The sequence below is a fragment of the Okeania sp. SIO2C2 genome (assembly GCF_010692625.1).
GTDB classification, from domain to species: Bacteria; Cyanobacteriota; Cyanobacteriia; order Cyanobacteriales; family Microcoleaceae; genus Okeania; species Okeania hirsuta.
The window spans coordinates 1-57,671 of the sequence record NZ_JAAHGM010000043.1 but is presented as its reverse complement, the minus strand read 5'-3'; the positions used below and the strand labels follow the sequence as shown (position 1 = coordinate 57,671).

General features: G+C 35.5%; 45 protein-coding genes (1 of these 45 running past the window's edge). 20 read left to right on the top strand and 25 right to left on the bottom strand.

The genetic code is table 11. The features are described from left to right. Window positions 1-1,357, top strand: partial view of a glycosyltransferase family 2 protein gene (locus tag F6K18_RS26015; RefSeq protein ID WP_287525185.1) — the 3' end only. The gene continues 1,559 nt to the left of window position 1, outside the view; only the last 1,357 of its 2,916 coding nucleotides appear in the window; the start codon falls outside the window, past its left edge; it ends in the stop codon at window positions 1,355-1,357. Between the two features lie 98 nt (window positions 1,358-1,455). Here F6K18_RS26015 and F6K18_RS26010 read toward each other — a convergent pair whose 3' ends face one another. Together F6K18_RS26010 and F6K18_RS26005 are read right to left on the bottom strand one after the other, a co-directional pair. Beyond that, the gene (locus tag F6K18_RS26010) at window positions 1,456-1,692 is read right to left on the bottom strand and encodes a hypothetical protein (protein WP_287525184.1); all 237 of its coding nucleotides are present in this window, start codon (window positions 1,690-1,692) and stop codon (window positions 1,456-1,458) included. Between the two features lie 185 nt (window positions 1,693-1,877). Then, window positions 1,878-4,295: a pentapeptide repeat-containing protein gene (locus F6K18_RS26005; protein WP_287525183.1), complete on the bottom strand. Its 2,418-nt coding sequence runs from the start codon at window positions 4,293-4,295 to the stop codon at window positions 1,878-1,880. Between the two features lie 734 nt (window positions 4,296-5,029). Here F6K18_RS26005 and uvrC point away from each other — a divergent pair. Continuing rightward, window positions 5,030-6,904: an excinuclease ABC subunit UvrC gene (gene uvrC, locus F6K18_RS26000; RefSeq protein WP_287525182.1), complete on the top strand. Its 1,875-nt coding sequence runs from the start codon at window positions 5,030-5,032 to the stop codon at window positions 6,902-6,904. A gap of 590 nt (window positions 6,905-7,494) precedes the next feature. On the opposite strand, the gene F6K18_RS25995 is transcribed toward uvrC, so the two are convergent. Together F6K18_RS25995 and F6K18_RS25990 are read right to left on the bottom strand one after the other, a co-directional pair. Continuing rightward, window positions 7,495-8,187: an MBL fold metallo-hydrolase gene (locus tag F6K18_RS25995; protein ID WP_287525181.1), complete on the bottom strand. Its 693-nt coding sequence runs from the start codon at window positions 8,185-8,187 to the stop codon at window positions 7,495-7,497. Window positions 8,188-8,860: 673 nt separating this feature from the next. Continuing rightward, a complete protein-coding gene (locus F6K18_RS25990; protein WP_287525180.1) occupies window positions 8,861-9,595 on the bottom strand; it encodes a pentapeptide repeat-containing protein in 735 nt (244 codons plus the stop codon). Window positions 9,596-9,977: 382 nt separating this feature from the next. Between F6K18_RS25990 and F6K18_RS25985 the strand changes: the two genes are divergently transcribed. Next, complete coding sequence (locus F6K18_RS25985) at window positions 9,978-10,850, top strand: SDR family oxidoreductase (RefSeq protein ID WP_287525179.1); 873 nt, start codon at window positions 9,978-9,980, stop codon at window positions 10,848-10,850. Window positions 10,851-10,853: 3 nt separating this feature from the next. Continuing rightward, window positions 10,854-11,015, top strand: a complete 162-nt coding sequence (locus F6K18_RS25980; protein WP_287525178.1) for a hypothetical protein — start codon at window positions 10,854-10,856, stop codon at window positions 11,013-11,015. Window positions 11,016-11,245: 230 nt separating this feature from the next. On the opposite strand, the gene proC is transcribed toward F6K18_RS25980, so the two are convergent. From proC to der, 6 genes are all read right to left on the bottom strand, one after another. After that, window positions 11,246-12,064, bottom strand: coding sequence for a pyrroline-5-carboxylate reductase (gene proC / locus F6K18_RS25975; protein WP_287525177.1), 819 nt, complete (start codon window positions 12,062-12,064; stop codon window positions 11,246-11,248). A 467-nt stretch (window positions 12,065-12,531) separates the two neighbouring features. After that, complete coding sequence (locus F6K18_RS25970; protein WP_287525191.1) at window positions 12,532-13,170, bottom strand: cell division protein SepF; 639 nt, start codon at window positions 13,168-13,170, stop codon at window positions 12,532-12,534. An 88-nt stretch (window positions 13,171-13,258) separates the two neighbouring features. Continuing rightward, the gene (locus F6K18_RS25965) at window positions 13,259-13,972 is read right to left on the bottom strand and encodes a YggS family pyridoxal phosphate-dependent enzyme (RefSeq protein WP_287525176.1); all 714 of its coding nucleotides are present in this window, start codon (window positions 13,970-13,972) and stop codon (window positions 13,259-13,261) included. Between the two features lie 237 nt (window positions 13,973-14,209). Beyond that, the gene (gene pipX / locus F6K18_RS25960; protein ID WP_124143128.1) at window positions 14,210-14,479 is read right to left on the bottom strand and encodes a transcriptional coactivator PipX; all 270 of its coding nucleotides are present in this window, start codon (window positions 14,477-14,479) and stop codon (window positions 14,210-14,212) included. A gap of 361 nt (window positions 14,480-14,840) precedes the next feature. Beyond that, window positions 14,841-15,863, bottom strand: coding sequence for an energy-coupling factor transporter transmembrane protein EcfT (locus F6K18_RS25955; RefSeq protein WP_287525175.1), 1,023 nt, complete (start codon window positions 15,861-15,863; stop codon window positions 14,841-14,843). A gap of 483 nt (window positions 15,864-16,346) precedes the next feature. Next, window positions 16,347-17,708, bottom strand: a complete 1,362-nt coding sequence (gene der, locus F6K18_RS25950) for a ribosome biogenesis GTPase Der (protein ID WP_287525174.1) — start codon at window positions 17,706-17,708, stop codon at window positions 16,347-16,349. Window positions 17,709-18,279: 571 nt separating this feature from the next. Between der and F6K18_RS25945 the strand changes: the two genes are divergently transcribed. Beyond that, window positions 18,280-18,843 carry a hypothetical protein gene (locus F6K18_RS25945; protein ID WP_287525173.1) on the top strand — a complete coding sequence of 188 codons (564 nt, stop codon included), beginning with the start codon at window positions 18,280-18,282 and terminating at the stop codon, window positions 18,841-18,843. A gap of 447 nt (window positions 18,844-19,290) precedes the next feature. Here the strand turns inward: F6K18_RS25945 and prmA are convergent, their stop codons facing one another. Together prmA and serA are read right to left on the bottom strand one after the other, a co-directional pair. Further along, complete coding sequence (gene prmA / locus F6K18_RS25940) at window positions 19,291-20,184, bottom strand: 50S ribosomal protein L11 methyltransferase (protein WP_287525172.1); 894 nt, start codon at window positions 20,182-20,184, stop codon at window positions 19,291-19,293. Window positions 20,185-20,560: 376 nt separating this feature from the next. Beyond that, a complete protein-coding gene (gene serA / locus F6K18_RS25935) occupies window positions 20,561-22,144 on the bottom strand; it encodes a phosphoglycerate dehydrogenase (RefSeq protein ID WP_287525171.1) in 1,584 nt (527 codons plus the stop codon). Between the two features lie 237 nt (window positions 22,145-22,381). Between serA and F6K18_RS25930 the strand changes: the two genes are divergently transcribed. Continuing rightward, window positions 22,382-22,888 (top strand): hypothetical protein, encoded by a 507-nt coding sequence (locus F6K18_RS25930; protein ID WP_287525170.1) that lies wholly within the window; start codon window positions 22,382-22,384, stop codon window positions 22,886-22,888. 209 nt (window positions 22,889-23,097) lie between these two features. Here F6K18_RS25930 and F6K18_RS25925 read toward each other — a convergent pair whose 3' ends face one another. After that, window positions 23,098-23,253 (bottom strand): hypothetical protein, encoded by a 156-nt coding sequence (locus tag F6K18_RS25925; protein ID WP_161564317.1) that lies wholly within the window; start codon window positions 23,251-23,253, stop codon window positions 23,098-23,100. Between the two features lie 7 nt (window positions 23,254-23,260). Between F6K18_RS25925 and F6K18_RS25920 the strand changes: the two genes are divergently transcribed. The 4 genes from F6K18_RS25920 to F6K18_RS25905 all read left to right on the top strand — a co-directional run bounded on the left by F6K18_RS25920 (window position 23,261) and on the right by F6K18_RS25905 (window position 27,073). Next, window positions 23,261-24,040, top strand: a complete 780-nt coding sequence (locus tag F6K18_RS25920) for a photosystem II S4 domain protein (protein ID WP_287525169.1) — start codon at window positions 23,261-23,263, stop codon at window positions 24,038-24,040. A 408-nt stretch (window positions 24,041-24,448) separates the two neighbouring features. After that, on the top strand, window positions 24,449-24,865 hold the full coding sequence (locus F6K18_RS25915; RefSeq protein ID WP_287525168.1) for a XisH family protein: 417 nt from the start codon (window positions 24,449-24,451) through the stop codon (window positions 24,863-24,865). Next, complete coding sequence (locus tag F6K18_RS25910) at window positions 24,853-25,188, top strand: XisI protein (protein ID WP_287525167.1); 336 nt, start codon at window positions 24,853-24,855, stop codon at window positions 25,186-25,188. Before F6K18_RS25915 ends, F6K18_RS25910 begins: the two co-directional genes overlap by 13 nt. A 139-nt stretch (window positions 25,189-25,327) precedes the next feature. Next, window positions 25,328-27,073 (top strand): GUN4 domain-containing protein, encoded by a 1,746-nt coding sequence (locus F6K18_RS25905; protein WP_353735173.1) that lies wholly within the window; start codon window positions 25,328-25,330, stop codon window positions 27,071-27,073. Window positions 27,074-27,221: 148 nt separating this feature from the next. Here the strand turns inward: F6K18_RS25905 and F6K18_RS25900 are convergent, their stop codons facing one another. From F6K18_RS25900 to F6K18_RS25890, 3 genes are all read right to left on the bottom strand, one after another. Next, the gene (locus F6K18_RS25900) at window positions 27,222-27,557 is read right to left on the bottom strand and encodes a XisI protein (RefSeq protein ID WP_287275172.1); all 336 of its coding nucleotides are present in this window, start codon (window positions 27,555-27,557) and stop codon (window positions 27,222-27,224) included. Between the two features lie 81 nt (window positions 27,558-27,638). Further along, entirely contained in the window at window positions 27,639-27,956 is a 318-nt protein-coding gene (locus F6K18_RS25895) for a XisH family protein (protein ID WP_353735171.1), read from the bottom strand. A 16-nt stretch (window positions 27,957-27,972) separates the two neighbouring features. Further along, a complete protein-coding gene (locus F6K18_RS25890) occupies window positions 27,973-28,281 on the bottom strand; it encodes a Uma2 family endonuclease (RefSeq protein ID WP_353735172.1) in 309 nt (102 codons plus the stop codon). Between the two features lie 337 nt (window positions 28,282-28,618). On the opposite strand from F6K18_RS25890, the gene F6K18_RS25885 reads away from it, so the two are divergent. The 3 genes from F6K18_RS25885 to infC all read left to right on the top strand — a co-directional run bounded on the left by F6K18_RS25885 (window position 28,619) and on the right by infC (window position 34,862). Next, a complete protein-coding gene (locus F6K18_RS25885) occupies window positions 28,619-29,944 on the top strand; it encodes a hypothetical protein (protein ID WP_287525166.1) in 1,326 nt (441 codons plus the stop codon). 372 nt (window positions 29,945-30,316) lie between these two features. Next, entirely contained in the window at window positions 30,317-31,645 is a 1,329-nt protein-coding gene (locus F6K18_RS25880; protein WP_287525165.1) for a hypothetical protein, read from the top strand. Between the two features lie 523 nt (window positions 31,646-32,168). Continuing rightward, window positions 32,169-34,862, top strand: coding sequence for a translation initiation factor IF-3 (infC, locus tag F6K18_RS25875; RefSeq protein ID WP_287525164.1), 2,694 nt, complete (start codon window positions 32,169-32,171; stop codon window positions 34,860-34,862). A 576-nt stretch (window positions 34,863-35,438) separates the two neighbouring features. On the opposite strand, the gene F6K18_RS25870 is transcribed toward infC, so the two are convergent. From F6K18_RS25870 to F6K18_RS25855, 4 genes are all read right to left on the bottom strand, one after another. Further along, window positions 35,439-35,759 (bottom strand): antibiotic biosynthesis monooxygenase, encoded by a 321-nt coding sequence (locus F6K18_RS25870; RefSeq protein WP_124145868.1) that lies wholly within the window; start codon window positions 35,757-35,759, stop codon window positions 35,439-35,441. 504 nt (window positions 35,760-36,263) lie between these two features. Then, on the bottom strand, window positions 36,264-38,522 hold the full coding sequence (locus F6K18_RS25865) for a protein-arginine deiminase domain-containing protein (RefSeq protein ID WP_287525163.1): 2,259 nt from the start codon (window positions 38,520-38,522) through the stop codon (window positions 36,264-36,266). A gap of 596 nt (window positions 38,523-39,118) precedes the next feature. Beyond that, a complete protein-coding gene (locus F6K18_RS25860) occupies window positions 39,119-39,892 on the bottom strand; it encodes a response regulator transcription factor (protein WP_287525189.1) in 774 nt (257 codons plus the stop codon). A 572-nt stretch (window positions 39,893-40,464) separates the two neighbouring features. Continuing rightward, a complete protein-coding gene (locus F6K18_RS25855; protein WP_287525162.1) occupies window positions 40,465-41,172 on the bottom strand; it encodes a hypothetical protein in 708 nt (235 codons plus the stop codon). 135 nt (window positions 41,173-41,307) lie between these two features. On the opposite strand from F6K18_RS25855, the gene F6K18_RS25850 reads away from it, so the two are divergent. Beyond that, window positions 41,308-41,430 carry a hypothetical protein gene (locus F6K18_RS25850; RefSeq protein WP_287525161.1) on the top strand — a complete coding sequence of 41 codons (123 nt, stop codon included), beginning with the start codon at window positions 41,308-41,310 and terminating at the stop codon, window positions 41,428-41,430. A gap of 684 nt (window positions 41,431-42,114) precedes the next feature. Beyond that, window positions 42,115-42,579: a hypothetical protein gene (locus F6K18_RS25845; protein WP_287525160.1), complete on the top strand. Its 465-nt coding sequence runs from the start codon at window positions 42,115-42,117 to the stop codon at window positions 42,577-42,579. A gap of 235 nt (window positions 42,580-42,814) precedes the next feature. Here F6K18_RS25845 and F6K18_RS25840 read toward each other — a convergent pair whose 3' ends face one another. Beyond that, a complete protein-coding gene (locus F6K18_RS25840; RefSeq protein ID WP_124145872.1) occupies window positions 42,815-43,309 on the bottom strand; it encodes a hypothetical protein in 495 nt (164 codons plus the stop codon). A gap of 949 nt (window positions 43,310-44,258) precedes the next feature. Between F6K18_RS25840 and F6K18_RS25835 the strand changes: the two genes are divergently transcribed. The 3 genes from F6K18_RS25835 (at window position 44,259) to F6K18_RS25825 (ending at window position 46,962) form a co-directional block, all read left to right on the top strand. Further along, window positions 44,259-44,408, top strand: coding sequence for a hypothetical protein (locus F6K18_RS25835; RefSeq protein WP_287273940.1), 150 nt, complete (start codon window positions 44,259-44,261; stop codon window positions 44,406-44,408). Between the two features lie 813 nt (window positions 44,409-45,221). Then, window positions 45,222-46,571: a 3-phosphoshikimate 1-carboxyvinyltransferase gene (aroA, locus tag F6K18_RS25830; RefSeq protein ID WP_287525159.1), complete on the top strand. Its 1,350-nt coding sequence runs from the start codon at window positions 45,222-45,224 to the stop codon at window positions 46,569-46,571. Window positions 46,572-46,818: 247 nt separating this feature from the next. Continuing rightward, a complete protein-coding gene (locus F6K18_RS25825; RefSeq protein WP_287525158.1) occupies window positions 46,819-46,962 on the top strand; it encodes a hypothetical protein in 144 nt (47 codons plus the stop codon). 521 nt (window positions 46,963-47,483) lie between these two features. Here the strand turns inward: F6K18_RS25825 and F6K18_RS25820 are convergent. The 4 genes from F6K18_RS25820 to F6K18_RS25805 form a co-directional block, all read right to left on the bottom strand. After that, the gene (locus F6K18_RS25820) at window positions 47,484-47,906 is read right to left on the bottom strand and encodes a CAAD domain-containing protein (RefSeq protein ID WP_124145875.1); all 423 of its coding nucleotides are present in this window, start codon (window positions 47,904-47,906) and stop codon (window positions 47,484-47,486) included. A gap of 988 nt (window positions 47,907-48,894) precedes the next feature. Beyond that, entirely contained in the window at window positions 48,895-49,089 is a 195-nt protein-coding gene (locus F6K18_RS25815) for a hypothetical protein (protein WP_287525157.1), read from the bottom strand. Window positions 49,090-49,230: 141 nt separating this feature from the next. Then, window positions 49,231-50,205, bottom strand: coding sequence for a ParA family protein (locus tag F6K18_RS25810; RefSeq protein WP_287525188.1), 975 nt, complete (start codon window positions 50,203-50,205; stop codon window positions 49,231-49,233). Window positions 50,206-51,284: 1,079 nt separating this feature from the next. Next, window positions 51,285-53,558, bottom strand: coding sequence for a heavy metal translocating P-type ATPase (locus F6K18_RS25805; protein ID WP_287525187.1), 2,274 nt, complete (start codon window positions 53,556-53,558; stop codon window positions 51,285-51,287). 2,023 nt (window positions 53,559-55,581) lie between these two features. Between F6K18_RS25805 and F6K18_RS25800 the strand changes: the two genes are divergently transcribed. Next, the gene (locus F6K18_RS25800; RefSeq protein WP_287525156.1) at window positions 55,582-56,355 is read left to right on the top strand and encodes an ABC transporter ATP-binding protein; all 774 of its coding nucleotides are present in this window, start codon (window positions 55,582-55,584) and stop codon (window positions 56,353-56,355) included. 224 nt (window positions 56,356-56,579) lie between these two features. After that, window positions 56,580-57,080 (top strand): YcxB family protein, encoded by a 501-nt coding sequence (locus F6K18_RS25795; protein ID WP_287525155.1) that lies wholly within the window; start codon window positions 56,580-56,582, stop codon window positions 57,078-57,080. The last annotated feature ends 591 nt before the right edge of the window (window positions 57,081-57,671 follow it).

Here is a 57,671-nt window from a genome sequence, read left to right as displayed (position 1 = left end):
ACCGAGAGTTTGTGTCTGTTATCGACAGCATAATAGTAGTGTTTCTGGATTAGAAAACCGACAAAAAATTACTCAAGAATTGGAAAAATTATTAGATTATTTTTTTAGCAAACCTAATTTACCTGCCCCAATACGTCAAATAGAAAATCAAGTTAAATATCGCTCCCTACTTTGGAATTCTTGGCGCTTATATCAGGGGGGTAACTTTTCCGAAATGACTGCTTATTTGCAAAAATCTTTAACTTATACTTCCGCCTCTACTACAGAAGCAATTTCTACTTGGATAGAATTATTTACCAAACTTGCTCGCCAAGAAGGAAATCAATTTAATGCCTATAATTTTAGTCAATTACCAGAGTGGAAAAAATTAATTAGTAATATTTTTAATCCAGTAATACCGAGGGTCAGCGTAATCATTGCAACTTATAATAATGCCCACTATATATTAGAAGCGATCGCCAGCGTTTTTAATCAGACTTATACCTCTTATGAAATAATCGTAATTGATGATGGTTCTACGGATAATACTCGCGAAGTTTTAGAACCTTATTTAGATAAAATTCGTTATGTTTATCAAGAGAATAAAGGAGTATCCCACGCCAGAAATTTAGGTTTAGAAATGGCAGGGGGAGAATTTATTGCTTTTCTGGATGCTGATGACTTTTTTCTACCAGATAAACTGGCAAAACAGGTAGCTATTTTTGATACTCGTCCTTCTCTTGGTATTGTGCATAGTGGGTGGCGTTTAGTAAATGAAAAAGGGGAAAAAATTTCCGATATAGAATTATGGCATAGCTCCCTAGAATTAGATTTAGAAACTTGGGTAATTTGGAAACCTGTAACTATTTCTATGATGTTTCGTCGGAGTTGGATAAAAAGTGCAGGAGGTTTTGATACTCGTTGGCATCATGGAGAAGATATAGATTTAGTATTACGTTTATCTGTAAATGGTTGTGAGGCAGTTTGGTTGCCAAAAGTTACTTATTGTTATCGTCAACATCATCGGAATGCTACTAGAAAATCTACTCACCAAGCTGTTAGTATGATGGCTGTTTTAGATAACTTTTTTAGCAGACCAAATTTATCAACATCTATTCGTAAATTAGAGGAAAAATCTCGTTATTATACTTTGAGTTGGTTAGCATGGCAGGCACATCGAAATGAGAATTTAGTTGAGATGAGTAAATATCTACGACAAGCTGTAAAATATACTCCTTTATCTATGACAGAAACTATTTATCATTGGATTGATAGTTTTAATAGTCTTTATCAACAATATGGTTATGAATTTGATGCTTATGCTTTAACAAATTCGGATGTTTGGCAACAGCTAATGTCAGATATTTTTGTGAAGTAAGAAGGAAAGAGGAAGGAGGAAGAGGGAAGAGGGAAGAGGCAGTAAGATTTAAGAGCAAGAAAAAAACTTAAATTTCCTGTATATATTTACCCTTCGATTTACACAAATGATAAAGTGCAGACATGATATATAGCAACTGCGTTAACGAAGTCAGAAGTCATACCATTTCTCTGTAACAATGCGCTTAATAATTGTTGCTCAGATCTTATTACAACGACTATTATCATCTTGGTAGTCCTGCATGGTAATGGTGAAGATATATATTTTTTAATTTCTCCCACACTCCCCATCCCTCCATCCCCCCATCTCCCCATCAATTTTTCTAAGCGTGACAATAAATTGACCCTGCTTCAAAAGTGGGAGGGTTGTGCGACCCAATTATTTTGATAATTTTATGACTATTTTATCTTTTTTATTTATGAATTTAATATTATGTCTGCTAGTATAGCTTGTGTAAATTCAAGGGTGAATATCTACAGTAAATTTAAGTTCTTTCCAGCTTTTAAACCTTCTTCCTTCTTCATATTGGTAATATGCAATTATTAATATTAGCATCACTAAAATTAGTACCACTTAAATTAGCGTCACTGAAATTAACACCATCGAGATTTGCGCAGCTAAGATTTGCGCGACTGAGATTAGCTCCAATCAGGTTAGCATCTTTGAGATTTGCATGGCTGAGGTTAGCATAACTCAGGTTAACGCCACTAAGATCGATACCATCCAAGTTAACACCCCACAAGTCAGCTCCCATCAAGTTAGCACCACTAAGATTAACATCACTTAGATAGGTATGCCAAAGGTGGGCACGATTAAGGTCACTGCCACTGAGGTTAGCACCCTTGAGATTAGCACCACTAAGATTCACACCACCCAAGTTAGCATTGCTAATATTGGCATTTTCTAGGTTGGCATCCCACAAATCTGCTACTCGTAGACTAGCACCACAGAGATTAGCGTTGCTCAGGTTGGCACGATTGAGATCGACACGATTTAGTTGAGCATTACTGAGGTCATTACCTTGTAAGTTTCTTCCTTCTATTTTGTGATTAACAATGTCCCAAACTATATACCATTTTTGGTCAAGTCTAGTTGTTTCACTGAGTTTTACACCCTTAAGTTCAGCCCAACTAAGATCGACATTTTTCAGGTGAGCATGACTAAGGTCAGCATTGCTAAGATCGACTCCCTTAAGAATAGCACCTGTTAAATTAGCATTACGAAGATTGGCATGACGGAGTTTAGCATTAGTGAGATTAACATTGGTGAGATTAGCTGTACTCAGATCGACTTGGTTCATTTTAGCGCTATTAAGTTGAGCATTGCAGAATTTAGCAGCACTCAGATGAGCATTTGTCAGGTCAGCGTTACTAAGGTTAGCGTTACTAAGGTCAGCAGCACTGAGGTTGGCACTACTGAAGTTGGTATCTCTCAAGTCTGCATCATTGAGGTCAGCAGCAGTAAGGTTGGCACCGCTCATTTCAGCATAGTTGAGTTGAGCTGACATTAGATTAGCTACACTCAAGTTAGCCTTCTCTAAATAAGCTCCAACTAGGTTAGCTCCTTTCAAGTTAGCGTTACAAAGATTGACTTTTCTGAGATTTGAGTGACTGTAGTAGTTGCTATCAATATTTTGTATTTGGCAATAGAGAACATTGCGGTCGCACATCCCAAAATTAGCTCCTTCTAGGTTAGCACTCCGGAGGTTAATATTGCTGAGGTCAACACCTCGAAGATCGGATCGACTGAGGTTGACTCCTTTGAGATGGTTATTTGTAGGTTGTTGGTTAACAATTTGCCAGACCAAATGCCATTTAGAGTCTATTTTTGTCAAATCATTTATTTTTGTTTCTCGGAGGTTAACGTAGTTAAGATTAGCACCACTGAGATTGGTATTACTTAGGTCGGCACCACTGAGATTGGCATTACTGAGGTTAGCATCACTCAAATTTACACCAGTTAAATTAGTATTACTACAGTCAGTATTCTTGAGATTAATACTTATAAGTTTAGCCGCACTAAAGTTACTTCCACTGAGGTTAGAATTACTCAAATTCACTCTTCTAAGTTGAGCGCCACTGAAGTTAGAATTACTCAAATTTACACCTTCAAGGTTGATGCCAATTAGATTAATATTTCTGAAGTCTTTACCAATAGCTTGCTGATTAACTATTTCCCAGATTAATAACCATTTACAATCAAGTTTTGTTTCTTTATTTAATTTAGTACCTCTGAGATTTGTATCTCTAAGTTTACTACCTCTTAAGTCTGCATAACTAAGATTTGCATTAGTTAAGTTAGCATTATTTAGGTTAGCAAGACTTATATCTGCACCACTAAGGTTTACATTAGTGAAATTAGTATTAGTTAGGTTAACACCCCTGAGTTTGGCAAGGCTAAGATTAGCATTTTCAAGATTAGTGTTTTTTAGGTTAGCATCCTTCAGGTTAGCACCTCTTAAGTTAGCTTCTTTGAGGTTAGCATCTCTAAGATTAATACTACTTAGATCGGCATCTTTTAAATAGGCAAAACTGAAATTTATACCTTGTAGGTCTAAACCATTAAGGTTTGCTCCCCTCATGTTAGCTCGGATAAAATTCCGTTTTCCAGTAGTGTATAATTCTAGTAGTTTAGATATATCCCAAGTATATTGGGACAATGCCAATTTAGCTTTAGGTTGTTGTTGTTCTAGGAGTATTGAATATGCGACCCATTGCACTTCTGCTGACCGATCCTGCAAGGCCATAAGTAACAAATCTAGTCCTAAATCTCCGTATTTGAGAGTTTCAGAAACTGCTGCTATTCTCAATTGTACTTCACCATATAGTAAACATTCTTTGACTGCTTCAATGTTATTAAGAATAGGGGTGGTAGATAGGGAAGATGATGTGACTAAGGTAGTATCCAGTGGAGGGATTTGATTCAAGTCGTTACTCATTTTTCTGGGCTTGATATATATATTCAATAACTTTACCTGAAAATAAAAATTTTGACATATTTGGTGAGTAGTTCTTCGAGACTCACTTACTTTCTCTACTTTTGGAATCCTCTCAATAAATATTGATAAATTTATCTAAAATTAAATGGTACAATTATAGTTTTATCTTTAATAAATTTGACTTTAGCAGTATAGTTTTATTTTAAGAGTATTTGATTTTGACAAATTGGAGAGAATTTCATTATTTTTCAATTAACTATTTAAGTATTTAATGAAGTTCTAAATAATTGATGCTAAACAAGATTAGTAGATAGAGTACAATGTAAATTATGGGTAAGCATTTCCTGCGGACTGCTGCGCAAACAGCTATTAGCGGTCAGCGCTTCCCTACGGGATGCTACGCAAACAGCAATGAAAATGAACCTAAATAGCTCAAGTTAGCTGATGCCTTTGCTTTTTCCCAGACTTTTAATTCTTGCTCAAACTCAATCCTAGTCCCTACTCCAAATGCAATAAACTAGGAACGCTGAGAGCTCAGAGCTGAGAGCTAACACCTGAATGCTGACAATTATGGAATGGATTCAATTACTGTATTTTATCTAAGTAAAACAGTAAAAATAATATAAGTTACAAAAAAAAAGAGGAGAAATAATATAATATTGGTTATACATTTATTCTTTTTGAATTTAATTGATAGTTAAGTAAAATATTTACCAGTTAGGATAATTAAAAATATGATAACTAAAATTTTACCTCTAGTAAAAGACTCAAAAAAATTAGAAAATCGCCTCAAAGAAATTCCCCAAACTCCGGGAGTTTATTTAATGCACGATGGTAGCGATCGCCTTCTTTATATTGGTAAATCAAAAAAGCTGATAAATCGAGTCCGCTCCTATTTTCGAGAAAGCAAAAACCACAGTCATCGTATTAATTTAATGGTCCAACAAATAGTAGAAATTGAATTTATTGTCACAGATACAGAAGCAGAAGCTTTAGCATTAGAAGCTAATCTTGTTAAACAGCATCAACCATATTTTAATGTCTTACTCAAAGATGACAAAAAATATCCATATTTATGTATAACTTGGTCAGAAGATTATCCTAGAGTTTTTATTACTAGAAAACGACGATTAGGTAAACCTCAAGACCGTTATTACGGTCCTTATGTAGATACCAGACTTTTAAGAAATACCTTACATTTAGTCAAACAAATTTTTCCTCTACGCCAACGACCAAAACCTTTATTTAAAGACCGCCCTTGTCTAAACTATGATATTGGTCGCTGCCCGGGAGTTTGTCAGGCATTAATAACACCAGATGAATATCATAAAATTGTGCAAAAAGTCGCAATGGTTTTTCAAGGCAGAACAGGAGAATTAATTGATATATTGAATACTCAAATGGCAAAAGAAGCAGAAGCTTTAAATTTTGAAAAAGCCGCAGCTATTCGCGACCAAATTAGAGGTTTAGATTCTCTAAATGCCGATCAAAAAGTTTCTTTGCCAGACGATAGAATTTCCAGAGATGCAATTGCCTTAGCTAGCAATGATAAATTTGCTTGCGTTCAATTATTCCAAATTCGAGCAGGTAAATTAGTCGGTAGATTAGGATTTATTGCTGAAAAACCTAATTTAGTAACTGGAGAAAATAGGGAATTAGGAGCAATTTTACAGCGGGTTTTAGAATCACATTATCAAACAGTAGAATCTGTAGAAATTCCCGTAGAAATTATTGTGCAATATGAGTTACTAGAAAGTGAATTTTTGACAAGTTGGTTAACAGAAAAGAAAGGTAAAAAAGTAGAGATTTTCGTACCTCAACGCCAGGGAAAAGCAGAATTAATAGAAATGGTAAAAAAGAACGCTGAATATGAGTTAGCACGGTTAAATAAAATGAGCGATCGCAACACTGCAGCAATGACAGACTTAGCAGAAATATTAGATATGCCAGAATTACCCCACCATATTGAAGGTTATGATATTTCTCACATTCAAGGTTCAGATGCGGTGGCATCGCGGGTCGTTTTTATTGACGGTTTGCCAGCAAAACAACATTATCGACACTACAAAATTCAAAACCCAGAAGTGCAGTCTGGTCATTCTGATGATTTTGCTAGTATGGCAGAAGTAATTCAAAGACGGTTTCGCAATTATGAAAAACAACCAACTACAGAGAAACCAGACTTAATAATGATAGACGGTGGAAAAGGGCAACTTTCAGCAGTGATGACAGTGATGCAAGAAATGGAACTATTAGAGGAAGTGCGGGTAGTGAGTTTGGCAAAGCAACGAGAGGAGATTTTTTTACCAGGGGAGTCGCTACCATTAACAACTAATGCGGAACAACCAGGGGTACAGTTATTGCGGAGATTGAGAGATGAAGCGCATCGGTTTGCCGTGAGTTTCCATAGAAATAAAAGAAGTCAAAGAATGAAGCGATCGCGCCTAGATGAGATTCCTGGTTTGGGACATCATCGGCAAAAATTGTTATTGGGACATTTTCATTCTGTTGATTATATTCGTATGGCAACAGTGCAGCAGTTGGCAGAGGTATCGGGAGTCGGACCAAAGTTGGCGCAGCAAATTTATGATTATTTTCATCCTTCTTAGAATCAGGAGTCAGGAGTCAGGAGTCAGGAGTCAGGAGAAATGGGAATGAGCGAGGAGGTAGGATTAATATCATGTCCGGTTGAATACTTATAATTAAGATAGTAGGGGAGCGGGGGAGCGGGGGAGTAGGGGAGTAGGGGAGCGGGGGAGTAGGGAAAACAGAAAGATTTACTGTTGAAGCATTCATTATAACTTTTTTCATCACGTTCTTATCCGGACATGATATAAGAATTGTCAATTTGGGATTTTTCTGCCCAACAAAGCCGCCTAAAATACTAATTGAAGAGCTGAAAACCAGGTACTTTTTTCGACCCCAAAAAGGCACTTGTCTTTATATGTCAATGCTTTTAGATTAGATCAGTAATATCATGTTCCCCCTCCGGGGGAGCTACGCTAACGGATAATCAGTTATAAATAAAATTTCAGAACTGACAATACCGAATAAATACTGAAATTATCTTGAAATACTGAAATTATCTTGGTTTTTCTCCTTTCTTCCCCTCCTGGGAGGGGTTAGGGGTGGGTTGACTCCTGACTCCTGACTCCTCCGTCATTTATTTATAAGTATTCAACCGAGCATTATATAAGAGCTAATTCTTAAGCTGTCCACAATTTTGATTTGCTGGAACAGCTTCTGCTATTTTTTTCGGGTTGGATAAATTTAGACTGGTCATAAGTTGAATAAAATCAAGGCGATCGCGACTTACAAAACGCTGGTTAAACCGTTTTTCTTCGCCAATGGTTGAAACAGTCTGACCTTTGTAGTCGTGACCTGGATAAACCAAAGTATCATCAGCAAGAGTAAATAACTGTTGAGTAACTACATCATATAACACCCCTGCATCTCCTCCTTGAAAGTCTGTACGACCGCACCCTCTAATCAACAGAGAGTCTCCTGTCAATAAATATTTTTTATTTACTAAATAAGCAAGATGACTATCCGTATGACCAGGAGTAGCGATCGCCTGAATCTGAATTTCTCCCACTGCCAATATTTCTTTGTCTTCGAGAAAGCGATCGGCACAAGTTACTTGAGCATTTTTCGGTACAACACCTAAGCATCCTGTTGCAGTCTTTAGTTTACCAGTTCCTGTAATATGGTCAGCATGAATATGGGTTTCCAGACAATAGCGTAGTTGCAATTCTAATTCTGTTAATAATTTCAAGTCTCGTTCCACCTGTTCAAGCACTGGATCGACCAAAACAGCAGTTTTAGTTGCCTGGTCAGCAAACAGATAAGTATAGGTACTTGTTGTTGGATCAAATAGTTGTCTAAATAACATTTTCTGATCTTATAGCTAGTTTTTTCTAGGCGTTTGGTCAGCAAACCGATTCTACTAATTATACCATTTTGAAAAAAGAATGTTACGAATAATAAGCTCCATCACGCATACTTTATATGAAAGTATATTTGACGAAAAAGATAACTTACAACATCAAAAATGGTATTAAATCTATTCCCATACGACTCCTGAATTCTGTTTGCGGAGCATTCGGTAGGAAATTCTGAATTCTAAGAGATACCCTAGCTATTTGTAGCAAAAATTTATCAATTTGGTATTAAATATAGCAGTGCAAGGAAAAGGCGCGGATATATCAAAAACTTAAAACTCAAACAGCGCCAGATTTTTCCTTCTTCCTTCTTCCCTCTTCCTTCTTCCTTTCTTCCATACCATTAGACATCTGTTCAACAATTAATAATTAATAATGAATAATTAATAATTACCTCTCCTTGAAAAGAAGAGGATTGACTAATCATGAAAATTTTAAAAATTTTTATTTATTATCCCCTTAAAAGGGGAGGCTTTAAACCAAAAATTTTCGGTAAAAATAAAAAATAAAATCAATTATCACACTAGATGTATCAATTCTTTCTCCCTACTGCCTACTCCCTACTCCCTACTCCCTCTTTTCTGGAGATGTCTATTAATTTTGAGATTTTCACCCATGACAAATCTATTCAAAAATCACTCCTGTTAAGTTAACATCCTCAAGATTAGCATCAGTTAAATCTGCATTAGCCAAATTACAAATTTCTAAATTTGCTCCTTGTAAATTCGCTTTTTTAAAAGAAGTATTACTTAAATTTAAACCAGAAAAATTAGCATTTTTTAAATTCGCTCCGTCAAATATTACTCCAGTTAAATTAATCAACTTAATCTGACTAAAATTTACCCCTGATAAATCCGTATTTGTAAAATTAGCACCTTGAAAATTTACTTCTTCTGTAAGTTGCTCCATAATAGCACTATCAAAAAAATTATCTAAACCTGTTGCACCTGAAAAATTTGCCCCGCTAAAATTTGCCCCATTCATTTCACCTAAAGTAAAATGTGCTTCCTGAAAATTTGCCCCTCTACAATTAGCATTTCTAAAATGTGAATCCTCATGGCAAAAAGAAGCTCCACTAAAATTAGTATTAATACACACAGCATCATTAAAATAACCCGTAATAAAACAAGTCTCACTTAAATCTCCACCTATCAAACAATCACCTGCTAAAAAAGCGTGTTCAGAACCACTTAAATTAGCATTTTTGAGATTAGCATTAGTAAAATTAAATTGATATAAACCAGAATTACTAAAATTAGCACCTTCAAGATTAGCTCCAGTTAAATTGACCCGTGAATCATCATCATGGGAGTCGTTAACGAAGTCAGAAGTCAGAAGTTGTTTTTGTAACGGGTTCATAAACCTTATCCAAACTTTCATCTTGATAACCAAGAGAAGCCTTTTTTATAGACATAATTTCATTTTTTTTCTCCATATTCTCCTATATGCTTTTCAACCTCTTGATGAATGTTTTTACAGCAAATGCCACTTCTCAACTATTAGCAATACCGATGCAATTCTAACATAAATAATGACAATTAGAGTTAAGATAAAGTCTCATTAATTAGCCAAGGGTAAAAATGTTCTTATCTTGAGAGAGAATATTTTTTCCGTTTGTCATGGGGAGCAAACAAATTTCCTTTTGTTCCCTACTCCCTACTCCCTAAATTTTTCCGAAGTGGTTATTTAAAGAGACATGATATAAGACTCTAACTACTATCAAAAAAATCAATAATATCGTATGATAACAATAGTATCAAAAGTAAGTAATATATTGGATAACAGAATGAAAATTGCAATTATCGGTTGTGGTTATGTAGGCACTAAAGTTGCTAAACTGTGGAGTCAAAACGGTCATCAAGTAACAGTGACTACTACTACTCCAGAAAAAGTTTCAGAACTAAAAAATATAACCTCACAAGTAGTAGTAATGAAAGGCAATGACCCCCAAGCGATGCAGGATGTATTGCAAAACCAAGACATGGTATTGTTGAGTGTCGGTTTTCGCTCTCATGTTGGCATGGAGTACAAACAAACCTATTTAGAAACTGCCCAAACTCTAGTTGCCACCTTGAAAAAAACTCCCAATATACAGCAAATAATTTACACAGGTAGTTACTCAGTTTATGGTGACAAAAATGGTGAGTGGGTAGATGAAAATTCCCCCGTTACCCCCGCTAGTGAAAATGGTAATATTCTCCATCAAACAGAACAGGTATTATTATCTGCATCCACTCCCCAACAACGAGTGTGTATTCTCCGTTTAGGAGGTATTTACGGTCCCGGTAGAGAGCTAATAAAAATTTTTAGTAGGTGGGCAGGCAAAACTCGCCCTGGTACTGGTGATGATGTGACTAACTGGATTCATTTAGATGATATCGTCGGTGCTGTAGAGTTTGCTAGAGAGAGACAGTTGCAGGGTATTTACAATTTAGTTCATGATGTACCAATGAAAGGTAAAGAATTACTTGATAGTTTACATAAATATCAAGGTTTAGAAAAAGTTTCCTGGGATGGTTCCCCCTCATCCATGCGACCTTTTAATGCCAGAGTATCAAATAAAAAATTGAGGGATGAAGGTTTTAAGTTAGTTCATCCAACAATTGTGTTTTAGGCGTTGGTAAAGCGCGTGTATGATATTAATCTTAATTCTTTAGGAGTCAGGAGTCAGGAGTCAGGAGTCAGGAGGGAAGAAAGAAGAAGAAACAGGAGTACAGGGAGAAAGTTTTTTTGCCATGTAGAGGGAACGGAGTTCTATCGCGCTCTTATCCTGACATAATATCATACCTCTTTTCACCAACGCAGTGTTTTAATAAGGGAGGACTCAGAAGTCAGGAGTCCAGTAGTGGCGTGACACAGCTAAAATGCTGGATTATATCAAATCCGTTTAATTCGGTATAAAAAAATGTTCCATCTTCAACCATTACCAAATATTTCTCCTACTCCCCTACTCCCCCACTCCCCTACTCCCCTACTCCCCTACTCCCCTACTCCCCTACTCCCAAACCCTTAGCTGTTACCTAATTCTTGAGACCTTTCTTTTGCCGCCATCACTGCTTCAATTAAAGCAGAACGAAAACCCAAACTTTCTAATTCTGCAATTCCGGCAATAGTTGTTCCTCCAGGACTTGTTACCCGGTCTTTCAACTGTGCTGGGTGCATTCCCGACTCCTGTAACATAACTGCCGTACCTAAAACTGTTTGTAATGCTAACTGATAAGCGATCGCTCTAGGCAAACCAGCACAAACTCCCCCATCTGTCAAGGACTCAATTAAAATTGCCACATAACCAGGTCCGGAACCAGATAAACCCGTAACTGCATCCATTAAAGTTTCTGGAACTTCCACTACCTGTCCTACTGACCGTAAAATGCGAGTAGCTAACTCCCGATGTTCCGGTTGAATATGCTTACCAGGAGCGATCGCGCTCATTCCTGCACCTACCGTTGCTGGAGCATTAGGCATGACTCTTACCATAGGTCGCGATGGGAAAGCTGCTTCCAACTTTTGCAGAGGTACACCTGCCATAATTGAAATTACTAATATAGTCTTACCACCAACTTGCCAGTCTGCCAATTCCGATGCTATAGTATCGAATATTTGAGGTTTAACCGCCAGTAACAAAGCTTCCGTTGTAGTAGTCACCACCAAACGATTATCAGTAGTTACCTCTACGCCATATTCCCGTGCTAAAAAATCCCGCCTTTGTTGCTGCGGGTCACTAACTAAAATTTCTGAGGGTTGATAAATTTTTTGTTCCAGCAGTCGGGATAATAAAGCTTCACCCATTACCCCACCACCAATTAAACCAAACTTTGCAGTTGTCATTTTTCGCGTTGCTGAATAGCGTGTATGATATTAGTCTTAACTACTTAGGATTCAGGAGGAACGAGTCAGGAGGGAAGAAAGAGGAATAGAAGAAGAAAGTTTTTTGGTCGCGGAGCGCGGAAAGGAGTTCTATCGCACTCCGATAGGGATATTATATCATACCTCAAATCACCAACCCCTTATTTTTCAACTAAAATGTATGAATAGGGAATTGATCATGGGTTCCTATACCGTTTCACGGAAGTTAGAAGTCAGCACGGGCGAATGGCCATTCGCCCGTATAGAAGGCGCGAAGTAAAAGTTGATAGACTTAAAGTATTAACTACACAGTAATTTCAGCCTATTATTCCACATCATCAGTTGCTGACTATTTGTGACATCCTTAGAGTGAATTGGTATTAGATAGATATATATAATTAGCGCTAATTATATTTGTTTGTGACCCCATACCCAAAATTCCTCAGCTATTATTGCATCATTTGAATTTGATCTGGTTGCCAAACTTGAGACCCAGAAGTTCCCACACGAGGGCGTGTTTGAGTCTGAGGCATCTCGTTGATTACACCTGCTTGAGTTCTGACTTGTACGCAGCTTGGTGTAAACAGAAAAATACTTTCTCCGATACGTTCCTGATGACCATCCAGAGCATAAGTACCACCTGCTACAAAGTCCACTGCCCTTTGAGCTTGGTCTGGGTCCATAATAGTCAAATTTAAAACCACGGACTTGCGCTCCCGTAGAGCACGAATTGCTTGAGGCATTTCTTCAAAAGTTCGTGGTTCCATAACCACAACTTCTGACATTCCATTTAAAGCGCCAGGCATTCCAATTACATTGTTCATAACCGATCCCATTCCAGATTCTGATTTAACAGCTCCAGTAATACCTGTGCTGCTTGTCGTTGTTGTCGCAGTAGTGGCCCTATTTCTTAATCGGCGACTATTGCGATTTTCCTCTTCTGCTACTGCTACAGCATCAGGAGGTTGTTGTTGTGGAGGATAAACACTTTGATATTGTTCTCCTTCCACTTCATCGTAATCATATTCGTACTCAACTTGTTCGTTGAGTCCCACAAAATCTTTTAGTTTGGAAAAAATACTATTCACCATTAAATTACTCCTTCGCTACTGTCAAATTCGGACTATTGTCCCAAGGTAGCTTAATCGTGGGTAGTTTACTACTATTTTTACTTTTTCATCCCTTGCCTAAAGGCGAGGAGCTTTCAACCTTCTTGTGTATAATCCTCCTCTCACCAAATAGAATTCTACCTAGTCTGACCATAGTTGTACCAGCAGTTATGGCTAAATTATAATCTTCTGACATTCCCATTGAAAGTTCCTGGATATTTAGATTAGACAAATTTTTTTTGCTAATTTCCTGGGCTAACTCCTGAGTTTTCTCAAATACTGATAAGGTTTGCCCATGGTCTAATCCTTGGGGTGGAATAGTCATTAGACCCTTAATTTTAAGATTTTGACATTGATTTAACTGTGATAAGTCAGTAATTAATTCTGGTATACTCCACCCATACTTATTAGGGTCGGGTAAAATTTTGACTTGCAGGCAAATATTAGGACTACAAGATAACTCTTCTGCTAAACGGTCAAGGCGTTTGGCCAGTTTTAAATTATCTACAGAATGAATCCATTGAAACTGCTGTAAGGCTTTTGCTGCTTTATTCCCTTGCAAGTGGCCAATCATATGCCAGGTAATATTTGGTAAATCTCGTAGTTGGCCTTGCTTTTCTTCTGCTTCTTGAACTTTATTTTCTCCAAAATCTCTTATTCCTGCTGCATAAGCAGTACGAATAGCATCAACTGATACCTGTTTAGTTACAGCAATTAGGCGTATTGATGCAGGTAAGTTAGAGCGGATTTTAATAATACGTTCAGTAATAGACTCAACCATTTTATCTTGAGATTTGAGAATTTCTTATTATCTTTTCTGTGGGGGCTTAATACCCCACCGTCAACGGGGGTGCTTAAAATTGCTTGGGATGATAAGACACGCAGGTGGGCGGTCGTTGACTATACCCATGCAATTTTCCCTTCTGCCTTCTGCCTTCTGCCTTCTGCCTTCTTCAAGATTAGGCTGGACAATGTAGTTAATTTTACTTTACTTGAGTAGAAGCAGAGAACAGTTTAATTATTGAAAAGTATTTTTGTGAACTGCCTGAAGTTTTTGGTACTCAGTTGCTTGACCATTTCGACGCAGTTGGCGGAGGCGAATTTCCACCATTAAACGTGCGTCTGAACGACCTAAAGGTTCAAATTTAATACCTCCTATTCCATTTGTCACTAAAAAAAATAAGCGTTGAGCATAGAGGGTAGTAAATAATTCTTGGTTATCCTCAACTAAGCACACTCTGTATAAGAGGCCAAAGTTAGGATGGTTCATGTAAGTTTCGTTGGTCATTTAGGCTTAAAAATCAGCAGATAATGACAGGATTTTTAAATAACTTAGTGGCCTTTGTCAATTGAAAGCCTCTAATTTTTTAGATTTTAGATTTTACAGCTTAACAGATAAATTTAGGTTTTTGTTTTTTTCTGTAAATTATTAAATGCTCTTAGAAGTAAATAGACCCAGAAAATATATTTTCTGCAATGATAATTATTTGATATTCAACTCAAATATCAATCTATAATTTTTGTCTTAAAAATTATCAACAAAATCAATCAGTGACTAGGTATCCCACAGCACTTTTTGAAATTTTTTTACTTTGAACATATTAACCATACCAGATAAATAATTATCTATAAGAATATATAATTTTGTTTTAATTTTGTCCTCCCCAAACTAACCTAACCCACCAGAATAACACTAAGGTAACCAATACTAACCAGTCCAATACCTTTAACTGTAGATCGTGCCATTGTACTTTATGTCGATTGGGAGTTGTAAAACCTCGCACTTTCATTGCACTGGCAATTTGATCTGCTCGTAATAGCAAATTTTCTAATAGTCTTTCTGCTACTATTAACCATACCTGAGAAGCTTGTCGCAGTCCTAGTTTTTTCCAGTTAATTGCTCTAGTTCTAACTGAACGAACTAAATTCTGTATCTCCTCTAAAACTAGGGGAATAAATCTTAAAGATAACGTTAAAGTTAAACTTATTTCTGTTACAGGTAAATTGAATTTATTCAAAGGTTGCATTAAGTCTTCTATACCTGCTGTAATTTCTTCTGACCCTGTGGTTAAAAGATATAAGTTCGTGCTATAAATAACAGTGAATAATAAGGTGGCAATCCTAATACCTAAATCTACTGAACGACGAGTTATAGTCAGATTTATAATCAGTATTCTTCGTTGAAAAATGACGTACTTATAAGAGGTAGGTTGAGGTAATTCTGTTATTTTTTGCTGTTGTGTTTCAGAAGTTGATTCAGTTGAAGTTTCTGTTTTTATTAATCCCAAAAAATTTGAAAAATTTCTCGCTTCTGGTACTGGTGGTAAATTAGTAGTTTGTTCAGCAAAGGTTAATTCATCTTTTGGTAAACGGGGTTGATAGTTAATTGAAAGTCCATCAGGAGCAATAGCTGCGCTCATTACAAAAACCAAAGAACATAATGTGAGCAACCAACCCATTTGTCGTTTCCAAACTCGTAAAGGAATTGAGGCACTAAATGTTAATACAATTAACATAGCTACTAATATTAAACGCCAGATGGAACTACTCAAAACTGGGCTAACCAGAAAGCTCATTAGCCAGATTAATTTAACTCTAGGGTCGAGTTTATGTAGCCATGTTATGGGTTTTTCTAAGTATAGTCCTAAAGGAAGCGATCGTAGTAAATCCATTTTTACTTTGGTTGTAAGTTTTAGGTTTTAGGTCCTAGGTTTTATAGCAGGGAACAGGGAACAGAAATTCGTAACAAACATTTATCGAACTGGTATAAAATTATTTAGCCAATAAAAAAACTGCCAACCAAATATATTAATATTTAACTTTGACAAAAAAATTCTGCATCTTCTCGCCTTCCTATTCCAGGAATTACTGTTAAAATAGTTCTTTTGGAAGAGGCTTAACTAATAACTGAATTGAAAATTATAGCAGTCTAAACAAAGGTTAGGACATACAGCGTTTTTCTTTGTTATGAGGTACACCCGCGCGGGCAAGATGCCTAAACGCAGGCAAGATGCCCACGCTACATGATTTTCACGATTTATCCTGTACATCATTTGCCCGAAATCTGCTGTATCAAAAGCTTAAAACTTAGACAAAGCAAGCTTTTCCTTCTTCCTTCTTCCTTCTTCCTTCTTTCTTCTTCCTTCTTTCTATTCCTAAACACGAGTTGCTCTATTAACAGTATTATGCTCTACTTCCCTAGCTTTTTTGCCACGCCAAAGTAATCTTATAGGTGTTCCTGTAAATCCTAGATGTTGACGAAACTGACTTTGTATATAACGACGATAATTATCAGGAAAACGCTTGGGATCGTTCACAAATAAAGCAATTGTAGGTGGTTTACTTGTCACTTGAGTTCCATAATAAATTTTTCCTTGACGACCCTGACGAGTTGTTGGAGGAGAGTTCCAACTAACAGCTTCCTCTAAAACTTCATTAATAACTGAAGTTGTTACCCGACGTTGATATTCATTAGCGGCATTATCTATTAAATCTAGAATTTTCTCTACTCTTTTTCCTGTAGATGCACTAATAAAAATCATCTCTGCCCATTCCATAAAATATAGTCGCGATCTTACTTCTTGTTCATAAGTATAAATAGTATAGGCATCCTTTTCCACAGCATCCCATTTATTCACCACAATAACGCAAGCTCTACCCTCCTCAATAATCCGATCTGCCAATTTTTGGTCTTGCTCTGTTACCCCATCTAAAGCATCAATTACAAACAGAACAACTTCAGTACGACGAATAGCTTTAAAAGCTCTATTAATACCAAAAAATTCTGCACCATATTCCACATTTTTCTTTTTTCTAATACCAGCAGTATCAATCAAACGATAGATTTTTCCATTACGTTCTACTACAGTATCAATAGCATCTCTTGTCGTACCAGAAATAGGACTAACAATTGCCCTATTTTCCCCAAGAAATGCGTTTAATAAACTAGATTTACCCACATTAGGACGACCAACAATTGCTACTCTAACCTCATTTGTTTCTGGAATTTCTGTAATAGGTGGTAAATGGGTAATTAACTCATCCAATAATTCTCCAGTGCCATTGCCATGAATGCCAGAAATGGGATAAGGTTCTCCTAAACCCAATTCCCAAAACATCGCAGCTTGGGTTAATCCTTCTGTCAGAGATTCGCACTTATTAACCGCTAGGAGGGTAGGGACAGGTTGTTGACGAAGCCATCTAGCTATTTCTTCATCTCCTCCAGTCAGACCAACTTGTCCATCTACTACAAGAATAGCAACACTTGCTTCTGCGAGAGCGGCCATAGCTTGTTCGCGAATTAACGGTAAAAATTCTGTATTATCATCAAATATCAAGCCTCCTGTATCTACAACTTGAAATTCTCGGTCTCGCCAATATGCGTTACGGTAAGTACGATCGCGAGTTATTCCTGGTTCGTCATGGACAATTGCATCTTGATTTTCGGCCAAGCGATTTACTATTGTGGACTTTCCCACATTTGGTCTGCCAATAATAGCTACTATAGGTAAGGACATACTTAATTTTAATTAGTTTAGCTAAATATAACAATATGATTTTAGTTGTGAGATATTGAAGACTTTTAGGCAATAGGCAACAGGCAACAGGCAACAGGGAAGAAGAAAAAAACGAATATATATGAATAAGATAACTGCCATATTCTATGCTTTAAAGGAACACCTCAATTCTCACATCTGATTTCTGATTGCTATATAAATTCTTCAAACTTTTATTGTAGCAAGAATTTTGTTGAAGCAAGTTTTATATCATTTCTGTTTAATAAGACATCTCCAGAAAAGAGGGAATAGGGAATAGGGAATAGGTATGGAGGGGGAAATAACTGATAATTCCTGTACGATAATTGATTTTATTTTTGATTTTTACCAGATGTCTATATAGATAGTGGTGAAAAAAATTATCTTCTCACTTCAAGGGTAAATCTCTTTTCCTTCTTCCTTCTTCAATTGATTTTATTTTTGATTTTTACCAGATGTCTATTAGTGGTGAAAAAAAATTATCTTCTCACTTCAAGGGCAAATCTCTTTTCCTTCTTCCTTCTTACTTCTTCCTTCTTGTTTCTTACTTCTAATGAATACACCAAGTCATGCCATTATTAATCTAGTTCTTCTTGCTAAACCACAATTACCACAAGCTAATCTTGCAATTGTAATAGGTGGAATTTTACCAGATATTCCAATCTTTATTTTCTACTTTTGGGCAAAATTTATTGTCCGATTACCAGAAGCAAAAATTTGGTCAGATGCCTATTATCAACCATTAATACAAAATCTTGTTGCTACTTTTCATTCTATTCCTTTAGCGATAATTTTATTACTAACTTCTTACTATTTTGGCTGGGAAATTATGCAAGTTATTTGTATTAGTTTGGTGCTTCATTCTCTGTGTGATTTACCAGTACATAATAATGATGCTCATAGACATTTTTTCCCTTTAAGTAATTATCGATTTATTAGCCCTATTTCTTATTGGGACCCGAAACATTATGGAGCAATTGTTGCCTTGATAGAAATTTTACTGGTGTTATTAGCAACTTTGTGGATATTTCCTAGCATTAATTCTGCAATCGGAAAAGTATTGATAGTTCTAGTTAATATTTTTTATTGTAGTAGTTATATTTATTTTTATAGCTGAAGGAAGAAGGAAAAAGGAAGAGAGAAGAAGTGAAAAAGGAAAAATCTGGCTTTGTCTGAGTTTTAAACTTTTGATATGTCCGCGCCCTTTCCTTCCACTGCTATATCTTCGTTCTTAAAATTTTCACCTCAAACCTACCACCTCAAACCTACTACTTACCACCTATTATCTACCACCTAAAACCTTCTTAAAATTAATTAGGGCTTGCTGATTAAATCTAAAAGCATTGACATATAAAGACAAGTGGCTTTTTGGGGCCTTTAAAAAGTGGCTGGTATCACGTCTAAAACACTCATGCATGGAGCGTATTTTAGGCGCATAGTTGGGCAGAAAAATCATTCTTACAATTGCTCCTATCTCCTCGCTTATTCCTATTTCTCCTGTCTCCTGTCTCCTGTCTCCTGTCTCCTACAAAGAGCAAAAAGACTTTCCATGCACAAACCCTAATTAAGAACGCCGAATATTAAAACAACACCACTCTCCTCGTTTCCAAAGAGTGGCCACAACCCAACCATTTTCTTCCAAAGTATCAGCAATTGATTTAGCTTGTTCTAGTAAAATTCCACTAAGAACCCCCCAAGTTGTAGGTTTAGCGATCGCTTCCAGACGTGGAATTATATCAATAATTACTTCAGCTAAAATATTACAAACTATACCATCTACCGGACCAGAAGCTAACTTAATTAAATGCTCAATATCCCCATGTTCAACAATTAATTTTTCAGCCGTTATATCATTTAATTTCCGATTACCAATAGTGGATCTAATTGCTAGTGGGTCAATATCAACTGCATATATCTGGCGTACTCCTAATAATGCTGCCCCAATGGACAAAATACCACTACCACAACCAATATCAGCAATAATAGCTTCTGGATTAGGTTCCAACCCCAAACGCATTTCCAATGACTCCAAACATAACTCCGTAGTAGGATGAGTTCCTGTACCAAAAGCCGCTCCTGGGTCTAAACGAAGGATAATTCTATCTAAATTTTCTGGTAAATCTAGCCAAGCAGGATGAATTAGAAAGTAATCGCCAATTTCTTGAGGTTGCCAATATTGTTTCCAACTACTTGCCCAGTCTTCTTCCTCAATTAAATCCCAATTCACTACTGGAGTTGGTAGATTCATACATAGGGCATCCTGACGTAAGTGTACGGCCAAAGCTGACAAGTCCAACATTTGAGCTTGTTCTTCTGGTATATAGGCCCAGATCAAGCACTGATTCTCTTGGACTTGACTCGCAGTACCTCGGCAACCAAAAGTATCTAGACGCCAAGCAATGACTTCCTCGAGACTTGGGTGACACAATACTCTAATTTCCCACCAGTTATATGCCATAAAAATTTCAGCTTTTCTACATTGTTATAGCGCTACGCGCTAGGGAATAGGGAACAGGGAACAGGGAACAGGGAATAGCGAACTGTAAAAGGGTTTTCGGTGCAGAAACGCTCCACCAACAGGATTGAAAAATGTCCTAACCAATTCTTATAGTGCTACGTATTCTAGATTTGTTAGTTGATGATTGTAGTGGACTGACACGCCTAAAATGGTGAATAGTAGGGGCGGGTTCCGCGTTAAGTTAATGGTGTCACCCACGACTGGGTAAACCCGCCCCCGCCCCAATAATCTTGTGAAAGGTATTTAACAATCAGTCGTAACGCACTATCTTAGCTGTGTCAGTCCACTACAATAACTTGTTGACTATTTGACCTATTTAAAGAGCAACTGTATAAGCATCCTTAATTCCTGGTTCTTTGATAATTTCAGTTAATATTCCTTCTGGCAATGGGTCATCAATACTTAATACCATCACCGCATCACCCCGAACAATTTTACGACCCACCTGCATACTGGCAATATTCACATTAAAACTACCCAAAAGTGAACCAATTTTACCAATAATTCCGGGCATATCTCGGTGTAGAGTCAATAACATATAAGGACTTGGGGGGACATTAATTGGAAATCCATCAATATTAGTAATCCGAATCTCATCTTCTCCAAGTAAAGCACCTCTAACAATATGGTCACCCAGAGAACCCTTTGCTTCCAACTCTAACGAACCAGTATAGTCCCGGACTGAAGCATCCTTAGTTTCCACTACTCGAATACCTCTTTCCTTAGCTTCAATTGAAGCATTTACATAGTTTACACGCTCTCGCAGAGCTTGAGAGAGTAAACCTTTGAGAGCTGCCACTACTACTGGTTTACTATCCCCAGTGGCCAAATCTCCTTGAAGACGGACATTCAGAAAATCAATTCGTCCACCTGCCAATTGACTAACTAAATTACCAAGAGTTTCAGCCAATAACAAATAAGGCTTAAGTTTTTCTAATGTATCTGGATACATACCAGGGATATTCACTGCCGATCTAGCAGGTAACCCCAACAACACATCTCGAATCTGTTCCGCAACATCTATTGCCACATTCACCTGAGCTTCAGCAGTAGAAGCTCCCAGGTGAGGAGTCATCACAATTTTTTGCCCTAGCTCTCGTAGTGGGGACTCAGCTTCTAGAGGTTCATTTTCGTACACATCTATAGCAGCACCAGCAATTTTGCCTTCTTTTAAAGCTTCTGCCAAAGCAACTTCATCAATAATGCCACCTCTAGCGCAATTAATAATACGAGCTGTGGGCTTCATTTTTGTGAAAGTTTTAGCATTAATTGAATGATAAGTTTCATCAGTTTTGGGTATGTGGAGAGTAATGTAGTCCGACTCTTGGACCAATAAATCCATATCTACCAAATTACAACCCAATTGGTCTGCCCTTTCTTTAGAGATAAATGGATCGTAGGCCAGAATTTTCATACCCATAGCTTTCGCCACCTTAGCTACATGGGAACCAATTTTACCCAAACCAACAACACCGAGAGTTTTTTTGTAAACCTCTACCCCAATAAACTTTTTACGGTCCCATTTGCCACTAACAACTGACTGGTTGGCTTCTGCAACGTGGCGCGACATAGATAACATCATGGCAAGGGCGTGTTCTGCTGCAGCGATCGTATTTCCTTCTGGGGAATTAACGACTACAATACCTTTGCGGGTTGCTGCTGTTACATCTACGTTATCTACCCCTACTCCAGCACGACCAATAATTTTTAGTTGAGTAGCAGCTTCAATAATTTCTTTAGTAACTTTAGTACCAGAGCGAATCATTAAAGCATCATATTCTGGTATAACCTTAACAAGTTCTTCTGCGGGTAAACCTGTTTTGACATCTACCTGAGCTACTTGGGAGATAATATCAATTCCAGTTTTATCTATGGGATCGGATACAAGAACTTTTGGCATAGGAAATTAGTTGAATAATTGAATTATGTGACTGTTTTACCTACTGAAACTTTCGCTTCAGTTTGATTTTTGAGTTTTTCAAACAGCAGGAGATTTTGCCAGACTATAAATTGTAATTAATAATGTTTATTTAGCAAAAACATTAACTGCTGACTTAACCTTACCTTCAGAGTACCAGTATGGGCCTATAATTTTATTGATTGTCAGAAATATTTTAGATTGCTTCGATCGAATTTTATGAATTATCTCGTTGCTGTATTATCAGACCGCATTCAAGCTGAATCTGCCTATTCTGCTTTGGAAAAACAAGACTTGCCAATGAAGCAAGTGGCAATATTGGGCCGGGGCTATAAAACTGCTGATGAATATGGCCTAATCGATCCTAATGAGCAGGCCCGTAAACAAGCAAAACAAATGGTTACTTGGCTTGCTCCTTTTGGTTTTGCTGCTGGTGTTACTTTTAGTCTGATTACGGGATTGAATACTTTTGCCTGGGCAGGAGAATTTGGTAATCATTTTATTGGTGGTATATTGGGAGCTATTTCTGGTGCAATGGGTGGAACTTTTGTTGGTGGTGGAGTGGGTTTGATTTTTGGTGGTGGTGATGCTGTTCCCTATCGTAACCGCCTTAATGCTGGTAAGTATTTGATTGTTGTTGAGGGTTCAGAAGCTCTGATTCGTCTAGCAACTCGTACTTTATATCAGTTTAAACCAGAAAATATCCAAGGATATACTGCAAATTAGGAGTCAGGAGTCAGTCCTCAGGAGTCAGGAGGGAAGAAGAAGGAAGTTTTTCGGTAAGGGCGAATGGCATTTGCTAACGCAAAGCTCCGCTAACGCCCTTGCTATATATAGAGTCCCTGCGTAAGTTCTGATTACTTAATTCCTTCTTATTTGAAATCGGGTTATATCAAATCTGGTTGCGGGCAAGATGCCCGCACTACAGACATATATTAGCGTTTGCGGAGTATTTCGTAGGAAAGTTTTGTGTTAGCAAACATTAATATTTGTACCTCATATACGACCGAATCTGCTGTAATTATCACTCTCATTGTTCCTGACTCCTGACTCCTGACTCCTGACTCCTGTGAAATAAATTTATTCAGCAAAAAAATTATGTTACCAAAAGAAGAACTTCTCAAAGGAATTGAAAATCGCGAAACTATTACTCGCATTATTGATCTAGCAGAACAAGCTATCAGAACTTGGGAAATTACTCAGAGTGATTTTCTATCACCGCCAGAAATATTTGAGTCGGAAGCAATTTTTCAAAAGTTGACAGAAGTAGAATTAGTTTCCTGGGGTGGTTATCCTCAAGCGGAACGAAAAAGATTAGCGATCGCTCGTTCAGATTTACCTATTGATACTTCAAGTGTGGAATTAACAGCGATTAATATTGAGGGAAATTTTCTGTTTGATACTGCGACTCACCGAGATTTTCTTGGTTCGATGTTGGGTACGGGAATTGTCAGAGAAAAAACTGGGGATATTATTGTTTTGGGAGAACGTGGCGCTCAGGTAATAGTAGTGCCTGAATTGGTGGAATATTTAGAAATGAATCTGCAACAAGTTCGGTCTGTTCCTGTTAAAGTTAAACCTCTAGAATTGAGTGATTTAAGAATAAGAGAACCGAAAAAGAAAGAGTTAACAACTGTGGAAGCTTCGATGAGATTAGATGCAGTTGCTTCTGCTGGTTTTGGAATGTCTCGCAGTAAAATGGTTAATTTTATTGAAGGGGGAGATGTGCGGGTAAATTGGAAGGAAATTAGTCAGGCAAGTTATACAGTGAAAACAGGAGATTTAATTGCAATTCGAGGAAAAGGGAGGTTAGAAGTAGGGGATGTTGCAATTACGAAAAAAGAACGTTATCGAGTGAATTTAACGCGATATGTTTAGAAGAAGGAGTCAGGAGACAGGAGTAGATTTCTGTTGCGCGGATTGCTATATATTTACTCCTTTTTCCTTTATTAGACATCTCCAAAAATCAAAAATAAAATCAATCATTATCCAAAAATTATTAATTATTCTTTCCTGTTCCCTGTTCCCTATTTTCTATTCCCTATTCCCTCTTTTGGAGGAGATGTCTATTATAAAAATTATTTACCGAAAAATTCAGGTATAAAGCATCTCCATGAATGGAGAAAAAAGCGGTCGTTAGCGTAGCTTCCCGTAGGGTGGGATGGCGAGGAAACCTCGCCATATCCAATCGACCAAGAGAAGAAAAAAAATCCTTTGATCCAATCCTCTTATTTATAAGAAGAGGTAATTCTAAATTCGCGCATTCTAAATTCTAAATTCTTGACAATGGCTAAAGACATTTTCCATCAACAGGTTAAAAATGCTTTAATCAAGGATGGATGGAATATCACCCACGATCCTTTTACAATTCGGATTAGTGAAGCGATCAAATTACAAATAGATTTGGCAGCAGAAAATGCTATTGCAGCAGAAAGAGGTTCTGAAAAAATTGCTGTAGAAATTAAAAGCTTTATTGCAGACTCAGATATTAGTTCATTTCATACTGCATTGGGACAATATCTTAACTATTGTCAAGCACTTGAAGAACAAGAAGCAGACCGAATTGTTTATTTAGCTATTCCTGTAGAAACTTATCAAGATTTTTTTCAGCTTCCTTTTATCCAACGTTCTCTTAAACGTTATCAAGTTAAACTGATTATTTTTAATCCTGAATTGGAGGTGATTTCTGAATGGATAAATTAGAACAATATCGACAATTTGTTCAGGAAATTTTGAGTTCACACGCAGAAATAGCAAATACTAATAATACAGTAAAAGATGAATTAATATTTGATGCAGAACGTGACCATTATCAATTAGCTTATGTAGGTTGGCAAGGGGATAAACGAGTATTTGGTCCTGTGATGCACTTTGATATTATAGATGGCAAAATTTGGATTCAATATAATGGTACGGAAGAATCTGTTGCTGAGAGATTAGTGGAAATGGGTGTACCTACTTCAGATATAGTTATCGGTTTTCATTCTGCTTTTAAGCGTCAATTTTCTCGTTATGGGAAAAACTGAACGTAAGCATTTAGTTATTATTGATAATTATAACGGGACTTACGCAAATTAACGTTGAAAACATTATATTTAGGAGCGTTAACGATAGTTATGCGAAGCAAATGGCATTGACTAACGCCAAGCTCCGCTTCTAGCTTCAATTGCTCAAGAAAATCAAAAGTGGGAAAATCGAAATGATAGGTCTATCAAACAAGTAGATTATGGTTTTAGTTTTCTGGAAAAGTTTGTACAATTATCATTCTCTGTTCCTGAATCTTCTCCAGATACGTTAAATAATTTTTTGGAAAAAGTATCTGGAAGTCAGATAAAAATAGAGAGTGATGAAGAAAAATACTTTTTTGGAATTCCTCATAGTTTTATTACCAAAAATTTTAACAGATTATTCTCACCAAAAAAAGAGGCAGAATCAGAAGTAAGAGAATCTCCAATTTTAGAACAAAACTCAGAATTTGAAGAAACAGAGCTTTCCTATCCAGAATTACCTATTTTTCCAGTTATTGAAAAAGATTTAGAACCAGAAAATCTTGCTAACCTGATTGAAATAGTTGCTCCTTTTTTTGATAATAACCCCCGTCGTTTAAAACAATATGTTAATGCCCTGACATTAAAAACTTATATTGCTTATTATTCTATTGGAGTTACTTTTGCTGAGAGGCAAACTATAACCATAGAACAGATGGGTAAGTTTACTGCACTGACACTCAAATACCCCCGTCTTCTTGTTGAACTTAAAAATAACAATCAACTACTTGCTGAGTTAGAAAAATCTGCTATCGATCAATCTCCTGAATCAAATAACTCTATAATGCCATTAAAGGATAAAGGAAATGCAAATTATTGGATTAATAATTACCCAAAAATTCAACAGTTACTTTGCTCTAAAATGAAATCGAATAATAATGATTATATTTTTGAAAATGGAGCGGTTAAAAAACTACTGCAAGTTTTACCAGAAGGGATATCTCCTAAATATTTCAAACTTCGTCAGTTATTAGCAGCAGAGAAGTGGAAAGAAGCTAATGATGAAACTTTCGATCTGATACTTCAAGCTAATAAAATTAAAAAATACTTATCAGTATTTTGGAGAGAAATGATAGTAGGGTTTGTGACAGGAGCTTTAGTAGGAACAGTAATAGCAGCAACAGTGTTGACAAGGACAGGAGCATTAGAATTTTTAGTATTAGTATCAGTGTTAATAGTAGTTTTTAGAGTATTACTAAAAGTAATAGAAAAAGCAGAGGGAGTAAAACGAGTAAAAAAATCAAAAATGGAAGTGGAATTTAGTGAACCTCTCCCTTCAGGAATATTAGCAGGGACAGTATATGGATTTGTAATAGGATTCGGAGGAGTAGGAGTAATAGTATCAATAGAACTACTACAGGTATTTGCAGGAGTATTGGTAGGAACAGTAATTATATCTCTATTATTGCTATTATTGCGCTTAAGATTAAGCGACTTTAAATACTCACAATACTCAAAAGCCATTGAAAACTTATCTTCTGATAACCTTCGTGCTATAGATCAACTTTGGGTAAAATATAGCGGGGGTAAATTTGGCTTCAGTGTTCAAAAGAAAAAGAAAATTTACCGTAATCAGGATAAGACAAAAGACTCGGAAATAGAGGTTTTGAATAATTTGTGCGAAAGTTTGGGTTGGCGAAAGCAGGGGGAGTGGTTATTATACAATGACCTTAACTTGGAATTAGAGGGTGTGCTGCCGTGTTTATGGATTGCGGAAATACCTAGTTTGAAAACAAAGCAGAAGAAAGAGCACAAAAATTTCTTAATCAGAGAAATAAATTCAGACAAAGAAATAAAAGAAAAAGTCTTAAATTTGTACAAAATCTTAAAATTGTACTTAGATATTCTCAGCAAAGACTTGTAGAAAAAAGTAAATGGTTTTGGAGAGCAAACCCCTACAGTTTTTTTTCACGAATCATTTATTATGGCTATAAAACCTTACTTTTAACTTTTAATTTCCCTGAAAAAATCTTACTTTTAACTTTTGATTTTTGACTTTTGAATTCCTTAATTTACTCCACAGCAAAACCTGTATATTTTCGTTTATAAGGCGCATGAAAAGCCAGAACAATATCTGATGATGGAACTCCTAAATCTACTAATTCACCAGCAATACCAATTTCTGTACCATCATGTTGTATCCAGATTTTTTCATTTTTAATATCTATTTGTAAAACACAACCTCGTATTCTTTCATTCCCATCCCAACCGACATTTAAAAGTTGATAATGGTCTCGTTCCCGGTCAAAAATTGTTTGTACTTCTACCTCTCCATAAGATGGTTTATATTGTCCGTATTCTTTAATTATTTGCTCAACATAATTTCTGTATTTTTCTAATTTTTCCATTCTATAATTACCTCCTGCTCTACATTATAAATAATTAATTTAAGGCGTTGTTCTGCAATGAATCCTTAAGTAAATAGTAACCTAAAAAAACGTAATATCTTCAGAAACGGCTAAATATAAAATTCGCTTCGGATCTTTTTGGTCAAGAATAAAACGGTAATTCAAATACTGACCTAATGCCGTATGAAATTCATAAGTTATTGATTTTTGAATAAAACTTTTAATTTCTACAGCAATTTTTTTTCCATCTTTTTCTGCACCAACAAGTTTTTCCGCACCCAGATCGACATACATATCAACCCCACCAAATTCTAAAAAAAGAGGATCGTCAGTAATAATCCAATTTTCTTTGATTAAGGCATTTTTGACAGCATTATGAAAAACATCTTTGGCAGCCATAATTTTACATCACAATTTATATTAATTCGCTCTTATGCCTATAATAAAAGATTATTGACAGTTTGTAGGTTGGGTTGTTCGCGTTAGCGTTGCGAAGCATGGAACCGAAACCCAAAAGATTTGAGCTTGGTGTTGGGTTGCGCTGTCGCTTAACCCAACCTACTGATTGCTCTAAAATCACATTTTGATTAAGTCGAAAACATTCAACCATTATCTTTTGGGCATCAATCAAAACATATTCTTTCAAAGTATAAATACGACGATAATTTTGAAACTTTTTACCGCGACAAATAGCTTCAGTACCTAGATACAAAACTTCAGCAATTAAGCAAGGATAATAAATAATTTTACTTGCATAATTTTACTTGCACCTCTATCTTGTTCCTTAATGCTGACAATAATAAAAAAGTATTGAAACTTTGTAGGTTGGGTTGATAAAGGAAACCCAACAATATGTTATATCTGTTGAGTTGTACCTTAAGGCAATCTACTGGACTGAAATAGCTAAAAAGTTTATTGTTTTAGGGTGCATTAGAGGGTTAAAATTTAAGCTATCATAATTGTTTCAAAATCGGTCATAACAAACCATTGCACTGTTTGAGATCTGTTGCTCCACTAAATTATCCGAGTATAATATAAGCAATAAATCTAGAGGTAAAAATATGTCACGATTATATAATCGAGCCTATAAAATATTAGAGGTAGAAGTTGACAAATGTGCTAAAGAAGATTTGGTTGGGGAAGTGGGAAAAAATATAGTAATGAAAAGATTGGATAAGTTAACTTTCCAATCAGGAGAACCCCTAAAAGAAGAAGAGTTAAGTTATTTAGTAAAAGACCAATTTCCTAATTTTAGTGAGACAGTTATTCAGAAAGCAGCTAAAGCAAATAAACCACCAGGAATTTTGAGTAAAATTGCTTTGATACCTGCTGCACTAGCAGGAATAGCAGGGATAGTTTGGGTGGCAAATTTACCCTATCCAATGATTCGTAAACCTGTGTCTAGAATAGCACCAATAATTTTATTACCTAGTTATATAAATATGGATTATAACTATCGGGAGGCGATCGCTAATGTTGAACAAGCAGATCAATTAATTAATAAAGCAACTTCTAGTGCAGATATTAATTTTGGTGCTGAGAAAGTTGCTTTGGCACAAAAACATCTGGATGAATTGCCAGTTTGGTTTTTAGGTTATTATCCTGAAAGATACTGTACCTTTTTTAGTTGTTCTTGGAAATTTACATTAGATGAATTTGAAACGGCGAGAAAACAGATAGGACGAATGGAGGCGAAGGTATTTCAAGAAAAAAATGCTCAAACATTGTTAACAGAAGCAGAACAAACAATTGCTACAGCTAAACAACAATATCTGGAAGCTGAAACTTCAACAGAAAAAAATGAGGCGATCGCTAACTGGCAAACTGGAATAGATAAGTTAGCACAAATTCCACCTACTACTGTTGCTGCAAAAATGGCAAAACCACAATTAGCCGCAACTAAGCGAGATTTTCAAGCAGAGGTGAGTTTAGCTGGTGGTAGTAAACGTAGTGATGTGATCATTGAAGCAGCTAGACAATTTGTTTTGCAAGCAGGCAAAATTTCTGAAAGTGAACCCCATCCAGAACAAAAATTGCAACTAGCGGTGAATTTATGGGAACAGGCGATTAGTCAATTACAGAAAATCTCTGTAGATAATCCAAGTTATGTAGCAGCACAAACTAAATTGGCAGAATATCAGGTAAAACTGAGTGAAGCTAAAATGCGTTTACAAGTAGAAACGGAGTCAGGAACAGCTTTTAAGCGAGGTAAAGATTTAATTGCAGATTGGCACAAATATGCTATTGATAATTCTGATCGAGGTTTACTTGCTAGTAAGTTACAGGAAATTATTAATCAGTTAGAGAATGTTCAACCAGGAACAACTTATTATGAAGAAGCTCAAGAATTATTGAAATTTACTAAGAATAAACAGAAAAATTTATAAGTTGAAATTAGAGGCAAACAGGGATTTTGTCACGGATGCACGGATGAGGTTTTTTATTCCAAATATTAGGTAGAATATTTTCCAAAATTCTCTACCTAATAGACATCTCCGATAATTAAAAATCAAATCAATTATCGTCCAGAAATCATTAATTATTTCCCCCTACTCCCTACTCCCTACTCTCTCTTTTTCGGAGAGGTCTATATAGATAGGCGTTCAAAAGTCAAACTTCTGTTTCAAAATAAATCAGTATTTTTACAGATATTTTTACTTTATGCTGCTAAATTTATCAAGAAATATTGATAGTTTTGCTGATGACTAATTAAAAAATTACGCTTAAACTAAAAATGATTATAATCTAGAGGTTAAAATATGCCACGTCTCCATAACTATGCTTACGAAATATTAAGTGAAGAAATTAAAAAATTATCAAAAGAAGACCTCACAGGTGAAATAGGCCAGAAAATAGTTCTGAAGCGATTAGAAAAACTACGGATGCAGTCTGGCGAACCTGCTAAATTAGAAGAATTACGAGAATTAGTTGTAGACCAATATCCGACCTTTAGTGAAGAAGTTCTCAAAAAAGCAGCAAGAGAAAACCATCCCGCAGGAAAAGTAATATTACTTCAGTTAGCAGGTTTAGCTGCTCTCGGAGTAGCTGGTTTAGTCTGGGTAGCAAATTTACCTTTTCCTATGGTTCGGAAACCAGTGGCGAGAGTGGCACCGATGGTATTGTTACCAAGCTACATAAGTATGGATCGTAACTACCGAGAGGCGATCGCTAAAACGGAACAAGCAGATCAACTGATAAATAAAGCAACTTCTAGCGCTGATATTAATTTGGGAACGCAAAGAGTTACTGAAGCACAAAAACACTTAGATGGTTTGCCAGTATGGTTTTTAGGTTATTATCCCCAACGATATTGCACCTTTTTTAGTTGTACTTGGCAATTTACTCTAGATGAATTTGAAAGTGCGAGAAAAAGGGTAGGAAAAATTGAAGCTAAGGCGTTTCAAGAAAAAAATGCTCAAACATTGTTAAAAGAGGCAGAGCAAACAGTTAAAATATCTAAACAGCAGTATCAGCAAGCGACAACTCCCACAGAAAAAGAGCAGGCGATCGCTGAGTGGCAAGTAGCAATAGATAAGTTAGAACAAATTCCACCAACTACTCTCGCTGGAAAAATGGTGAAACCTAAATTAGCAGCGACTAAGCGAGATTTCAAAAAAGAGGCAGGTTTAGCTGAGGGAAGTAAGCGGAGTTTCACTCTAATGGAAGTAGCGAAAAAATTTGGTTTTGAAGCAGCTAAAGCTTCCCAAAATGCACCCCATTCAGAACAACAATGGCAACTGGTAGCGAGTTTATGGGAACAAGCAATTAGTCAATTGCAGAAAGTATCAGTAGATAACCCTAGTTATTTAGAAGCACAGACAAAATTAGCAGAATATCAAGTTAATTTAGCTAATGTGAAAATGCGACTACAGTTAGAAAAACAGTCAGGGCAAGCTTTTAAACAGGCTAAAAATTTGATAGCTGATTGGCAAAGGTATGCTGTTGATGATAATTCTAATCAGGGTATACTTGCTAGTACAATTCAATCTATTATTAATCAGTTAGAGAATGTCAAACCAGGGACAACTTATTATCAAGAAGCTCAAGAATTATTGAAATTTGCTAAGAATAAACAGAAAAATTTATAAAAATAGGGAGTAGGGAGTAGAGCAAAAAAATTGATATATCTATAGCAATCCGCGCATAGATTGCGGGTAATTAAAAAGTAAATAAAAAAGTTGAAAATCTCACCTGTTCTATGTTCCCTAAAAAGTAGTAATATTTTTGCTACGAATAAAATATGATTCCTATAGTACGATAATTGATTTGATTTTCTATTATTGGAGATGTCTATTAGGTAGGGGATATTTGGAAATCGTCTACCTATTTTTTATATTAAAAAGTATTGTAGGTTGGGTTGAGGAATTGAAACCCAACAGAGATTTATTCTATCAAGTATCATTAATTAGTCACAATAAAAATCTTCTTCTCTTTCAACAGAGATTCTGCGAAACAAATTTTCCCTTACTCCCTATTTCATATTCTCTATTCCCTATTCCTAAAAGTTTTGATTAAGACACAATTCTTAATAGACAATTCTTAAATTGCTATGTTACAAGAGAAGTTAATGTATTACAAAACAAATTAATTTCTTTAGGAGGATACACACTTATGTCTACAAATACACCAACTCTCGCAGGATTATACGTTGTATCCTCAGAGGAGAAACTGACTTTTCCTCTGAAACACACGGAAGTTAAAGCCAAAATAGCGGGCAACCTATCCCGCATCGAAGTAACTCAAAAATTTGAGAACTCATTCACCGAACCCCTAGAGGCAACTTACGTCTTCCCACTACCAGACGAAGCAGCAGTCGATGAAATGGAAATCAAAATAGGCGATCGCCTGATTAAAGGCAATATCAAAAAACGGGAAGAAGCAAAACAAATTTACCAAAAAGCTAAACAACAAGGTCGTACTGCTGGACTACTCGAACAACAGCGCGATAATATTTTCACTCAATCTCTTGCCAATATTAAACCAGGGGAGCAAATAGATGTAATTATTCGCTATACAGACTCCCTTAAGTTTGAAGGTGGGGACTATGAATTTGTATTTCCAATGGTAGTCGCACCTCGTTATATTCCCGGAACACCTATAGATAGAAGTGGCGATACAGACCAAGTTCCCGATGCTAGTCAAATTACACCACCAATAGTTCCCCCGGCAACTCGTTCGGGACATGATATTGGTATGACAGTAGAAATAAACTGTGGGATGCCAATTTTTCAGGTGAATTCCATATCCCACCAAATTCAAACATCTGAGCGAAGAGAAATTGTTACGGTTAAATTAGGAAATGAAGACACCATACCAAATAAAGACTTCATTCTCCGCTATCAAGTTGCTAGCAATCATACCAAAGCAACCGTATTAACTCAAGCAGACGAACGTGGTGGATATTTTGCCATTTATCTAATTCCCGCTTTACGGTATCGCAGTGATGAAATTGTGCCGAAAGATGTCGTTTTCCTGATGGATACTTCCGGTTCCCAAAGGGGAGAACCATTGCTCAAATGTCAGGAATTGATGCGCCGTTTTATTCACGGACTTAACCCCAACGATACTTTCACAATTATCGACTTTTCCAATACTGCCAGAAAACTGTCAGAACAACCTCTACCGAATACACCTAAAAATATTGCCACTGCAATTAACTATATCAACAAATTAAATGCAAATGGTGGCACTGAATTACTTAATGGCATCCAGGAAGTTTTGAATTTTCCGCCTCCACCTGCGGGAAGACTACGGAGTATTGTGATGTTGACTGATGGTTATATTGGTAATGAAAAAGCAGTATTGGCAGAAGTGCAAGACCAACTCCAACCAGGCAACCGACTTTATAGTTTTGGTGTCGGTAGTTCGGTAAATCGATATTTAATTAACCGTTTGGCAGAAATTGGGCGGGGTATTGCCAGGGTTGTGCGACAGGATGAACCCACTCAGGAAGTAGCAGAGAAATTTTTTCAGCAAATTAATAATCCTGTATTGACTCAAATTGACATTAACTGGAATGGTAGGGGTGAAGTACCAGAAATTTATCCGGTGACAACTGCAGATTTGTTTGCCGAACAACCTTTGGTTTTATTTGGGCACAAACAGGATGCTGTGGGAGGTGAGTTACAGGTTAATGGTATTGCTGCTGGTGGGGAAATTTATCAGCAGACTTTCGATCTTCATTTTGCTGAGTCTGACAATATAGCAGTTGCTCAAATTTGGGCCAGGCAAAAGATTAAGCATTTGATGAATCAGATGTTTGATTATGATAAGAAGTCGATAGTAAAAGAAGTGACGGAGACCGCTTTAAGTTATCAATTGTTGTCTGAATATACGGCGTTTGTTGCGGTGAGCGAAGAAGTGCGAGTTGAACCTGGTGGTAAGAGTATTTCGATGGAAGTGCCTGTGGAAATGCCAGAGGGAGTGAGTTATCAGGGGTTCGGTACTCCACCTGAAATACCTCAAATAAACAACTTTGCGGCTAAGGGTATGGTAGCTTATTCAGCACCACTAAATACGCGATCGCTTCTAAGTATAAAAGCAGCAGCATATCAAGCAACAGATAGCATGGAGGAAGAATTTATAGATTTGGGTTGTGATGCAACAGATGAGATGGATCTGTGTTTGACAGATTCAGCACCTCAAACAACAGATTGGATGGAGCAAGGAGAAGATATAGGGTTTTCGGGTAGTAAAAAAGGAATTTCGAGGTTCTTGAAACAAGGCGAACTACAGGAAACTGTTTCTACTAAAGAAGTAAGAATACGCTACAATATTTCTGATAATGACTATCAAGTAAGACTTTCTCATATAGAGCGCTTTCTCAAAACTAACGATAAGGTTGTAGTTACTATAGCAATTCATGCTCATAAAGTTCCGACTTCCGAGCAAGGCGAGCAATTCCTCAAAGGTATAGCTACTGACTTGCAAGAAGTTGCTGATATGGAGTCAGAACCAAAATTATCCGGGAAATTTATGGGTATGGTGCTTTCTCTTAAACAAAAAGATTCTGCAAAACTAACTCGTAATACTTTGCAAGTTATCCAAGTTATCGGGTTAGATGCAGTAGGGGAAAAAAATCTGCAACAGCATTTACAAAATTTGGATGTTCCACCAAATATTAATGGTGAAATAGTTTTGGAATTGCAGGTAAAAGGCGATCGCGTACTTCGAGTAATTTTAGATGATGAACTTTCCACTTTGAAGGATAAAAAAATTGTAGAAGAAATTAAGCGATCGCTGTTAAAATGGCGCGTTCCCTCTGTTGCAAATAAGATTCAGATTACAATCAAAATTAGTTCGTAATATTCAAGAGTAGGGGGTAATTTCAGTTATCAGTGGCTTTGTTGCACAAAAGACGATCTGGTAAGCTATTTTTTTGCTAGTCCCTTACTCAAGCGTACGCTATCTTTGGCGACTATTGATGTTCTATTTACTATTGTCCAATAGTTATTGCTCTGCCGTTATCTGCTCAAAGCTTTTCCCTGTATAGGTTTCAGGTTTTTGATTTCCCAGAGTGATGTTCTATTTATCTATTGTCCAATAGTTACAGCAGTTTCAGCGCGTTATTGTTGTAGCTCTGCACTTGCTTGTGCGGCAGCTATATACTTTCATGCAACAAAGCCGTTATCAGTTGTAAAAACAGAAGCTGAAATCTTATACTGTTTCACGGAAATCATAAGTCAGAAGTTATACTTAATAGGCTAAAAACTTTGACAATATTGTAAGGGTAGGGGCGAATGGCCATTCGCCCTTACGCATTGTATGACGATCAACGGAATTATATTACTCCGATTTATCGGGAACCGTAGCCAACAGATTTGATATTAAAGGTAAAATTTCTCTAATTAAATTGACAAAAAATTACCCTCATCTGCCAAATTACTCTGGCAATATCTCAGTGACAGTTTCATAAAAATTAGTTTCTGGTGGTTTAGCAAATAAATGTGACATTTGTTCCAATGCCGCTTTATAAGCATCAGTTTGATTCGCATCCATATCTTCAACTCCTTCCCAAAAAATTACAGCAATACCTTTATCTGTTCCTGGCAACTGCAATAAATAAGCTCCCTTAAAACCTTCGTTATAGGTAGCAACTGCCTTTTCATAAAGTTCTCTTGCTTCTTCAAACTTTCCTGGTTTAAATTCTCCCAAGGCAACATAAGCATATTTATGCTTCAAAAAATCCATAAAATCAGACATTTTTTCTCCTGATAGATAGGGTTTAATAGCAAATCAAAAGTCAAAAATAAGACTTCTTAACTTGATTAAGAAAGTGTTTGTCAAATAAATATTAAATCATGTATGGCGCTGCACGCAGGCAACAGGCAACAGGTAATAGGCAATAGGGGGAATAAAAAGCTGATAATATAAGACTTTTAGCTATTGGACAATTCCTACAATTTGTAAATATGCCAGCGCACATTGCTATAGTAGACTGTTTCATCTTCAAATATTGCAATAGACATCTCCGGAAAAGAGGGAGTAGGTAGTAGTTCACAGGGGTAGGTTTTTAACAAAGGGGTGAGCGATCGCTTCTATTCAGTAGAAAATTTCAAGCAAAGTGTGCTTTTTTATACAAAAAATGGGCGAAATTCTCCCCACACTTCCCCCTCTTCCCCCTCTTCCCACACCCTAAGATACAATTATAAAAAACCTACCCCTGTGAAACTCCCCTACTCCCCCACTCCCCTACTCCCCTACTCCCTATTCCCTACTCCCTGAAATAATATCCTCAGACAAAGATTTCCAGAAAGGATTATTTTTTCCTAAACGAGTTGTATTTGTCGCATCATGGATACTTCCCCTTAAATTCTGATAATATTTATCGTCCATAAAATTAATATTTAAACCAGCATCAGCTACTAACCTGCGGAATTTTTCCTGAGTATAATCTCTACCATTAATTAATGCTCCTACGGGATTTGAAACTAACAATTCTCCGTTAACTACCACCGAATTAACCATATTCGGCCACCAAGAATAACCACTATATCCAAACATAGCTGGCACTTGAATAATCTGGTCATCGCTTAAATTAAACTCCCGCTTCAACTTTTCAATTAATGGGTCTAATTTTTCCCGCTGTAAATAGAGATTATGCTGAATTAACTTCTGATTTTTTAGCGCTGCTCGTACCGTTGTTTGAGTACTTAAACCACGATTTATTGCCGCTTGTCCATATCCTTGTTGACTCAATTCTTGTAATAGTTTTACCCCTGCTTCTGGACTAACAATTAACATTAAAGGTTTGCCAAATTTACTAGGAATAAAAGTAATAATTTCATCTACATGACGAATCATTAACCAAGAAGTATCAATATCTACTGGCGGACCTTGAATTTTTTGCGCTTTAATAAAATCAACAATTTCTGGATTCAGACCTACTTCACCTGCCTTACCATAATAAATTCTTCCCAGATCGTATCCTGGTAGAGGTGGTGTCACTTCTAGGTTGCCATAAGCATCTGCCCATCTATTTAGGGGATCGAGTTGTCTAGGTTTACCTACTTCAAACCAGCCAAAATCTTCTTTGAGCAGACTTCTAGCATATTGGTCATTTTCCCCAGGACGGTTAGCTTTGAGTACCACATTCATATTATGGGTTTTACCTTGAGAGGGAAATTGCACATAACCTATTTCTTTAGTATCTTGCATCCAGGTGGTGCCACCAGAATTAATTTGAGCTTTAGCACCTGTTCTTTCGACGATCTGTTTGATTTTGGCGACAAATTCTTGATTGCCAAAACCACGTTCGCTGACATGAAGTTCTTTGACTGGAGCAGTATTGGGAGACATTAACCAGGGAACTACACCGATTTGAATACTATCAGAAGCAATTTTTCTGCCATTTTTTTCAGCGATCGCTGTTAATTTAACGACTCCTTTCCAATTGCGGTCGGCGAACTGTTTAGCTTCCACCCCTAATAATACTTTCTCTCTAGATATTAATGCTTCAGTACCAGAAATATCTACTGGTTGCCATCCGTATTCTGTTTTTTGGAAGACATTAATATAGTCACTAGCATCTGTGTCGGTTGCAATATAGATTTGAGCATCTTGATAATTTTCTGCTACTTGAATATTCACCAACGCCAAGTCTGCTTCATCACTTTCCCCATTAACTTCTCGATCGCGCCAATCTGGTATTTGATCGCCATTATCATCATCGCTATTAAATAGCATCAATGCACCTTCTGATAAAGTCCATTTTTCTCTACTCGATCTGTCAGCTTCATCTAACTCTCCATCTCTATTGGTGTCGCCATACATAGTGAAACCGGGAGATAAGCTATATGCAATGGGTGAATAATTGCTTGTATTATTGTTTGTATTGTCTTCTGTCTTTTCTACCCATCTTCTTGCTGCTATGACTTTTTCATAGGAGGCAACTGCTAAATAACCCTGATATTCGATCATTTTTTCGATCGCTTTATCTGTAATTAAGGAGTTTTGGGGAATTTCGCGCAGGTTAGAAATTGCCTCTAACCAAAGATTTTCTGCTTCTTGCCAAGTTTGGTAATTTGCCTGAGTTATTTTTCCTTTTTCTACTGCTTTACTTGCTTTGGCGATCGCTTGCTTCCAGCTTTGGAGTGCTTTTTCTTCTCTAATAATATTAGCTTCTACATTACGGAAGTTTTTCAGGTTTTTTTCATACTGTTGTAGGTGAAATTGGTATTGCCAGGGTTCTTCTACTTCTTGGAGAGTTGGCCTTTGAGAAACTTTATTCAGTTCAGCTTTTATTTCGTCTCTAAGCTGGTAAAGTTCTGATAGTGAATTTACTTTTCTTGTAGTTTTTAAGTTGTTGTTTATTGACTCGAGGGTTTCTAAAGGCGAAACTGCTGAGTTTGCTTGTTCTAGAAGTGAAGGTTGTGCCACTGCTTGAGGAACAGGCACCCAAATAATTGCTACTAATGCTCCAATGGTATTAACTAGAGCTATTTTGACATATCTAATCCAACACATAGTATACATCCTCATATATACTAATGGATTTTAGCGGATTTTTGGCAACTCAGAGGACTAATTTCCGATCTTTTCAATATTAGACATAGGCATGAAAAAGATATAGAATTTTTGCACATAGCAGGCAACAGGCAACAGCTCCGGAAAGCAACAGGGAATAGATTTTTAGGAAAAAGGTACGAAAAATGATTTAGGGAACTGACTTTTACTACTCTAGCTTATGTTAAATAAAGGGTAAGTTTATTTTCACTAGATGTCTATTGACTCTACAGGATTCCCGCCGAATAATTATTCCGGTGGTGGTACATAGTAATGGTAAAGGAAGCACCGAGAGTTTGGGGAGATGGGGGGATGGGGAGTGTAGAGAGCACTAGGAGTTTGGGAAAAATTAAAAAACATATATCCTCACCATTACCATCCAGGACTACCATTATTCCTTCACTGAAAACTAAATTAAGCTTAATCAGTTAGTGTTAATTGATTTATATTTCCGGTTGAGAGATTGTAATTCGTAAGGTATTACAGAATTTTGAAAAAATCTCTCTGTCAGTTCAGTTTTTTATACCTAAATTATAATTTTTCAACCGGAAATTATTTTAAGGTTCTCTCACCCATTCCTGATTTGGTTTTGCCAAATTAGATGTTTCCACATTATTAGCACTGGAACTATTACTAGGTAACTCTAAGCAGTAACCAGCACCGTATACTGTTTTAATATACCGAGGATGGCGAGGATCTGGTTCCATCTTTGTTCTCAGATGTCTAATATGGACTCGGATCGTCTCAATATCATCATCTGGATCGTAACCCCAGACTTCCTTGAGAATTTCACTCGGAGATACTGTCTGGCCATGTCGTTGCAGTAAACAATGGAGTAACTCAAATTCTAAATGAGTTAGTTTGACTGTCTGCTCAAACCAAATAGCCTCGAATCTTTCAGGAACGAGAGTCAGAGGACCATAATTCAGGATTTCGCTATGTTTAGCTGCTTGTGGGATTCGATCTGTACGTCGCAGTAGGGCACGCACTCGTGCCAGCATTTCTTCTACTTCAAAGGGTTTTGTCAGATAATCATCTGCTCCAGCATTAAAGCCTTCTACTTTATTTTGAGTTTGATTTAGAGCAGTTAACATCAGTACTGGAATATCGGCGGTCCGTTCATCACGACGCAGACGTTGACAAACTGTAAACCCATCTACCTTTGGTAGCATTAAATCTAATACTATCAGGTCTGGTAGTAGTTGGAGGGCTAGAGCTTGCCCTTTTATGCCATCTTCTGCTTGGCTAACTTCATAGCCAGCCATTTCTAGGTTGACAGCAACGAGTTCTGCGATCGCAGGATCGTCGTCAATGACGAGTATTCTGGGCATCATTTGCTACACTTACCTATAATTTTTTTTATTGTAATGTTTAATTAAGATTTTTAAGTTTGTTCTCACATTTTGTTATAATTATTTTTCAATACATAGCCCATTTTTAATTTTATTTTTCTACTTCTCTATAACATAATTTTGTCTTTTTGTCAAGTAAGGCAATTATAGAATATAGAAGAATATCTAAGTGGTTCTTTAACTAGCTCTTGGTGATCGGCTTTTAGCTATCAACTTGAGTTGAAATTCCCAGCTTGTAGACACTAGATAATTCAAGAGGGGTTGAAATTCTCTTTGAAATTGCATTTACTCGGTTTCAGTATAAATCTAAGTTGTTTGCGGAGCATTCCGTTTAAGAAATACTGACTGCACCAATTGTTGTTTGCGGAGAATTCCCTCAGGAAATGCTTTTTAAATTAAGTCCTTGAATTTTAGTAAAGCTATTGTTTAATTGTGACTTAAGGCCAAGTAAATTTTAAGTAAACTTTTGCTCTCCAAATTTTTTGATAAAAGTAAAATATTGGGGATCTAAAAGTTAAAAAAAGCCATTGATTTAATTTAAAACTTTGTGCTTAAAATCTAGGAATTATAGGTAAAAATTGTGCTTGTTCTTTAAAATATTTCCATGCAATTGATTCCGGATCTTTTTGACTACTCCATTCTCCAAAATCAGGTTTTGTTTTCCGTTTACTGATAGTACTAGCATGAACATTGAGCCTAATTGCTAATTCCTTTTGGGTAAGAGGAGAAACTATTTCAGTAGCAGATTGAAGTAGGGAATTTTCTGGAATATCTTTTAGATGAGAATTATTTGGTAGTTGAGCCTCATAATTTGAATCTTTCGAGATTAATTGAGTATTGTTTTCTAAAATTTTATCCGTTGTTCTTCCAACTAGAGATACAGCAGTAGGAAAATAATATAATAAACCACCCTCTTGTGTAATTTCTAATTCAGCACCAAATTCTTTAGCTTGTTCATCAAGAAACTCTTGGACTATTTTTCCCGATAGTTGGGAGTTTATGGCTAAGTCTAAGGCTGTAATATACCCGTTATTTTCCTGAATTAACTGATAGAATATGTTATTCAAATAATCTTTTTGTTGTTTTTGTTTTTCCTGATAACGCTTGACGAACCAGGTAACTCCAGAAGCAATAGCAATGATTGTGAATATACGCCAGGATAAACCTAGCATTAGCAATGCTAATCCAAAAGAAATTACTATGGGAAAATTATCTGTGGATTTATTATTATTGTTAAGGTTTCTTGGTTGTTCGGGCATTTTAATGTTCTTGAGCCAACTTTTATACTTGTTAGGTATCACCAACATTTACTGTTAATATAGCTAAATATAGACATAATTAGTCAATACTTTTAGCGTATTTTTAATAAATAATGATTTAGTTGGGATAAATATTTGTCAATAATTAAGTCTATCAGACTAATTATTAATGTCATTGAAGTGATTTCTGAAGCCAAACAAATACAATACGAGTTAGAAGAAAATTTTGCTAGTATTGATATTGGTTTGAACACCTAGCTACACTTAGCTACATTAATATTTAATCAAGCTAGAATTATCGGTAGACTTCTGAAATTCATTGATCGATACTGTAAACTGTAACAAATTTAAAGTTAACTCTTCAATTTCTTCTGCCTGAAAATTAATTGAGGATCAAATCAAAAAACTAGCTAGTTAATAAATAATTTCACATTAATGATTACTTGAATATAACAGATCGCTTAGATAATTCATGTTCTCATCACTCACAAAAAAAATGGCATTATGAATAATTTTTCAAAATTAATAATGGTAACAAAATGTTAATTTAGGAAAAAAAAATAATCAAAACTTTGTCAATATTCCCGACACTAGAGTTAATCTAAATATTATCGTATCAAGTATAAATTGCAATAATTAAAGCGATTTTAACCTAATAATTCTATACATCAAAAATTATTTTTATTGATAATGATTCAATTCCTATATATAAAATTAGTGAGAAAAAAGAAGTCTACTTTGAGTAGGTAAAAAAAGAGTAGTCCCAAATTATTAAATACCTGTCTTATTTAATAGACCTCTCCTCTTTAATTAGTTATGAAAAAACTGATTCTCTAACTTCAAGGCCATCTTCCTGCTCACTTAATTTATCAATATTCAACCGGAAATGATATAACTATGTTTTTATAAAGTATACCTCCTTAGTTTGCAAGATTTTAAACAATGTTTCGTAAATTAAAAATTATTGGTGGCACCATTCTAGTCTATTTGTCCATCACTAGTTGTAGCCCTAGCAAAGTTCTTCAGTGTAATGAATTGATTGTTACTATTAACAAAGGAAATACTCTTGTCAATTCTGAAAATTCCTTTGATGCTGCGACAACTAATCAGCTAGGAGGAGATTTAGAAGCAATTTCTCAGGAGTTAGAAGCTCTCATACTTGAGGATGAAACTCTTCAGCAGTTTCAAAAAGACTTAACTCGAACATTTAAAGAACTTTCTCAAGCTTTTCTTGAGATGAGTGTAGCTCTTAAAACTAGCACACAAGTTGAAGCTTCATTAGAGGGTAGAAAAAAATTTAATCAGGCTAAAAATCAACTTACTCAAACAGGCCAGCAAGCTAATAAGGTTGCTACAGAAAAAGATATTTTGTTAGATAAGCTGGTTACTTATTGTCAAGATAAATAAGTTTAGAGCACTTTACACCTAATAAATAATTTCTATTACCAAAAATATCGGGTCTCAAACCTTCCCTTTTAAGGGGATAGAAAGCGGTCGGTCTTCGGAACTTTCCTAAGGGTGGGATGGCGAGGAAACCTCGCCATATCCAATCGACCAAGAGAAAGAAAATTCTGCATCTTCTCGCTTCTGTATTGCAGGAGATACTGATAACTGAATTGACAGTTAAGTTTTAATCAAACTATTAGTGATGAATTTCTAGCTCTAGTACATAATGTCCCATGCGTAACTGCTGAGACCATAGTTCATATTCTAAACGCAGATAATCTGGAACTGGTCTTCCCTGAACTACTAGGTTACGGGTAAAGTTACGCATTTGTAGCTGATAATGTAAATTGAATGACTCGTCTTGTAACCAATAACGACAGATGCCATATACTCCTCTTTCCCAGATATGGCGGTAACAATATTTACCGTTTCCTTGCATAGTCATAATGACTCGGGACGGGGAAACTTCTAGCCATAAAAGTCTTGGTTTTAAGACAGTTGGCAATATTGATGGCTCATCTATGTCTATACATGATGTTTCTTTGTCTGTAATTGCAGGTTCATGCAATAATATATGAAATTGATCGCGGTCTTTATGATATACAGTGGCCGCTGTTTCAACTATGGACCAAATTGGCAAGTCTGTTGATATTAATGATAGACTTACGGATTTGCGTTGATAAGTTAGCATCTGTTTTCTTAGGGTAAGTTGTAATTATTTAATGGTTGTTAGTTCTACAAAGATCAAAAATATTACTCTTGGTTAATAGCTTTTTCTTTCGCACGTAACCTTGGCCAAACTCTAATTTAGATTTAACTCTATTCTGACTCAGAATTTAAGCTATCGGAACATACAGCACTTTTAAGTAAGTTAGGTACACCTGCACAACAACAATATTTACTGATTAAGATCGTGATTAGATAATCTGTACTTCATCAACCTATAATATGCTATATATCTGTGGTTTGTTATTGATAGGTTTTATGGAACTCATAGATAAAATGTATAATTATAAGGTTTCTATTTCTTGCGGAAACCCTACGCAAACATAATATTAAGATGAACTCAAGAAAGTCAAAACAAAGATGCCTTTGGCTGAAAAATTTAGCTGACAATTATTTCAAGCAATTACTTCATGTGAAGCAGTGTTAAATTATTTTAGTTAATTGTTATTAATATAGAAGTAATATAGTATCAATCAAATTCATCTCTCTCATAATTTTTTTGAGGTTTGTGAGATAAAAAAAATTAATAACACTTTGATATCAAGGTTAGGAAACTATTAAACATCATTGCATCATCAAATACTATGCGAATAAATATAGTAGTTAAAACAAAAAGCCAATTCACAATAGCAATTCACAATAACTTTTTTCTTAACTCCTGAATTCTGAGACTTGGGTCATTAACTCATGTTAAGATCTTAACTATTCCTATAGTAGCATATTTATGTAGTTGGACACAAGGGATAGTATTTATAAAAAAAATTTTAAAATTATCTATACTAAAATATTGCCAGTAACCAGTCTAAGTAAATTTATTAATTTTAATTATATCTTTGTTTGTTTTTGTTACAATGTTTTAACTAAAAATATGAAATTATCACTTGATGAGTTAAATTTTACTGCTTTAAATAATCTTGAAGAAGGAAAAAGGAAGAAGGAAAAAGTGGATGGCGACTCAAACCACAACCAATTGTCAACACTCTATAGACGGGGGGATAATCAACCCAAAAGAAAAAGATAAACCATCAAAGGTAATCAGAGAGTTGTTTGTCAGAGAAAAATAAATTGCTCGTGTTTTACAGTTTATTTATTAATGGTATAGTCGGTATTCAAAATTAAAGCAAGATAGTAAGTAGGATAGTTATAATTTAAATATATAAGCCTTAAAGAAAGAGGTTTTTGATCTACTTTATTTTTTGCTGAAGAATTAACTAGGTATAATATTACTACATTAAATTAGATGAAATTATTTATTTTTTGTATATTTACTTTATTACTACTCATAGTAAACAATTTGATCGAATAATTTTAGATATAAGCTTGAGTGATTTAAAGACAGTATTTTGATGTTTGTCAGAATGCAATACTAAATTAATATTCAAAATTTGTCTCAAATCAACTAGAATAGCTACAAATAGACAATAAAAAGACAAGATAAAGTCTAAAAGAAATCCTCAGAGGCTTTGACTCATCAGTTCTAATCGCCAAAACTTCCCTTAATGGTCATTTTAGTTAACAGTTAACAGTACCTCCTCCAATAGGGAGGCTTAAAATACTGAATTTTCTTTTCTCTTGGTCAACCTCTCTATACGGTTTTCCTAACTGATTTTTGCTAACAGTATAACAATTAGTAGTAAATTTTTTAAAATTGGTATTTATAGCAAATATTGAGTTGCTTAGGAAATTAGGATAGGGAGCGGGGAGTAGGGAGTGGAGACAATAAGGATATTTGCTTTGTGTAAGAAGATAGGTTTTTTCATCACTAATTATCAGGACTTGATATTAAATGAATTCTGCACAGGTATTTATTTACTCACCCTTCCCAGACTCCTATAAAATTGTGGCTGTGCAAATTTTGCAAATTTATAGTTAATTTTATGATACCTGCTGTAGTAACTACGCAAATTACAAATAGTCAAGAAACTTTGATAATTCAAAGACCACAATCAGGTCTATGCCTCAAAGGTAACATTCAAATTCCTGGAGATAAATCAATTTCTCATCGGTCTCTTATGCTAGGAGCGATCGCTCAAGGAAAAACTACCATAAAAGGCTTGCTTCTAGGGGAAGATCCCCGCAGCAGTGCTAAATGTTTTTCACTTCTTGGGGCTGATATTTCTCAACTCAATACAGACTTGGTGGAGGTTCAGGGAGTTGGACTAGATAATCTCATAGAACCATCTCAGGTTTTGGACTGTGGTAATTCTGGCACTACAATGCGACTAATGTTGGGGATTTTGGCCTCCCATCCCGAACGTTTTTTTACTGTTACTGGAGATAGTTCCCTGGTCCAGCGTCCCATGTCCCGTGTGATTGAGCCTCTGACACAGATGGGCGCTCAAATCTGGGGTAGAAAAGGTGGCTCTTTAGCCCCATTGGCCATTCAGGGACAAAAGTTACGACCGATCCATTATCATTCTCCCATTGCTTCAGCTCAGGTAAAATCTTGTATTTTGTTTGCTGGTTTAATGACGGAAGGGAAAACTACGGTAACTGAATCTGCTCTTTCACGAGACCATAGTGAAAGAATGTTGCAAGCTTTTGGCGCTCAAATTAGTATTGACCCAGAAACAAATAGTGTGACAGTGGCAGGTCCAGCTAAATTGCGGGGTCAAGATGTGGTTGTGCCTGGTGATATTAGTTCGGCAGCTTTTTGGTTAGTAGCAGCAGCTATTGTACCTGGGTCAGAATTGGTCATTGAAAATGTTGGTGTTAATCCTACCCGCACAGGTATATTAGAAGCTTTGGAAATGATGCAGGCTAATATTATACAGGAAAATCAGCGAGTTGTTGCAGGAGAACCTGTGGCTGATTTACGAGTAGGTTACAGTCCTTTGAAAGCTTGTGAAATTTCTGGTGCGATAATTCCACGATTAATTGATGAAGTTCCAGTTTTGGCAGTTGCTGCTATGTTTGCTGAGGGGACAACTGTGATTAAGGATGCGGCTGAGTTGCGGGTCAAAGAGAGCGATCGTTTGATGGCTATGGCCACTCAACTCCAGAAACTGGGAGGTAGAGTTACAGAATTACCGGATGGATTGGAAATTACTGGTGGTGTGGCCTTGACTGGTGGTGATGTTGAGAGTTATGGGGATCATCGAGTTGCTATGAGTTTGGCGATCGCTGCTCTTAATGCTACTGAGACTACCAGTATCCATCAGGCTGAAGCTGCAAGCATTTCTTATCCCAATTTTACTGCTACTCTGCAACAAATTTGTAGGTCATAGTAAAATTTCGGTAAGTGGGAAATCAGCTATTTGACTCCTAGGTCGGAGCTACGCTATTGATAGCTGGATGGAAACTACTTGATGGATTTTCTTTGTAGTCAAAAAAATGTGTTTTAATTTACGAAAAACTTAAAAAGTAGCCTCACTGGTCTTTTATTCTGGAAAGAGTAGTTGTAATTGACACCGTAAGTGTGAACGACTGCTGTATAGAACCCCCGATCGTATCTTCAATAAATACGCAGGTTTTTTGAGCGAGGAGACAGGAGACAGGAGACAGGAGACAGGAGGTAACCCACCCCTCGCCCCTCCCCCTCCCAGGAGGGGAAGAGGGAAGATGTGGGGAGAAATAATACAAAAAACACTCCTTCAGATGATTTTCGGTCAAAATTGATGCGCGAAAAGACTTGACTACCATAATTATATAGCTATCAAATGGGTTCTATACAGACTAGGGTATGATACTGGTAATGTGAAAATCTTGGTTTTAACCAATTTACAACTCCTCAGAAGAATCTGCGGGAATTTATCTCAACGTTGGTTGAAGACCCGCGCTCTCCCGAAGGGGAGCGTCGCATGGGAAAACCAATCAATTTTGAGGTTTTGTAAATAGTATGTTAGACTTAAAACTTGGCTGCTGGGCTAGCAGTGTCAGTCTGTGGAGCGACCGTAAGACCAAAAAGAGGCTCGACCTTGGAGGCTGGTGCATTGTTAGCGCAGCTCCTCTGCAAGAGGCAGCAGAAAGACCTAATCAGCGATGGTTAGGAATCCCGCGCTTTCACGCAAGTGCAGCGTCGGGAGGATGTCAATTCGTAGAGTGTCAAATAAAGTAGTTAAAAAATTAAGACATTGGTTAATTTATTGAAAATGTAATTTCAAATTAATAACCAATGTCTTAATTGTTGGGGCTTTTTTTTATTTACTTGATGATTTTTCCCCTAAAAGTTGTTCTTTCCAAGCTTGAAGCTCTACAGATAACTCCTGGCGGTTAGAAGCACGAAGTAGATAGCGATATATAAACCACCCAGAATAGATAATACCAATTAACTCGAAAGTAGGGGCTAGCAGCGGGATATCATTTAATGATTCGATTACTGCCAACATTACCTTGAGAGTAACAATGACTCCTAGAATTAAGCCAAGAGTAACAATTGGCTTCTGATATTGTCCAAAGAAGCCAGATATAATAGCTGGTAGCTCTGATAATATTTCCAAGACTTGGTTTTTAATATCTTGGAACTGGTCGGATGTTTCTTCAGAATTGGATACTGTAGTTAGAGAACCTGGTTCTGTAGGGCTTACTCCTACTTCTTTTGTAGTATCTTTTTCTTCTTGCATAATTTAATGATGTCCCTTCAATTACTAAGGTAGTTATGATAAACATTTGAGTGAATCTTATGGTCAATATTCCAGAGTTTTAAAGGACATGGCCTACTCTTAACTCAAAGTTATCTTGATTTTTCAAACATAAACCTAAACCAGAAAATCTGACATTGCAAGAATAATCATATATGGATTTAGCATATCTAGTGGTCTATTATTATTTCTACAAATCTTAAATCCTACATTTCGCACGACGAAATGTAATATCATGTCCGGTTAAATACTTAATAAATCACTACGGAGGAGTCAGGAGTCAGGAGTCAGGAGTCAGGAGAGAAAAAGAAGGAAAAGGAGAAGGCAGTTTTTGATTACAAAGCTACATGATATAAAACATCAAATTATAAAAATTTAAGAGTAACTATTGCAGAGTAAAGAAAAAAAGTTCTAACACTCCTATGTATGAGAAGAGTATTGCAGAAGAAAGCTGAGTAGTTCATATTATTAAGGCCATTAGTATCAAGTCTAAGTCACAAAAAATAGGTTTGATACTTTTGTTTTCTGAGCTTCAGGACTTTTTAAAATATCTACGCCAAATATATTTTGTGCAAGGTTTTATTGAAGTAAGATTTGTTCAAAATTTACTGTTTCTTTTCCACAACTATTTTCTGTTCTAATTTGAGCTACTTAATTTAACTTCTAAAATTATATTCAGCATTTTCATATATTAAATAGGTGGTAGTGGTGCATTGTTATGATGTCGTTCATTAATTGATAATGGATAATGGATAATTACCTCTGGTTAAAACCGTTACGGAATTGAATATAAGGAAATATCCTAGCACTTTTTTTCCCTTGAAAGGGTCGGCTAATAATTATTAATTATTTAATTAATAATTAATAATTATTAATTAGGGCTTGCTGATTAAATCTAAAAGTATTTACAGATAAAGATAAACACCTTTTTGGGGCTTTTAAAAACTGCGCCTGTTTCAGTCTAAAACCCTCAAAAAGTTAGTATTTTAGGCGCATAGTTGGGCAGAAAAATTATTCTTACAATTCTTACTCCTACCTCCTCTAAGTACCCATTTATCCTGTCTCCTGTCTCCTGTCTCCTGTATTCCCCTCCCAGGAGGGGAATATGGGGAGTCTGGGAGAAATTAAAATATATATCCTCGTTCTTCTGAATCTTGCTCAACATTAAATTTAGATGAACCCACCCGCTCCGCCACCCCAATGACTTAAAATTAATGGTAATTTCGGAATTACTTTTATGGAAGTATTTAACAATTACTAAATACTAATTTAGATGTTTCATTTCTCTATAAGATTGAGATGAAAGTTATAATTTTGAGACTAAAGATTTGAGATTTTCGATAGCTTCTTCATATCTATGTTTAGCTAAAGTAATTCCTTTTCCATCTGGCATTTTAAATTTTTCCCCTTTATCAGGAAGTAGATGTAAAGGAGTGCCGATAGATGCAGAGACTTTTCCTGAAGAATGAAAATCTTTGACATCGGTAACATAGGCATTTTGCCATGTAATGAGAGAATCTAATGAATTATCATTCCTAGTAAAATATTGAGGAAAACTTTGATATTGTTTATAGCAGAAATTAATTAATTCTTGTCTGATATATTTATAGGCCTTAGCTACACCTTTATGGCTTGTGTAATTGTTAAAAACAAATTGTTTGATTTTAGGTAATTTCAGCTCGAACTGCTTAACTTGCTTATTAAATGTGATAACTTTACTGGCATATTTTTTGAGAGATTCTGAAGGATATTGTTCATAAAGTAGCATTAAAATTCCTTTAATTCCTTCTAATGAAGTAAAATCAGCCATCATAGGAATTATTAAATAATCAGAAGAAAGTAACGCCATCTGTGTATAGATGGAAAAACTAGGATTGCAGTCTATGAAAACAACTAATTCTTTATATTTTTCTTTGTCAAACTCACTTTGACATAATCTTTTAATTGCTGTCATATGATTTTTCCATGCAGTAATATTTGCTGGATTAAGTACAGAATAATTAAGAGCTAACGACAAAGATTCTAAAAAAGAATCACCAGCAATTAAATACAGATTTTCTGGAATAGATTCATTATAGAGTGAGGCTCGAACTTTATAAGTAGAATTTTTTGGTAATGATTTAAAGTCAGCATTAGCTTTCAAAATCCAATAAATAAACCCTACTACATTACATCTTGTGTAAGTTCCTTGCAACTTTTGATTATTTTTATATCCTTTTTTTCCACCTCCAAGTAAAAGTTGATAAATGTTAGCTTGAGGACACATATCAATAACTAAAATTTGTGTCTCTGCATTATTTTAAGCATACAATATTTAAGCATTAGAACATAAAGTTGTTTGACCAAAACCACCTTTATTATTGTAAAAAGCATAAACTTTTATCGACATAAATACTTGCTCGTCAATTTATACTAAATTAGTATCTTATACTATAACAAATAATAGATATGTTGGCAAATTAAGCTCTAAAAATCTTGAAATTCTTTCAAAATTTTCATTGCCGAATAATTAAGGTTTAAAGCCTCTCCTTTCAAGGAGAAACAAGCGGTCGAGGGATGGCGTTAGCGGAGCGGGTCTGTAAGAACGGGTTTCCTCGCCATATCCAATCGACCAAGAGAGAAAAAAAAATCCCTTTTGCGTAAATCATCCCCTTGAAAATAAGAGGTAATTATTAATTATTAATGAGGGCTTGCTAATTAATTAGCAAAGTATTGACAGATAACGGTTTTAGCGTTTTAGGGTTTAAAAAAGTACCAGCTTTTGGGTGTAAAAAGCTCATGCATGCTAGTATTTTGGGATGATTATGGCAGAAAAATTGATAGATAATTCTTAACTCTTATCTCTTCGCTCATTCCCATTTTTCCTGTCTCCTGTCTCCTGTCTCCTGTCTCCTACCCCATCAAAAAGACTTTCCATACGCAAACCCTAATTATTAATTGTTGAAACTACTATATTTCTATAGAACCCCTAACCGTATCTTTATAAAGGTAGGGGTTTTTGACTAATAATTCAGAAGTCATAAGTTATACCAATTTATAAAATATTGCAAAGCGTGACAACACAGGGAAAAGGGAACAGGGAACAGGGAAAGAAAAACATAAATATTAAAGAGGAAAAAAGGTGGAAATTTTAGAATTTATGGGATTTATAATTTTTTCTTTTAGGAATAAATCAGAAATTAAGATGTAACTGCCTTTTTTGAATTTGGTATTAGGATATTGATATTTAATTTATATAGTTATAGATATCTCCAATAATCAAAAATAAAGTCAATTATTGCACTCTTATTCATCAATTATTTCCTCCTACTCCCTATTCCCTATGCATGAAGGAGATGCTTAATAGAACCCATTTGATATCTATAGATAAACTTTGGGTTTAAACTTCCTTAAACGCAAAGCATTACTTACCACAGAAACTGAACTAAAAGCCATTGCTGCACCAGCAATCATTGGATTTAATAACCAACCAAAAAAGGGATATAAAATACCTGCAGCAATGGGAATACTCAAAACATTATAAATATAGGCAAAAAATAGATTTTGACGAATATTTTTCATAGTGGCATGACTGAGTTGAATTGCCGTAACAATTCCCCACAAATCTCCAGAAATTAAAGTTAGATCGCTAGCTGCCATTGCCACATCTGTACCTGTACCAATAGCAATTCCTACATCTGCTTGAGCTAATGCTGGAGCATCATTAATTCCATCTCCTACCATCGCGACGATTTTATGCTTTTGTTTTGAACTATTTCTTTCTTGTTGAATAGATTGAATAATACTAGCTTTTTGGTCAGGACGTACTTCAGCAAAAATTCTTTTAATACCCACTTCAGAGGCGATCGCTTCTGCTGTTTTTTGGTTATCTCCTGTTAACATTACTACTTCTAATCCCATTTTTTGTAGAGCTTTCACTACTTCCCCAGAAGATGGTTTAATTGCATCAGCAATTCCAATTAAACCTTCAATTTTTCCGTCAATAACTATTAAAGCAGTAGTTTTCGCTTCACTTTCCCATTGTTGACGATTTGATTGTAAAGTTTGAGTATCAATTTTCAATTCATCCATCCATCTTTGTGTACCAATTTGTACCAACTTTCCTGATACATTTCCCTGTACTCCCATTCCTGCTACAGCTTCAAAATTAGTCACTTCTGGTAGGGGATTTTTTACTCCTTGAGATTGAGCATAATTAACTACAGCTTCCGCTAAAGGATGTTCTGAATTTTTTTCTAAAGCAGCAGCTATTGCTAATAGTTCAATTTCATTATTATTAGTGACACCTTTAACCGTAATATAGTTAGTAACACTAGGTTTTCCTTGAGTAATTGTTCCAGTTTTATCACAAACAATAGTAGTTAATTTATGTGCTAATTCTAAGCTATCTGCACCTTTAATTAAAACTCCATTTTCTGCTCCTTTCCCAGTACCAACCATAATAGAAGTGGGAGTTGCTAAACCCAAGGCACAAGGACAAGCAATAATTAAAACTCCTACCGTAGTAATCATGGCAAGAGTTACATTTCCCATGGTATTAAACCAAATAATAAAAGTTAGAATCGCAATGGATATTACTGCGGGAACAAACCATCCAGTTATTTTATCTGCTAATTTTTGAATAGGTGCTTTACTGCATTGAGCATCTTTTACCAATTGTACAATTTGTGCCAAAACTGTATCTTTACCAACTTTTGTGGCTTGAAATTTAAAACTTCCTGTTTTATTAATTGTTGCTCCAATCACCTCATCTCCTACTTGTTTTTTCACAGGAATTGCTTCACCTGTCACCATAGATTCATCAATAGAAGATTCTCCTTCTACAACTTCACCATCTACAGGAATTTTTTCTCCAGGGCGGACTAAAATTACATCTCCTACTACAACTTCTTGAATTGGAAGATCGCTCTCTTTTCCATTACGAATAACTCTAGCAGTTTTTGCTTGTAAACCCATTAATTTACGAATAGCTTCTGAAGTTTTTCCTCTAGCACGATTTTCCAATAGTTTTCCTAATAGGAGAAGGGTAATAATAACTGATGAAGCTTCATAATAAACTTGGGGTTTTAAACCTTGAGTAATAAAAAAATTGGGGTTGAAAGTAGCAAATAAAGAATATAAATAAGCAGCACCTGTTCCTAAAGCAACTAAAGTATTCATATCCGCAGTATGATGTTTAAATGCTTTAAATGCTCCTACAAAAAAACTTTTACCACACCATAACTGTACAGGCAAACTCAAAAATAATTGCACCCAAGAATTATGCAGCCAACTAGGAATAAAAGGAATATGTAATCCTGTCATTGCAGGTAGGGAACCAATGAATAATAAACTACTAATAATTCCCCCAAGAATAACTTTACGGATTAACTCTTTTTCTTCTGCTTCCCTAACTTTTTTTTCAGTATCTTCTTCTTGTTCAGATTCTGCAAAAGCATGATAACCAGCTTCTCTTACAGATTCTTGAATATGAGTTAAATTAGTTTCTTGAGAATAATAAGAAACTGTAGCTTGAGAGAGGGCAAAATTAACATTACATTCAATGACTCCTGATACTTCTTTAATTGCTTTTTCAACCCTATTTGCACAAGCAGCACAACTCATTCCCTGTAGACGAATACGAATAGTTTCCATCACAACAACCTCAATATGTTTCAAGAATTAAGAATTTAGAATTAAGAATTTAGAATTACCTTTTCTTATAAATAAGAGGATTAGATCAAAGGATTTTTTTTCTTCTCTTGGTCGATTGGATATGACGACGAGACCGAGCCATCCCACCCTACGGGAAGCTACGCTAACGACCGCTTTTTTCTCCATGAGTGGAGAGGCTTTATACCTGAATTTTTCCGTAAGGGATATTAACTATTTTATAGAAATTTCCAAGAAGAGTGAGGTACAAAATTGGTTGGTTTTAGGGAATAGGGAAAAGAAGACAAATAAAGATAGGTGTACCTCACACTTACCGAGAAACGCTATATCTAATTTTATACAACTCAAATTTATCGGTCATTAAATTTCTTCTGATTTTCTTTTTTTTTAGTGGGTTATTCAACAATTGATAATGAACAATGAATAATGGATAATTACCTCTTTTTGAAAGAAGAGGATTGAACTTAAGGAAAATATTTTATTTTTATTTTCTTCATAAATGATAGCCTTAGCGACAAAGGAGCGTCGGAACGAGGGTCAGATATATTAGAGCAAATTAAGCAATTATCAATTATCAATTGATAATCTAATTCTAATGAGGATTTCGGGTAGTATTAATATTCAGTTTGTATCGTATATGAGTATAAAATGTTCATCATTGTTTTTCATTACCTAATTATTAATAATTAATAATTAAATAATTTTGGTTTAAAGCCTCCCCTTGATCGGGGAAAAAAGCGGTCGAGGGATGGCTCGGTCTCGGAGCTGTCCGACCATCGACCAAGAGAAGAAATAATATTTCCTTATATTCAATCCTCTCGGTTTTAACCTTCTTGTAATTATCAATTATCCATTATCAATTATCAATTAATGAACTGTTCCCTATTCCCTATTTCCTAAAATCTAAAATATCTCACAACTCAAATAAGATTGCTATCTATTGATATTGCCACTTAAATATGAATTTCAGATGAAATGAGTTAGCTACAATAGAGAAAGGGTATTGAAACATTTTTACTGCAAAATTTACATAAAATTAGAGTCAGTAATCAATTCTATATAGATACTTCTATGGGTTAATCATCTAATTAGGATTTCCGGTAGGATTAGTACTCAGTTTGTCTTTTGAGTAGAAAATGCCGATGATTGTTTCTTCCATACCTATTTCCTTTTCCCTCTTTCCTAAAATCTCAAATATCTCACAACTCAAATAAGATTGCTATCTATTGATATTGCCACTTAAATATGAATTTCAGATGAAATGAGTTAGCTACAATAGAGAATAGGGTATTGAAAATTTTTTACTACAAAATTTACATAAAATTAGAGTCAGTAATGAATTCTATGTAGATACTTATATTTGATAGTTAACCTCAAAGAGAAACATAGCTATCGCCTATAAAATTTGTCTAATAATTTTATAATTTTCTCTGCACTAACAGCTCTGGCAATTGCTTTAATTAAGGTTTTAAAAATTAATTATTTTTCGTTAATTCTATCCATTTTAAGGAGAGCATTGACTAATCATGAAAATTTTTATTTATTATCGCCTTAAAATGGGAGGCTTTATACCATTTCTCAAACACTTTTCTACATTTTGTTGAGTGGGGGAGAAGTAAAAAGTAAGAATAATTAACATTAACTGGGCTATTTTCAACAAAAAGGTGATTTTCATTGTTAAATACAGTATTTTTAGCTAGAAAAACTACATATTTTTAGCACAACAAGTAATACCAGTGTGATAAATGTTTGAGACTTTTTTGCCTATTCCCTGTTTCCTATAACTAGAGTTTTATAACATTCTTTTTTCAAAATCGTATAACAGAGATTAATCTAAAAATAAAATAGTATTTTACTATTATAAAAAATGTTGTAAATACTTACCTTCAAAATAGCGATCGCCAACCTCATTTCACACAAACAAGTATTTTTATCCCATAAAAATTATTGATATTTATGTTAGACTTAAAAAAAGTAATAAAGCACCATCATATTAGATTTAGATATGAATAATCCTAATAATACTGCTATTTCCTTTCATCATGTAAATAAGATTTATCCTAATAAAACAATTGCTTTGCAAGACATAAATTTTACAATTAATCATGGTAAATTTGTGACTTTTGTTGGTCCATCTGGCTGTGGAAAAAGTACAGTATTGCGATTAATATCAAAATTAAGCGAAGTTAGTTCAGGAAAAGTTGAATCAAATATAGACCGGGATAAAAATGAATTAGCTTTTGTCTTTCAAGAACCAGCTTTAATGCCTTGGTCTAACGTTATTGATAACGTACATTTACCTCTAAAATTAATAGGAAAATCTCTCAGAGAATCTCGAACAATAGTACAAGAAGCGATTAATTTAGTAGGATTAGATGGTTTTGAACGTTCTTACCCACGACAACTATCAGGTGGGATGAAGATGCGAGTTTCTATTGCTAGAGCATTAGTAACTAACCCAAGAATTGTTTTGATGGATGAACCTTTTGGAGCTTTAGATGAAATGACTCGCAGTAAACTGAATAGCGATCTATTAAGGGTATGGCAAGAACGAAATTGGACTGTAGTTTTTGTCACTCACAATATTTATGAAGCGGTGTATTTATCTCAACAAGTAATTGTTATGGCTGCCCGCCCTGGTAGGGTAGTAGCAGATGTCAAAATAGATGTGAATTATCCTCGTAATGAAGATTTCCGAATGTCGCAATTATGTAATGAATATTGTCGGGAAATTTCTAATTATTTGGAGATGGGAGTATCAGGTCATTATAGTAATTAGCATTTATATTTTAAGGAAGAAGGAAGAAAGTAGAAGGAAGAAAGTAGAAGGAAGAAAGTAGAAGGAAGAAAGTAGAAGGAAGAAAGTAGAAGGAAGAAGAAAAAATATTGCGTTGTCTGAATTTTAAGCTGTCAATCTGTCCTAATCTTTCCTTCGACTACTTTAACAAAAACAATTATAAATAATTGGATATTAAATAGTCTCTAGTTAAATACCGATAAAAAATGTTTGAAGAAGAAATAAAATTAACTATCAATTATCGTATACAAGATTATATAGAAGCAAATCGTATTGATTTTCGTAGTCGATTTATTTTCCAAATTCTACGATTTATTGCTCTATGTTATGTATTATTTTTAGCTTTATTCATTGCAGTCAGTCCTCATCCTAATTTTTATGCAATCTTCGTTTTGATTTTGTTTCTAGCATTTGTATTTTATGAATGGACCTGGCTGCCTTTTTTGTCTAAAAATTTATTTGAGAAGCAAAGAAAATTTTTTAAGAATCAAGTTACTTTAATTTTTAAACAAGATGAAATTATTGAAATTTGTGCTGATCAAGAACTAAAACTTAGATGGTTTTACAAACATATTACAACACCTAAAATGCTGTTGATATTTATCAACCCACAAGGTTTTATAATAATTCCTAAAAAATATTGTTCTAGTGAAGAGCAATACGAAAAAATATGTTATCTAATAACTAAATTTCCTCAAGGTAATTAAACCATGTACCTAGCACCTACCACCGCTCCACCTAGAAAATTATTTGTAGCAAACATTTATCATTTTCTTTGTGGGTTTAATACCCCACCGTCAACGGGGGTGTTCAAAATTACTTGGGGTTAGAATCCCCATGTAATTTTCCTCCTGTCTCCTGTCTCCTGTCTCCTGTCTCCTTCTTCAACACGCTTGGTATAAGACTTCCCTGAATTAAATTTCATTATCCATATTCCTGATTGAAAGTCTCTGTTTTGCCTTTTTTTCTTTCCTCTTCAACTAAACATTAATCTTAAAATTACCTAGATATAGCAATACAAGAATTGGGCGCGGACATTTTTCAATCCTCAAACCTTTTTACAGTTTGCTATTCCCTATTCCCTATTCCCTATTCCCTAGCGCTATACTTTTCAACCAGTATTTGAGTATAACTATTCAAAGGAAAATCAAAAGCAACTTCAGGAGTAACCCACTGCTCTATAAAACTGATACAAAGCTTCACATAACGTGACAATCTGATGTTTACTTCCTGCTTTCCTACGGAATGCTACGCAAACCACTGAGGCCGTCGGCGGTTACTCATCCACAGGCATTCAC

What these genes read in the sequence shown, in the direction of transcription:
- F6K18_RS26005 (WP_287525183.1), bottom strand. Translation starts at nt 4,295, where the DNA reads ATGAGTAACGACTTGAATCAAATCCCTCCACTGGATACTACCTTAGTC.
- uvrC (WP_287525182.1), top strand. Translation starts at nt 5,030, where the DNA reads ATGATAACTAAAATTTTACCTCTAGTAAAAGACTCAAAAAAATTAGAA.
- F6K18_RS25995 (WP_287525181.1), bottom strand. Translation starts at nt 8,187, where the DNA reads ATGTTATTTAGACAACTATTTGATCCAACAACAAGTACCTATACTTAT.
- F6K18_RS25990 (WP_287525180.1), bottom strand. Translation starts at nt 9,595, where the DNA reads ATGAACCCGTTACAAAAACAACTTCTGACTTCTGACTTCGTTAACGAC.
- F6K18_RS25985 (WP_287525179.1), top strand. Translation starts at nt 9,978, where the DNA reads ATGATAACAATAGTATCAAAAGTAAGTAATATATTGGATAACAGAATG.
- proC (WP_287525177.1), bottom strand. Translation starts at nt 12,064, where the DNA reads ATGACAACTGCAAAGTTTGGTTTAATTGGTGGTGGGGTAATGGGTGAA.
- F6K18_RS25965 (WP_287525176.1), bottom strand. Translation starts at nt 13,972, where the DNA reads ATGGTTGAGTCTATTACTGAACGTATTATTAAAATCCGCTCTAACTTA.
- pipX (WP_124143128.1), bottom strand. Translation starts at nt 14,479, where the DNA reads ATGACCAACGAAACTTACATGAACCATCCTAACTTTGGCCTCTTATAC.
- F6K18_RS25955 (WP_287525175.1), bottom strand. Translation starts at nt 15,863, where the DNA reads ATGGATTTACTACGATCGCTTCCTTTAGGACTATACTTAGAAAAACCC.
- der (WP_287525174.1), bottom strand. Translation starts at nt 17,708, where the DNA reads ATGTCCTTACCTATAGTAGCTATTATTGGCAGACCAAATGTGGGAAAG.
- F6K18_RS25945 (WP_287525173.1), top strand. Translation starts at nt 18,280, where the DNA reads ATGAATACACCAAGTCATGCCATTATTAATCTAGTTCTTCTTGCTAAA.
- prmA (WP_287525172.1), bottom strand. Translation starts at nt 20,184, where the DNA reads ATGGCATATAACTGGTGGGAAATTAGAGTATTGTGTCACCCAAGTCTC.
- serA (WP_287525171.1), bottom strand. Translation starts at nt 22,144, where the DNA reads ATGCCAAAAGTTCTTGTATCCGATCCCATAGATAAAACTGGAATTGAT.
- F6K18_RS25930 (WP_287525170.1), top strand. Translation starts at nt 22,382, where the DNA reads ATGAATTATCTCGTTGCTGTATTATCAGACCGCATTCAAGCTGAATCT.
- F6K18_RS25920 (WP_287525169.1), top strand. Translation starts at nt 23,261, where the DNA reads ATGTTACCAAAAGAAGAACTTCTCAAAGGAATTGAAAATCGCGAAACT.
- F6K18_RS25915 (WP_287525168.1), top strand. Translation starts at nt 24,449, where the DNA reads ATGGCTAAAGACATTTTCCATCAACAGGTTAAAAATGCTTTAATCAAG.
- F6K18_RS25910 (WP_287525167.1), top strand. Translation starts at nt 24,853, where the DNA reads ATGGATAAATTAGAACAATATCGACAATTTGTTCAGGAAATTTTGAGT.
- F6K18_RS25900 (WP_287275172.1), bottom strand. Translation starts at nt 27,557, where the DNA reads ATGGAAAAATTAGAAAAATACAGAAATTATGTTGAGCAAATAATTAAA.
- F6K18_RS25895 (WP_353735171.1), bottom strand. Translation starts at nt 27,956, where the DNA reads ATGGCTGCCAAAGATGTTTTTCATAATGCTGTCAAAAATGCCTTAATC.
- F6K18_RS25885 (WP_287525166.1), top strand. Translation starts at nt 28,619, where the DNA reads ATGTCACGATTATATAATCGAGCCTATAAAATATTAGAGGTAGAAGTT.
- F6K18_RS25880 (WP_287525165.1), top strand. Translation starts at nt 30,317, where the DNA reads ATGCCACGTCTCCATAACTATGCTTACGAAATATTAAGTGAAGAAATT.
- infC (WP_287525164.1), top strand. Translation starts at nt 32,169, where the DNA reads ATGTCTACAAATACACCAACTCTCGCAGGATTATACGTTGTATCCTCA.
- F6K18_RS25870 (WP_124145868.1), bottom strand. Translation starts at nt 35,759, where the DNA reads ATGTCTGATTTTATGGATTTTTTGAAGCATAAATATGCTTATGTTGCC.
- F6K18_RS25865 (WP_287525163.1), bottom strand. Translation starts at nt 38,522, where the DNA reads ATGTGTTGGATTAGATATGTCAAAATAGCTCTAGTTAATACCATTGGA.
- F6K18_RS25860 (WP_287525189.1), bottom strand. Translation starts at nt 39,892, where the DNA reads ATGCCCAGAATACTCGTCATTGACGACGATCCTGCGATCGCAGAACTC.
- F6K18_RS25855 (WP_287525162.1), bottom strand. Translation starts at nt 41,172, where the DNA reads ATGCCCGAACAACCAAGAAACCTTAACAATAATAATAAATCCACAGAT.
- F6K18_RS25845 (WP_287525160.1), top strand. Translation starts at nt 42,115, where the DNA reads ATGTTTCGTAAATTAAAAATTATTGGTGGCACCATTCTAGTCTATTTG.
- F6K18_RS25840 (WP_124145872.1), bottom strand. Translation starts at nt 43,309, where the DNA reads ATGCTAACTTATCAACGCAAATCCGTAAGTCTATCATTAATATCAACA.
- aroA (WP_287525159.1), top strand. Translation starts at nt 45,222, where the DNA reads ATGATACCTGCTGTAGTAACTACGCAAATTACAAATAGTCAAGAAACT.
- F6K18_RS25820 (WP_124145875.1), bottom strand. Translation starts at nt 47,906, where the DNA reads ATGCAAGAAGAAAAAGATACTACAAAAGAAGTAGGAGTAAGCCCTACA.
- F6K18_RS25815 (WP_287525157.1), bottom strand. Translation starts at nt 49,089, where the DNA reads ATGTTGAGCAAGATTCAGAAGAACGAGGATATATATTTTAATTTCTCC.
- F6K18_RS25805 (WP_287525187.1), bottom strand. Translation starts at nt 53,558, where the DNA reads ATGGAAACTATTCGTATTCGTCTACAGGGAATGAGTTGTGCTGCTTGT.
- F6K18_RS25800 (WP_287525156.1), top strand. Translation starts at nt 55,582, where the DNA reads ATGAATAATCCTAATAATACTGCTATTTCCTTTCATCATGTAAATAAG.
- F6K18_RS25795 (WP_287525155.1), top strand. Translation starts at nt 56,580, where the DNA reads ATGTTTGAAGAAGAAATAAAATTAACTATCAATTATCGTATACAAGAT.